The 51131-nt window shown below is 47.4% G+C and carries 37 protein-coding genes and 1 tRNA gene; 14 read left to right on the top strand and 24 right to left on the bottom strand.

Going from position 1 to position 51131, the window contains the following annotated elements; translation table 11 throughout:
• Positions 1 to 1076: 1076 nt before the first annotated feature.
• Genes lepB through O3C43_10600 form a run of 3 tightly spaced genes read right to left on the bottom strand, consistent with a single transcriptional unit; the run spans position 1077 to position 8132 of the window.
• Positions 1077 to 1550, bottom strand: coding sequence for a signal peptidase I (lepB, locus tag O3C43_10610; protein MDA1066944.1), 474 nt, complete (start codon positions 1548 to 1550; stop codon positions 1077 to 1079).
• A gap of 16 nt (positions 1551 to 1566) precedes the next feature.
• Positions 1567 to 7392 (bottom strand): RHS repeat-associated core domain-containing protein, encoded by a 5826-nt coding sequence (locus O3C43_10605; protein MDA1066943.1) that lies wholly within the window; start codon positions 7390 to 7392, stop codon positions 1567 to 1569.
• Positions 7389 to 8132 (bottom strand): hypothetical protein, encoded by a 744-nt coding sequence (locus O3C43_10600; GenBank protein ID MDA1066942.1) that lies wholly within the window; start codon positions 8130 to 8132, stop codon positions 7389 to 7391. The genes O3C43_10605 and O3C43_10600 overlap by 4 nt, the downstream gene beginning before the upstream one ends.
• A 676-nt stretch (positions 8133 to 8808) precedes the next feature.
• Between O3C43_10600 and O3C43_10595 the strand changes: the two genes are divergently transcribed.
• Positions 8809 to 8973 (top strand): hypothetical protein, encoded by a 165-nt coding sequence (locus tag O3C43_10595; GenBank protein MDA1066941.1) that lies wholly within the window; start codon positions 8809 to 8811, stop codon positions 8971 to 8973.
• A gap of 45 nt (positions 8974 to 9018) precedes the next feature.
• Here O3C43_10595 and O3C43_10590 read toward each other — a convergent pair whose 3' ends face one another.
• From O3C43_10590 to O3C43_10565, 6 genes are all read right to left on the bottom strand, one after another.
• Positions 9019 to 10311, bottom strand: a complete 1293-nt coding sequence (locus O3C43_10590; GenBank protein MDA1066940.1) for a TRAP transporter large permease — start codon at positions 10309 to 10311, stop codon at positions 9019 to 9021.
• Complete coding sequence (locus O3C43_10585) at positions 10311 to 10826, bottom strand: TRAP transporter small permease (GenBank protein ID MDA1066939.1); 516 nt, start codon at positions 10824 to 10826, stop codon at positions 10311 to 10313. The genes O3C43_10590 and O3C43_10585 overlap by 1 nt, the downstream gene beginning before the upstream one ends.
• Before the next feature lie 15 nt (positions 10827 to 10841).
• A complete protein-coding gene (locus tag O3C43_10580; GenBank protein MDA1066938.1) occupies positions 10842 to 11858 on the bottom strand; it encodes a TRAP transporter substrate-binding protein in 1017 nt (338 codons plus the stop codon).
• 125 nt (positions 11859 to 11983) lie between these two features.
• Positions 11984 to 13051, bottom strand: coding sequence for a mannonate dehydratase (locus tag O3C43_10575; protein MDA1066937.1), 1068 nt, complete (start codon positions 13049 to 13051; stop codon positions 11984 to 11986).
• Between the two features lie 23 nt (positions 13052 to 13074).
• Positions 13075 to 14142, bottom strand: a complete 1068-nt coding sequence (locus O3C43_10570) for an isocitrate/isopropylmalate dehydrogenase family protein (protein MDA1066936.1) — start codon at positions 14140 to 14142, stop codon at positions 13075 to 13077.
• A gap of 170 nt (positions 14143 to 14312) precedes the next feature.
• On the bottom strand, positions 14313 to 14687 hold the full coding sequence (locus O3C43_10565; protein ID MDA1066935.1) for a DoxX family membrane protein: 375 nt from the start codon (positions 14685 to 14687) through the stop codon (positions 14313 to 14315).
• A 444-nt stretch (positions 14688 to 15131) separates the two neighbouring features.
• Between O3C43_10565 and O3C43_10560 the strand changes: the two genes are divergently transcribed.
• The 3 genes from O3C43_10560 to O3C43_10550 are packed head-to-tail and all read left to right on the top strand — an operon-like array spanning position 15132 to position 17494.
• Positions 15132 to 16169: a Gfo/Idh/MocA family oxidoreductase gene (locus tag O3C43_10560; GenBank protein MDA1066934.1), complete on the top strand. Its 1038-nt coding sequence runs from the start codon at positions 15132 to 15134 to the stop codon at positions 16167 to 16169.
• Between the two features lie 6 nt (positions 16170 to 16175).
• On the top strand, positions 16176 to 16859 hold the full coding sequence (locus O3C43_10555) for a FadR/GntR family transcriptional regulator (protein MDA1066933.1): 684 nt from the start codon (positions 16176 to 16178) through the stop codon (positions 16857 to 16859).
• Positions 16860 to 16864: 5 nt separating this feature from the next.
• Entirely contained in the window at positions 16865 to 17494 is a 630-nt protein-coding gene (locus O3C43_10550; protein ID MDA1066932.1) for a cyclase family protein, read from the top strand.
• A 79-nt stretch (positions 17495 to 17573) separates the two neighbouring features.
• On the opposite strand, the gene O3C43_10545 is transcribed toward O3C43_10550, so the two are convergent.
• From O3C43_10545 to O3C43_10535, 3 genes are all read right to left on the bottom strand, one after another.
• On the bottom strand, positions 17574 to 18119 hold the full coding sequence (locus O3C43_10545) for an OmpH family outer membrane protein (GenBank protein ID MDA1066931.1): 546 nt from the start codon (positions 18117 to 18119) through the stop codon (positions 17574 to 17576).
• A 221-nt stretch (positions 18120 to 18340) separates the two neighbouring features.
• The gene (locus O3C43_10540; protein MDA1066930.1) at positions 18341 to 20284 is read right to left on the bottom strand and encodes an ABC-F family ATP-binding cassette domain-containing protein; all 1944 of its coding nucleotides are present in this window, start codon (positions 20282 to 20284) and stop codon (positions 18341 to 18343) included.
• Positions 20285 to 20290: 6 nt separating this feature from the next.
• A complete protein-coding gene (locus tag O3C43_10535) occupies positions 20291 to 21061 on the bottom strand; it encodes a class I SAM-dependent methyltransferase (protein ID MDA1066929.1) in 771 nt (256 codons plus the stop codon).
• 130 nt (positions 21062 to 21191) lie between these two features.
• Between O3C43_10535 and polA the strand changes: the two genes are divergently transcribed.
• A complete protein-coding gene (gene polA, locus O3C43_10530) occupies positions 21192 to 23975 on the top strand; it encodes a DNA polymerase I (GenBank protein MDA1066928.1) in 2784 nt (927 codons plus the stop codon).
• Here the strand turns inward: polA and O3C43_10525 are convergent.
• On the bottom strand, positions 23972 to 24412 hold the full coding sequence (locus O3C43_10525; GenBank protein MDA1066927.1) for a hypothetical protein: 441 nt from the start codon (positions 24410 to 24412) through the stop codon (positions 23972 to 23974). The two genes, polA and O3C43_10525, sit on opposite strands and share 4 nt — an antisense overlap.
• Positions 24413 to 24457: 45 nt before the next feature.
• The gene (locus tag O3C43_10520; GenBank protein MDA1066926.1) at positions 24458 to 25432 is read right to left on the bottom strand and encodes an adenylate/guanylate cyclase domain-containing protein; all 975 of its coding nucleotides are present in this window, start codon (positions 25430 to 25432) and stop codon (positions 24458 to 24460) included.
• Between the two features lie 264 nt (positions 25433 to 25696).
• On the opposite strand from O3C43_10520, the gene O3C43_10515 reads away from it, so the two are divergent.
• Entirely contained in the window at positions 25697 to 27664 is a 1968-nt protein-coding gene (locus tag O3C43_10515; protein ID MDA1066925.1) for a hypothetical protein, read from the top strand.
• A 44-nt stretch (positions 27665 to 27708) separates the two neighbouring features.
• Positions 27709 to 30084, top strand: a complete 2376-nt coding sequence (locus tag O3C43_10510) for a penicillin acylase family protein (GenBank protein MDA1066924.1) — start codon at positions 27709 to 27711, stop codon at positions 30082 to 30084.
• A 23-nt stretch (positions 30085 to 30107) separates the two neighbouring features.
• On the opposite strand, the gene O3C43_10505 is transcribed toward O3C43_10510, so the two are convergent.
• Entirely contained in the window at positions 30108 to 32279 is a 2172-nt protein-coding gene (locus O3C43_10505) for an AMP-binding protein (protein MDA1066923.1), read from the bottom strand.
• A 314-nt stretch (positions 32280 to 32593) separates the two neighbouring features.
• Here O3C43_10505 and O3C43_10500 point away from each other — a divergent pair, with 314 nt between their 5' ends.
• The 3 genes from O3C43_10500 (at position 32594) to O3C43_10490 (ending at position 37965) form a co-directional block, all read left to right on the top strand.
• Complete coding sequence (locus O3C43_10500; GenBank protein ID MDA1066922.1) at positions 32594 to 34048, top strand: hypothetical protein; 1455 nt, start codon at positions 32594 to 32596, stop codon at positions 34046 to 34048.
• A gap of 574 nt (positions 34049 to 34622) precedes the next feature.
• Positions 34623 to 36689: an elongation factor G gene (locus O3C43_10495; GenBank protein MDA1066921.1), complete on the top strand. Its 2067-nt coding sequence runs from the start codon at positions 34623 to 34625 to the stop codon at positions 36687 to 36689.
• 94 nt (positions 36690 to 36783) lie between these two features.
• Positions 36784 to 37965: a hypothetical protein gene (locus tag O3C43_10490; GenBank protein MDA1066920.1), complete on the top strand. Its 1182-nt coding sequence runs from the start codon at positions 36784 to 36786 to the stop codon at positions 37963 to 37965.
• Positions 37966 to 37990: 25 nt separating this feature from the next.
• Here the strand turns inward: O3C43_10490 and O3C43_10485 are convergent, their stop codons facing one another.
• The 5 genes from O3C43_10485 to rpsP form a co-directional block, all read right to left on the bottom strand.
• Entirely contained in the window at positions 37991 to 39088 is a 1098-nt protein-coding gene (locus O3C43_10485) for an alpha/beta hydrolase (GenBank protein MDA1066919.1), read from the bottom strand.
• 174 nt (positions 39089 to 39262) lie between these two features.
• Complete coding sequence (locus O3C43_10480; GenBank protein MDA1066918.1) at positions 39263 to 40567, bottom strand: anaerobic sulfatase maturase; 1305 nt, start codon at positions 40565 to 40567, stop codon at positions 39263 to 39265.
• A gap of 35 nt (positions 40568 to 40602) precedes the next feature.
• Complete coding sequence (rplS, locus tag O3C43_10475) at positions 40603 to 40968, bottom strand: 50S ribosomal protein L19 (GenBank protein MDA1066917.1); 366 nt, start codon at positions 40966 to 40968, stop codon at positions 40603 to 40605.
• Positions 40952 to 41659 carry a tRNA (guanosine(37)-N1)-methyltransferase TrmD gene (gene trmD / locus O3C43_10470; GenBank protein MDA1066916.1) on the bottom strand — a complete coding sequence of 236 codons (708 nt, stop codon included), beginning with the start codon at positions 41657 to 41659 and terminating at the stop codon, positions 40952 to 40954. Before trmD ends, rplS begins: the two co-directional genes overlap by 17 nt.
• Positions 41660 to 41700: 41 nt before the next feature.
• Positions 41701 to 42237 carry a 30S ribosomal protein S16 gene (gene rpsP / locus O3C43_10465; GenBank protein MDA1066915.1) on the bottom strand — a complete coding sequence of 179 codons (537 nt, stop codon included), beginning with the start codon at positions 42235 to 42237 and terminating at the stop codon, positions 41701 to 41703.
• A 154-nt stretch (positions 42238 to 42391) separates the two neighbouring features.
• Here rpsP and ychF point away from each other — a divergent pair, with 154 nt between their 5' ends.
• Positions 42392 to 43495, top strand: a complete 1104-nt coding sequence (ychF, locus tag O3C43_10460; GenBank protein MDA1066914.1) for a redox-regulated ATPase YchF — start codon at positions 42392 to 42394, stop codon at positions 43493 to 43495.
• Positions 43496 to 43508: 13 nt separating this feature from the next.
• Here the strand turns inward: ychF and O3C43_10455 are convergent, their stop codons facing one another.
• Positions 43509 to 44201 carry a hypothetical protein gene (locus tag O3C43_10455; protein MDA1066913.1) on the bottom strand — a complete coding sequence of 231 codons (693 nt, stop codon included), beginning with the start codon at positions 44199 to 44201 and terminating at the stop codon, positions 43509 to 43511.
• A 9-nt stretch (positions 44202 to 44210) separates the two neighbouring features.
• The gene (locus tag O3C43_10450) at positions 44211 to 45884 is read right to left on the bottom strand and encodes a DNA repair protein RecN (GenBank protein ID MDA1066912.1); all 1674 of its coding nucleotides are present in this window, start codon (positions 45882 to 45884) and stop codon (positions 44211 to 44213) included.
• Positions 45885 to 46237: 353 nt separating this feature from the next.
• Between O3C43_10450 and O3C43_10445 the strand changes: the two genes are divergently transcribed.
• From O3C43_10445 to O3C43_10435, 3 genes are all read left to right on the top strand, one after another.
• Positions 46238 to 46314 (top strand) — tRNA-Val (locus O3C43_10445).
• Positions 46315 to 46497: 183 nt separating this feature from the next.
• Positions 46498 to 46755 carry a GIY-YIG nuclease family protein gene (locus O3C43_10440; protein ID MDA1066911.1) on the top strand — a complete coding sequence of 86 codons (258 nt, stop codon included), beginning with the start codon at positions 46498 to 46500 and terminating at the stop codon, positions 46753 to 46755.
• A gap of 234 nt (positions 46756 to 46989) precedes the next feature.
• A complete protein-coding gene (locus O3C43_10435) occupies positions 46990 to 48900 on the top strand; it encodes a hypothetical protein (GenBank protein ID MDA1066910.1) in 1911 nt (636 codons plus the stop codon).
• Positions 48901 to 48970: 70 nt separating this feature from the next.
• Here the strand turns inward: O3C43_10435 and O3C43_10430 are convergent, their stop codons facing one another.
• Positions 48971 to 49624 carry an HAD-IA family hydrolase gene (locus O3C43_10430; GenBank protein ID MDA1066909.1) on the bottom strand — a complete coding sequence of 218 codons (654 nt, stop codon included), beginning with the start codon at positions 49622 to 49624 and terminating at the stop codon, positions 48971 to 48973.
• 27 nt (positions 49625 to 49651) lie between these two features.
• Positions 49652 to 51131: sulfatase (locus O3C43_10425; protein ID MDA1066908.1), on the bottom strand; the 1480-nt coding region annotated here is incomplete at its 5' end.

Below are 51131 nucleotides of genomic sequence, written 5' to 3'. Positions count from 1 at the left end.
GTCATATCTCCATTATTGACAAGTTCCGTTCGCATCTTGACAATTGACTATTGACCCTATTGGAAGCTCCCATGTCATCTTTTCTGCTCCCCCCTGCTTCGGATCATACCGGCCACTTGGACAGTTGAGCATAAACACTTCCCATAAGTTGGTTTTTTCTCATCCACTCCAATGAATAGGTATTAGAAAGATTAAACTCTTTTCTTTTGAAGAGCCGCTTGTTTATGCTTAAATTATCAATCTCTATTGAATAGAAATAACACGCGACAATGTAACAAGCCAACTCCATGGACCCATCCTGTAAGATATATCTGTAAACTGGAAAATACTTGCATGCAGTCCTACCGACTTTCCCGTGCGTCCTTTCGTCAATTAATGTAAAATTAGTATGCCTGATAGCTGTTACCAGTTCACTATCAATCGATTCTAAAAAACTAAGACTGTATTTAAAATCATCAATAAAATCGGAAGAGCCGTATGCCATACATTCTCCGCTCCTGAAAGTATGATAATCTCTGAAAAACAATCTGAATATTCTCCAAATCAATGGAAAAATCCCGTCGAGTATTGCTGCTATCATTTTCGAGCAATCTATGTTCGAAGATCTTCTTCATTCAAGTATTTATTAGGATCAGGCATAATTATAAATTGGGGCGGACCGAGAATAATAGGAGGTAAAGGCACTCTTAACCACCACGGAATTGGTTGAATTGATGGACCTGAGTCCGGTTCAGGCGATGGCTTGGGTTTAGGAGAAGGATTGCTAGGAGTCTGTTTTCTTTCCGTTGGAGCATTATTAGTATTCTTTTCAACCTGCTCGATTCTTGTTTGCTGAGGAGTTTTTACAGGACGGTAATTTGGATCTCCAGAAGAGAGCCAATGGGGTCAGAGAGCCAATGGGGTCAGAGAGCCAATGGGGTCATATCTCCATTATTGACAAGTTCCGTTCGCATCTTGACAATTGACTATTGACCCTATTGGAAGCTCTTGATTGAGTGGTGATTCTGCCGAAGGCGTCGTACTCGTAGGCGGCGGCGATGCCGCCGGTCTCCTTTTCTTTTTTATACTTTTCAGGATTATTCAACCGCTACTCCTAAAATATTCTCGTACGGCACTAAGCCAAAAGTGCGACTATCCCTGGAATTCTTCATATTATCACCGATCACAAAAATGCGATTTTCAGAAATAGAAACCTCAGTTTCAATGGCGTAGTATTGATTAGCCTTAATATTAGGCACAAATTCAATCGAGTTAGGAAGTGGTATTATTTCATCATCAATCAAAATGCCATTATTTTGAAAATGAATTTTTTCTCCTGGAAGGCCCAGAACCCTAAATAACCCATTTAGTTTTGTCACAGGAATTTCAATTAATACAACATCAAATCTCTCCAATGATCCAAGATCTCTTTGAGAGATTTTGACCACCTCGCCTGGAAAATAACTAGGGGACATTGCTACTGACGTAACCTCGTAATAATCAAAACCCTCAGAGCATCCCAAGAAGTACAAGAGAGTAAGCAACACTAACAAGCTAAACAAAGACTTCATAAATTTCAGATCTTTCTCAATATTCTTTTTCAATAAATACTGGTTCAAACACTGTCCAAATATCGACAGAATAAGGGCTTTCATTGGCAATGTTTCCCCAAAGGCCATTATTTAAGCCACTGATTTCGAAACTAGTTTGATAAGGTAATTCCTCTGAAGGCCCACCCATGTAATAAGTATAACCAAAAACCACATCAATGAGTGTTTTATCTATTGTAATATCAGCTGTATATTCTGGAATATTTCCAATTGGATACTCCACTCTTCCAATTTCTGCCTGAAGCTTCATAAACAGCTTTCTTGGATTTGCCTTCCACAATGTTCCCAACAAGCTGAAAGGAGTTTTTTCATTCAGTGATGATAAGTTTGTTTCAGGCCAGTTTAAGGGAGGCATAACATAGTACTTGTTATCCGAATTCCACGGAACTTTATTTCCCCTTTCTTCTTTATCACCGTCAACTACAAACGTTTTAAGAGTATAAGTTTTATCATAACTCTGGGAATCATCAATCTCGTATGTCTGGCGGTAGCTATAATTGTAACTGCTTTGAATGCTATTTTCCCAAGATTGGTTAAGCCATTCGATAACCAACTCTTCAAGGTAAGTATCAATGGCGTCCCAACCATTAACCTCCCATGGGTCGAGGTCATAATCATCCAAATCCTCATCCTCTTCCGGGTCATCCGGATGTAACCCCAAATAATCATAGTAATTGACCGGATTATTCCCGACAAAGGCGTTGAGGTTGATGCCGCCGGACTCTCCAATGGGGTCGCGGTTGATGAAGCGTCCGATCTTGGGGTTGTAGTAGCGCAGGCCGTAGTAGACCAGGTCTGTGTCTTCGTCGGTGTATTTGGTAGAGAAGCGGAAGGGGTTCGACGCCGCGTAAGTGCCTGATTGGTTAACGATTCGTCCATAAGCATCGTACTCGTAGGCGGCGGCGATACCGCCGGTCTCGTTGTAGAGGCCGACAATGTTGCGGGCTCCGTCGTAAATGGGATAATATTCCGCCGAGCCGTCCTGGATCATGAGGAGTCCGCCGACGCCGCCCGCGCCCTGGATGGTGGTGGAGACGTCCAGCCCCCAGGTAAACTTCCGGCCCACCGTGTCGCTGGAGTTGGTCTCGGCGATGAGGTTCCAGCCCTGGTAGACGAACTTCTTTTGCAGGGTCCCGTTGGCCGAGAGGGTGATGCGGCGTCCCATGTAGTCGTACTGATAGGTCCAGTTGTTCGCCCCGATGGTGACTTTGACCAGGCGGTTTTCCGCGTCGTAGACCATGGTGCGGGTGCCGTCGGTCAGCATGTTGCCGTTGTCGTCGTGGGTGGGGCTGGCACCCGGGATGAGCGTGTATAGGTTGAGCTCATTGGCGGTATACTGGGCCAGGGATGCCGGGGCGATGGTCTCGTGGTCGCGGTTGCCTTCATTGTCGAACACCCAGTCGCAGCGGGTGTTCGATATCGTGGTGCCGATGGCCCAGGTTGAGGCGTCGATGTTGTAGCGCTCGTACTTGTTCACCTGGCTGCGCAGATCGTACTCCGCCTTGGAGGCGTAGCCGGCGGCGGGACGGCTCAGGGTGGTGACCACGGTGCCTTTCATTTTCTCATAGGTGCGGCGGCCATGACTGTCATATTCGAGGCGGGTTTCCTGGGTCTTGGAGGAATCGCTGGCCCAGAGGTGCAGGATTTTGTCCAAGCGGTAACTGTCCGAACGGTAGACCATGTCCTGCTTGTAGTTGCCGTATTGAAGGTAATCTACCACGTTAGCTTCCGCATTATAGGTATAGTCGAAGGCAGTAGCAGAGAAGTGGTTGGCCGTGACTTTATCCAAGCGGCTGGTACTATCGTAAGTGAAACTGTTTTTATAGGTGGAGTCGTTCCGGTAGTTGAAAGACACCGACCGGCCTTTGAAACCCTTTGTAGTGGTATCGTAGGTGTAGTTGATGACATCGTTGGTTTCGTGATAGATGTCATTGGCGTAGATGCCGAGGTCCTCCTGCGAGAGCTGGTAATTGGAGTCGTAGCTGAACACGCGTTTGTTGCGCTTGTTGGCGGGACCACCGGTACTTCCCTCCGTCACTTCGTAGAGACCCCCGTGCCGTTTGTAGGTGTACAAGAGATCCGGGGTGTATTGCACGTTGGCGGAATTGTTGTAGCCTCCGGTACTTGGATAGGTCACTTTCTTCAAGGCGTTTGGTATACCGCCGGTGCCGGGATTGGTGGAAGCGTAGTATTCATTGGTCACAATGACTCCGCGACCGTCCCGGCGGGTTAGCACTTGCCCAAGGGAGTTATAGGTGTATTCCGAGTATTTCAACTTATCGTCCGTTTTCTTTTTAAGAAGGCCGGTATAAGAATCGTAGGTCCAGTTGGTTTCGTCGCTCGTTCCGTTGAAGCCGCTAAAGACACTGAGGTCCCCGGTACGAAACGTCTCCATCTTGGTCATCTGGCCCATGGGATCGTTGTATTCATACCTCACCGGATATGGTGTTCGACCATAAGTGTGGGTGAGGCGCCCCATAAGGTCGTATCCATAAAGGGCTTCTATTCCACTGTCGTCGGTATCCTTGAACATGAAGCCGGTACTACTGTCGTATAAGTAGGTTTTGCGGACTCCGGCGGAGTCCTCGACCCAGGACAACTGGCCTTTGCTGTCGTAGCTGTACTCCGTCTCCAGGTCACGTCCGTCAATGGTCAGGATAAGCCGGCCGATTACGTCATAGTGGTTCGAAAAGAGGTGCCCTTCGGTGTTGAGCGTCTCCACATCCAGTCCGTTGAGGTTGACCGACTGGGTAACCAGCAAATCAGTGCTGGGATTCTGGTCGATGTAATGCTGCTTGATTACCTTGGCCTGCGAACGCCGCACCTTGACATAGTCTTCGGTATAGTCACCGAATATGTTCTGGGTGAAGCTGTAACCGATCGTGCTATCGCTACCGGTATTGACGGTATACCCGGAGACTTTTGCGTAGGTCGCCTCAAGGCCTTTAAGCGTGCTCGAACCATCGGTGCCATAGGTGCCATAGCCGTTAAAGTCATACCAATCGGAGCCGAACTTTTGAAAATGACCGTAGTACTCCATCACGTTATGGTCCGTACTTAAATCGATGGAGCCATTGTCATTCGTGTCGGTGGCGGTTCTTGTCAATTTGGCGTTGCCGTCGTACCAGTAAAGCTTGCTTGCCCCAACCGTACTTGCAGAACCCACCGAAGTGCCTGACTTGTAAGTCTCCTTGGTCAGGTGGCTCCAGGTGTTATCGTACTGGAACTCCTGGAATAACTTGACGGTACTGCTGTTGAAGGTCGGGAATTCGTTGCGGATGGGACGGCCCAGCCAGTCTTTGTAGGCCGTGTTCCAAGGCCCGGAGTCGTAGGCTTTCTTCGACCACAAGAAACCGGTCCCGCTTTCATAACCATAGGTGTAGGTCTCGGGCGGCTGCGCCGTTCCCGTTATGGTGTACAAACGGCCATCCTTGTGCAGGGTCGTGGTCCGGGTGGAGTTATTCGGGTAGGTGACCGTCGTGACCGTATCACTGGTATAGCTGTAGGTGTTGGTCAGGTCGCGGGGATCATTGACTGTTTTAACCCGCCCGCCCGTGTCGTAGGTGTAGGTGGTGGTCAGGCTCTTGGTGCTCGAAGGGTCATGCACGGTCTCCGTGAGTACATTATCAGCCACATCCAGGGTATAGGTGGTTTCGATATCCCCCTGGGTGTCGAAGCCCGAAACGGTTATGCCTTTTTTGATGGTTTCAATGACCCGGTCATACGCGTCATAGTAAAATTCCGTGATAACGCCTTGGGCATCGGATTCACTGGTCTTTTGACCGTTCGCGTAGGTTGCCACATGGAAGATGCGTCCGTCGGTTAAGGGACTACCAACAAACTCATAATCTTTAACTAGGTTGCCGTATCCATCATGGATGTATTGGCGATGGGAAATTTGAGCGAAGTTGCCACTCCCTATATAAACATAGGTGGCTCTGTAATGCACGCGTCCTTGAGCGTCATACCAGACATCCTCCGCAGTGTGCTTGCCGTAACCGGTTCCCCCGAATACCGTTTCCATATCAAGGTCATCGATATCGTAACCCTCGAAGGTTTTTAAATAGGTGCCGCCGCTAAACTTATTGCCATGCAATGTGACAACCCTGCGTTCCGCTCCGGATCCGCCGGGGGTAAATACGTACTTGGAGGTTGAGATGTCCCAGGTACTCGTGCCTTTTAGATACAAATAAGAGGTTTTGGTGCCATTCGGTAGCTCAATGGATATCGTTTTTCCTTTAAGGTGTTCATCCGCATCGTCCGGGCGGTAGCTCTTGACCGTCGTAATGTAGAACTCACCGGATTCGGAGTAGTTGGTCTCCACCTTCTGGAGGATGGTTTTACTGAATAGGGTCGGCTCCGTGTAGACCGCGGTCGTTTTACCCACCACCAGCGATCCCTGCTTGGTTTCGATCAGGTCCGGCAGGGCCAGTTCGCCGGAAGCGTCTTCCCAGTAGGAATAGCTCGTGATCAAGTTGTCCACCGTGTCCTTGAAGGTGGTTTTCACCTGTTTGATCTGGCCTATGGCCGTGTCCGGCTCGCCATCCAGATTTGCTCCCGTGAAACGGTAGGTTTTGGTCGTGTTGTTCGGCCTTTCCCAAGTGACCTCATAAGGATTCGAAGGGTCTGTGGTATTGGAATCCTTTGTATAAACGCTATATAAGTCGCCACCGTAGCCCCGGGCATACGATTCGAAATTCCCAATAGTGAATTCCTTGGCATCTTTCACATTTGCCGAGCCATCCTGGGTAAATAAACTTATTTGCCATTCGGGATTGTATGAATCAATGCTGGCGTAGCGCAGGTGAACAATGTCTTTGGTGGATTGGTACCAGTCATACAAATAGGTGGTAGTCCCTTCCCCGGAGTCCCCCATACCATCGTCGTATTCGTAATATTCTTCATCGACCTCCAGATAATCCGTTTTCGCCCCTATGATTCGCTTCAGTTTGAACTCCCGAAAAAAACCATTGGACGCACCTGATCCACCGGACGTATCCGGGTCCGTGATCTCATAAGTCGCAACAGGTGAGCCGGTGAGCGGATAAAGGCCACCCGATTTGGCGCCCACCTGACTGGGAGTATAAAATTTTATGGCAAATCCGCCGCCGCCCAACACTTGCACATCGGCCAGCCCCTCCGGAGCAAATGCCTGGCGATGGGTCCCGCTACTTGTTACGTCCACATAGGTGGAATCAAAAATGGAAAACACGGCATCGGTGGTGGCCAAATTATTGGCCCCGAAATTTTCGGGCTTTAACATGATTTTGCCAGCGCCGTAACCCATCGTGGCCCGGCCCAATCCAATATGTATTTCAGCTTTTGTAGCACCGATTACGGGATAAGCCTTACCAAAAGCGGAGACGGGCTCTTTAACCGCAACCGGCCGTACTCTGAGGTCCACCGTTGAACCCGAGATATCAGCTTTCCCTATCGTTCTCAAAGGAGAGTCATCCAACAAGATTTGCAAACTTTCCTTAAGGCCCGCACTCATCACCGGATTAAAATATATCCTATAATCCGACATGCCCGCCTGCGTGACCGTTATAACCTTGTCGTCATTCAAATCCACTTCGAACTCAAACAACGTCGAATTGGTGACATCGTAAGTCGTGGTGAAATAGAAGTATTTGTTTATGCCATTCACGGCTAACTTAACGTAATCGGACCCACCGACGGAGACCACTTTTCCGCGCACCTGGGCACGTACCAAAACCGTCCGCGACTCTTCGGCAATCAAAGAGCCCAGCGGAGCAACGAGCAACAAAACAAACAAAGTCCATTGTGATAACAAGCGTCTCATTTCCGCCCCCCTTCATTGAGAAAATTCAAGCGAAGTTCCTCGAAAGGAATTTCATCATCCGGGTTGAATTCCGGCATCAGCGGCTGAACCACCGTTGCCTTTGCCTCCAGGAACGCCTCCTGTTCTTTTGCGGAGGCGATCCGGTGCGCGATCATTTCCTCCAACTCCCGCATTTGCGTGAGCCGCTTGAAGGCATAGCGCTCGTCGGCATTCAAGCTTTCCAGGTCTTCGGCGCTCTTCAGCGCCAGTTTCCAATCCTCCGCGTTTACTGGATGGGAACGGCTGGCAAGATAACGATTCACCACCTTCAGGTAACAGGCCTTCGCTTCATCCGCATCCTCCAGGTATTTTTCATACAACTTCCCCATCAGCACCAGCTGCTCTCCCCGATCCCGGGTTTCACGCCCCAGGTCCGAGGAAAACAAGGCTCCGACTTCATCCAGGAATTCCCGCGTAATCGGATTAAAAACATCTCTATACCCTTCCACTTCACCAGAGGAATGCATGATCATCAACGCCTGGCAGAGCTTGAAGGAATCCACCGACTCTCCCGCTTCATCAACCGCAGTGGCTTCAATACGTTGCCAAATTTTATCCACATCTCCCAGGGCGAGTTCTTCCCGGAAAGCCTGTTTATCAATCCGGTTTGTCGTGGAGTGTTCTATTTGAGCCGTCAAGCTGGTTAATCCAGCGCATAAGTACACAATGAGCCCATAGAACTCCGTAAGGAAACGTTTCATAATGACTGTGATTTGAAGTTGAGAAAAGAAGTTGAATTTGGGTGAAAAAATCCATTCGCGCACCAGTCCTTGGAGAACCACATGAGGACAACGACCGCTTGAGAGGGCGGCTTCCGGGCATAAACGAATAAAGTGCCCGTTATACATTCTGTCGTCCGGGCGCGTACACCGGACCGCTCTTTCGGAAACAATTTTACCGACACGGCTCTGCCCCCGTTTGTGGATGAGCTCTGGCAGGCTGTGCCGCCGACTTCGGACTTTTCTTGTTAAGGCTCCGGCAACGACCGAAGCAACTTTTCGCCACCACGCCTCTAAGGCGATTAGGTGATCGAGGGTCGAGGGTCGAGGGTCGAGGGTCGAGGGATCATAAACTGATTAAATTTGGGGTAAATTGAGTTGAACAATTGAAAAGCGTTGCTCTTGAGATCTATTTGGAAATTCGGATCACAAGCGTCAAGAAAAATATTTCATTATTTTTTGAAACTAAAAAATAGAGCTCTTAACCGAAAAGTATCATTTCAATAATTCGCGGTTTTTTCATATTTTAGCCTGCCCGGTAGCAGGAAGACGTCGGCGTTTTTGGAAGGGATAAAGACAGTGACTCCGGAACGAAAGTCAGTGATGTCTCCCAAATACGAGCGGGAAAGTTGGAGACCAGAATCAAGTTCTGGTTGGAATGTCCGCTTCGGATGATGCACCCTATCAACTTGAGTCATCCACAGACTTGGAAGCGTGGGATACTGAGGGTGAATTTGAGGATTTGGATTCAGAAGATCCTTTTAAATACGTCGACGAAGACTTCCCGGGAGGAGCTAAATTTTATCGGATGCGTGAGTTGTAGGAGACAGTCCAGTCGCAAGCAAGCTAGCTCCTACAACATTAAAGCCTAAAATCCAAACACACCCGGCAACCAGGTTGAGAGTCCCGGTACGTAGGTGATCAAAAGGAGACCGATGGCCATCGCGATGAAGATCGGGATCAATGGCTTCACTACTTTGGCGATCGTTGTATTCCCCACTCCGCAACCGATAAACAAGCAGGTACCCACTGGTGGGGTACACAAGCCTATACAAAGATTTGCGATCATGAATATGCCGAAGTGAACCGGCTCCACACCGAGTTTCATAACCACAGGTAGAAGTATGGGAGTAAAGATTAGCACCGCAGGGGTCATATCCATGAAAGTGCCGACGATCAGAAGCATGAGGTTAATGATAAGCAGAATAACCAGTTTGTTTTCCGAAATAGCCAACAAGGCCGAACTCACGGTTTGAGGAATTTGCTCATAAGCCAATACCCAACCCATGGCTTGACTCGCGCCTACAAGAATCATGACCACCGAGGTGGTCTTGGCCGACTTAAGCAAGATCCGGGGTAAGTCCTGAATCTTGACCTCGCGATAAATAATCACTCCCAAAATCAGAGCATAGGCCACAGCCACAGCGGAAGCTTCGGTTGCGGAAAAAATTCCGCCCAGTATCCCTCCAATAACAATAAGGACCAATAATAAACTGGGAAGCGCATGCAGAAAGGAAAAGAAAACCTTTTTCAACGAGGCAACGTCTCCAGAACCCACATTCTTGCTACGGTTCATTAGGAAGCAGGCCGCCATAATAAGCAGCCCCATCAAGATTCCGGGTACCAGACCACCCAGGAACAATCCGGCTACTGAAACATTTCCTGCAACCACGGCATAGACGATCATGATGTTGCTGGGAGGAATGAGCAGTCCGGTTGTGGCGGACGTGGTCGTCAAAGCTACACTGAACTCCCTGCTATAGTTTTTGCGTTCCATCTCGGGAATCATGAAACCTCCGATAGAGGAAACAGCCGCCGCAGCGGATCCGGAAATCGCACCAAACATCATGCAGGTCATGGTATTCACATAAGCAAGACCACCGTGGAATCTGCCAACCACGGAATTCGCAAAATCCATTAAACGCCGAGCCATACCTCCCTCCCCCATAAGGACTCCGGATAAAATAAAAAACGGTATGGCAAGCAACGGGAAGCTGGCGATTCCCGTGGACACTTTCTGCGAGACGATGAAAGCTGTCGGCACATCTCCCAGCGAAAGAATGGTGACGATGGTGGCTACCGCTATACAAACCGCGATGGGAACATGCAGCACAAGCAACCCGAAGAAAACCACAACAAGGATTAAGACCTGGGGATCCATTAAATATCGCCTCCTTTTTCGAGGGCGGATTCGTCAGGCAGTTCTTTGCCTGCAAGGAGCAGCAGGAGATGTTCGATACTGAAAATAATAAAGAAGATTCCGGATATCGGGACGGCCGTATAAAGATAGCCTTTTTGCCAGCCAAGGGCCGGAACCACTTGTCCCGAGGCCAGCGTTTTGGAAACCAGCACCCAACCGCCATACAGCAAAGCAAAGGCGGCAAAAAACAGGACTACCAGCTCGACAAAGATAGCAGCCAGCTTTTGGGCATCGGGGTGTAATTTGCCGACAAAGTAATCGACTCCCAAATGCCCCTTTTCTTCATAGGTCAAACTGGCACCGAGCAAGGACACCCAGATGAGCAGGTAGATGGCAAGTTCCTCCGTCCAACGACTTTGCGCGTTGAGGATATAGCGGGAAAAAACACCCCACAAGACATCCAAAGTCAGCACTGCAAAAGCAGTGATCAAAAACACCTCAAGAAACTTAACCAGAAAATTGCGTATGGGTTTCATTGGATCAGAGCGGTCTTAGTCCAGATTTTGGATTTGCTTTATAAGGCCTTCCACGGGAGTTCCGTCGAAGTTCTTATACATGTTCCGGGCCTGTTCCTGGAAAATTGCCTTATCCGGTCTGTAAATAGTCACTCCTTCTTTTTCCAGGTTCGATAAACACTCGTCCACATACTCCTTCCAGATTTGTTTCTGATAAACCACGGACTCATCGGCGGCTTCCTGAACCCACTGTTGGACCTGCGGTGACAGGGAATCCCAAATTGTTTGACTGAAAAGGACTATGTCCGGAATGCGGGCATGTTCATCCATGCTGTAGTGTTTGGCCACTTCCCAGTGACGGGTGTCATACATACTTGGTGGGTTATTTTCCGCACCATCGACCATGCCTTGCTGCAGGGCAGTATACAACTCGCCGAATGGAATCGGCGTGGGTGATCCTCCCAGAGTATTAACCATGTCCATGGCCGTGCGGCTGCTCATGACCCGGATCTTCATGCCCTTGAGATCGGCCGGCGTTAACACCGGTTTTTTGACCGTATAAAAACTGCGGGCTCCACTGTCGTAGTAGCAAAGACCCCGTATTCCCACATTCGCCCCTTTGAGTAAAATACCTTTGCCAATAGCGCCACCTAGAACCTCCCAGTAATGATCTTCATCGCGAAACAGGTAAGGCACACTGAAAACGGCCATCTCGGGAATAAACCCTTCCATCGGTGCAGTAGAAACCTTAACCATGGCGAGTGCACCACGCTGCATCTGCTCGATCGTCTCGGTCTCGGAACCCAACTGACCATTGGGGAAAACCTGAATCTCCACCAACCCACCGGATTTCTCCGAGGCTTTCTGCGCCATGTACTCCATAGCCTTGTGGACGGGCGCTGTGGCGGGCAGCACATGGGCCAGTTTAAGTACTATTGTCTGATTTCCGGATCCCTTCCCTCCGGTTCCAATAAGAAGAGAAAAGACACTCGCGGTTACAACTATGCCAACCATGAGACCGAGAAGCAGAAAAGAGGTAGATTTTTTATCCATTAAACTGTTTGGAGAAGATGATTCACAAACTATCGGACTTTCTTCCAATTCGGAAAGGGAAATCTTTTGCCTGTTCCGACCATCACAAACGCGGTAGACAACCCAGGAAGTCAGAAAACTCCTGCTTATTCAGATATCATTCGGACTGCAGCTTTCATATAACCGAGTGCATAAGCCATGCCCGCATGCCAGGGAGCATCACAAGTCATCTGAGGCGTATGATCCGGAATAAGGACACCGGTGTAATTATTTTTCTTAAGAATTTTTAGTACGCGGATCATATCAATGTCCCCATCGTCGATAAACGTCTCCTTATAGTGCGGAACCTTCCCCCGCACATTTCTGAAGTGAATATAGGCGATCTTTTCCTGGGAGCTGTAGGTCTCAACGGTTTCGTAAATGTCGCCCTCGGTCATTTCAGCCAGACTACCAATACAAAACTCCAGAGTGTTCGAAGGGTGTGGTTTCAGGTCGAGGAGCTTTTGATACAAATGCGGTTGATAAACCAACCTCGGTTGAGCTCGAACTGTTTCACAGGGAGGGTCATCCGGATGCGCAGCCATTTTAACGCCTGCCTCTTCTGCAACGGGCAATATCTCTTCGAGGAAACACTCCAGGCGTTGCCACAATTCTTCCGTCGTTGCGGTAGGAACGATCCCGTTTGGAGCATTCGGATCCACAACCATGTTCCATACCATTCCATTTGGCATCGGAGTATCTTCAGGGCCATCCATACCGACAGATTCTGCCCCGCCGCGGGCAAAAGGTCCTCTCACGCGTCCGGCCACACCAGCCAGGCTGAAATTGTACCCGAAAATCGGTATTCCGGCGCGACCGACGTTTCGAATAATAGTTTTAATATTCTCCAACTGCTCACGTTTCTTTGGACCATCAAGCAATATGTCGTACCAGTGAGCAGGATCGAAATTCTCCAAGGCCTCCAACTTCAAACCTTCTTCTTCAACTGCTTTCCTGAGATCATTCAGTTCTTCGAAAGACCAAAGCTTGTCAGGATCACCAGCCAATCCCCAGCCATCCTGGGCACCTGTCGGTTGATCACTGCGGCTGTTCGACTTCGCGCCCTTAAAATAGTCGCAGTAATGAGCAATGATATGGGTGGCACCCGCTTGCTTTGCGAAACGAAAGTTGTCCCGCGTGAGCATATGTCGGTAAAGTCCAAGTCCCAGCTGCATTATTTATAATTGGAACCGAGGTATCAATTATCAGCCAGTGTATTGATGGCTTCAATAACAAGCGCCGCCATCAATGTGGTTGTTAATGAGCCACCCATGTCGCAGGTCCGATTTTCAGGATTACTAAATACGATTTCTACTGCTCCGTAAATGAGATCAGCACCTGCCTGAGTTTCTTCGGTATCCAACCACTGAAGCATCATGGCCGCTGAGAGAATAGTTGCAATAGGGTTGGCAATATTCAGGCCTGCAATACTCGGGGCAGTTCCGTGTGACGGTTGAAAGACGGCGTAATTATCTCCAATATCCGCCGATGGAGCCATACCCATACCGCCGACGATTCCGGCAAGAAGATCGGATAGAATATCGCCGAACATGTTTTCAGTAACCACCACATCGAAATCATTTGGCCGTTGGACCAGAAAAAGAGCCATGGCATCAATATACTGACGCTCCGTCTTAACATCCGGGTACTCCTCGGCGATTTTATTAAAAATATTCCTCAAGTAAGCCATCGAAGGCAACACATTCGCCTTGTCGACGAGGGTAACGAATTTACGTCGCTTTCTTGCCTGTTGGAATGCAGCCCGGCAAATGCGTTCGGCGCCTTTGCGACTTATATACATGAGATCTGTCGCTGAGTCCGCTTCCAAGTCCAGCACTTTACTTCGTTCATAAAACAAACCTTCGGTATTCTCCCGGACGAGCATGATATCAATATCACCTTTACCATAACCTTTTAAGGGAGTGTCTGACTCATGATACAATTTGATGGGACGAAGACCGTTGTAGAGATCCAATTTCTCGCGAATTTCGATTTGCGGAGTCAACTCGACGCCGCTCGGCAAACGAACATCGGGCAAACCCATTGCGCCAAGAAGAATAGCGTCACATTCCGCACACTTTTCCAGAACGGATTCAGGGAGAGCAACGCCATTTTCCAAGTATTCCGTAGCCCCGACAGAGTGGGTTTCATAGGTAACAGGAAAGCCTGCGATTCGGCTTACTGCGTCGAGAACTTTGACCGTTACATCTATTACCTCTGTGCCTATCCCGTCGCCAGGGAGTAATGCGATGCGAAAGTTTTTCATCAGATTGGAAAATAAAGTTTTGGAATTAGGGTGCTCCTCTTCGGATGGGATAACGAAACCTCAATGCCAGTTAGCTACAAGCGAAATAATCCCAAATTAAACGCTCACCCAACTCGAAAAAAGAAAGCCCTTCTGGATAAGAAGAGCTTTCGATAGAAACTGTGCAAAAATTATGCAGTCAGGAGCGAACCGTATGATTTCTTATTTGCAAACAGCAGTATCAGATTGAAAGCAAAAACAACGGTGCCAACCGCCATATTGGGAAGATCCAGAATCAAATGATACAAGAGTATGTTTACGCTAATGGGAGCTAACAGAACGAGAGCCAAAGGAACATATTTGTTAAATAAGAGACCCATTCCGACGCCCACTTCAATAATTCCGATCACTGGAAATGTGAATTTTGAAGCCGCAAGGCCTCCCATATAAACAGCTGCGTCTCCATGCATTTCTAAAGCCGGAAGAAAATGCACAAATTTATTAAGACCGAAAACAGCCAACATAAGGCCGAGGAGAATGCGAATTACCAGAGTAACTTTATTCATGGAGTGTATGGATTGGGGTTAGTAAGAAGAACGCGCAATTGAGAGCTTTGAAACCGATCTTTCATTCCCACAGGAACTCCGGAAACAAATTATTCAGCGGAAATAGGCCGGATTTATCAGGAACTTGAGGAAAAAGAAACGGCGCCCGTAACCACCGGACGCCGTAACAACAAACTACAAACGAAACTAAACTATGAACTTTATTGAATACATAGACGTGCTTCTTAGTAATCCGTTCAAAAAAAACAGAAAAAGGGTTAAAATTTTTATTTTCCCGGTTTTTTGTAGCCCATGGACCCAACAATAAAACGAACTCTGACTCAGGAATCTCAGGAAATATAAAAATTATCTGTCGACTTCAGCAGACAAGGAACAACAATGGCATAGCCGTTGACAAACTGGTCTGACCAGTCGTAGCTTGTTCGGCCTTAAGTAGTTACTTTCATGTCAGTATCACCAACCCAACCCCTGCGCGTAGCCATAATAGGTGCAGGATATTTCAGTCAGTTTCAATATGAGGCTTGGACCCGCATTCCGGAGGTCACCATAGTCGCGGCATGCAATCGTTCCGTAGATAAAGCTAAAGAAAAATGCGCCCAATACGGTATCCCTCGATTTTATTCGGATTGGAAGGAAATGGTTGATGAGGAAAAGCCGGATTTCGTCGATATCATTACTCCTCCTCCCACTCATCTGGAGATTTGCAAATACCTGGCCAAACGAAATATCCACATGATTTGCCAAAAGCCCCTAACGCCTAGTTATGAGGAATCTGTCCAGCTGGTTGGCTTGCTTCAATCAACAGAAGCACGATTCATGGTACACGAAAATTGGCGTTGGCAACCCTGGTATCGCAAAATCAAGGCCCTGATGGATGAAGGGAAGCTGGGGGAGTTGTTTAGTATTCATTTCCGAATGCGGGTCGGCGACGGATGGGGAGACAATGCCTACCTGGACCGGCAACCCTATTTTAGGGACTATCCAAAATTGCTCATGTTTGAAACAGGAGTGCATTTTCTGGATACCTTTCGCTACCTCGGTGGAGAAGTCAGCTCACTCTATGCAAAGTTGAATAAACGAAATCCAGTAATAGCGGGAGAGGATAGTGGAATCGTTATCTGCAATTTTTCCAGTGGGGCAACTGCAACGCTTGACGCAAATCGATATAATGAAGCCGAAACCGATGACGCACGATTTACCTTTGGTGTTATGCGGATCGATGGGTCCGAGGGACATCTGCAAATGGATCTGGCAGGTGATCTGACCTTCAAGCCGTTAGGCGGGCTTACCCAGACCGTTTCGTATGAGCATCCACGAATTAACTTCGCCAGTGACTGCTGTTTTCACCTGCAAAGACATTTTGTTGAACAGCTTTTAAACGACCTGCCGTTCGACAGTGAAGTGGAAGATTATCTCAAAACCCTTTCTTTGGTCGAAGCTTGTTATGAATCCTCTGCTACCAACCAAGTCGTTAACCTCTAAGAAAACATGACCACAGAAATACGCATATCAGCTTCAGAGGTTATTTTTCACTATTTTAAAGAAAAGATTAAGAGCGGTGAACTTCAAGCTGGTGATCCGTTGCCGAGTGAACGTACTTTGCAAAAACAGCTGGGTGTAAGTCGTTTTAGTTTACGAGAAGGATTGGCGCGCTTGAACGCAATCGGTGTGATCGATACCCAACATGGGAAAACCACGCGGGTATCCCAGACCGTGAATATGGAGTCGCTCAGAAATGTGTTTTTACCCCTTCAGGCAAATTTAGATACCCAAGCGCGGGGAGATCTCTATGAAGCGAGGATCACTCTTGAGGTAGAAATCGCGGGCCTGGCAGCGGTACGAAGAAGCGAGGAAGACCTCAAAGCATTAAAAATCAATCTTAGAGATGCGGAAGCATCCCTGCATGATGGCGATAAGTTCGGCTCACTCGATCTGGAATTTCATGAGTTGATTGCTATAGCTGCAGGCAACCGCTTTTTCCGCCAGATGCACGCGGTCATTCGAGATCAGTTGCAACCGATAATGAAATTGCATGCAAACGCCGAGGAACAAAGAAGGCTAATTCTTACCAAGCACAACGACCTCTTTACAGCTATAGAATCAGGAAACACACGAGAAGCCAGGAAGATGGCTCGGGATCATCTCGGAGTATTCAAATCGCACTACGCCTAAAAAGTATGACCCAAATTGTAGACCTTACCCACGCCGTTACCAAAGGAGATCGTGGCATAGATTACGAAGATAGTATGACCATCACCAAAAATGGATGGAACGCGCGCACCTGGCATCTGTATTCACATTCGAACACCCATATGGATGCACCCAAACATTTTATCGACGGTGGCGATACCATCGACAACACACCACTAGAAGTGTGTATGGGACCGGCTTGGTTAATAGACTTGGGCGAAGTTCAAGCCAGGCAGCTTCACACAATTGCGGACCTCGGGGACTATGTGGATAAAATCCAAGCCGGAGATCGAGTTATTTTGAAGACTGGCTGGGAAAAATACTTTGGCACGGACACCTTTAGAGACGACCTTCCCAGAATCAGTAAAGCTCTCGCGGAATGGTTTGTGGAAAAAAAGATTGCTCTACTTGGAGTCGAACCCCCTTCGGTAGCTGACGTGAATGATATTCGAGAAGTCACGGAGATTCACAGGATTCTCCTTGGCGCTAACATAACCATAGTGGAGAGTTTAAAAAACCTTCACAGGATAAAACAGGATCGCTTCGAGTTTATCGCCCTACCCTTGAAGTTGACCGGAGGTGATGGAAGTCCGGTTCGGGCCCTTGGGATTGTCTGACCAATACCAATTTGATGTTGGAATAAAAAAGGCCGGAGGTTCGAAAACATCCGGCCTCAAGAAAATTTAAAAGAGTCTCTTACTTTTCCTCAACTTTAGCTATGGTCGCGGGATCAACGCCCAAGTCGAGTAATACCGCCTTGGTGAGGTTGAAATCGTTCGTAGCATACAGGATTCCAGCTTCCTGGATATCGAACACCACATCATAATTTTGTGCTTTGGCTACTTTTTGAATCGTTTCCTGAACTTGATTAAGAATCGGCTTGAAGAGTACGGTTCTACGCTTGGTTAGCGTATCCTGCATTTGCTGCTGGTGATCATTCAGATCCTGTTGGAGCTGAGCCATCTCCTGCTGCCCGAGTTGCTTCATGTTGTCTGAAAGCGTTCCAGCTTGATTTTGAGCAACCAGTGCGTCGTATTTCGCTTTCATTTCATCATTCATCGCCTGCCCTTGAGTCAGGAACTTAGTCTGCATCTCCCGAAGCTCATCATTGGCTTTCTGCGTTACTGGTAGCAGGGCAATGATAGCTTCAGTGCTGACGAAACCGGTTTTTTGTTGTCCCTGCGCGAGGGTTGCTAAAGAGACGCAAAGTGTGAAAAGAGATAATAATTGGATTAATTTCATAGGCCTAACAATTAATAAAGGGGCTACAATGGGGATTGACCGCAGAAATTCAAGCAGGTTTCACAAGCAGTTTTTGACGGTCATTTAGGGAGACTTTACGACTTGAAATGCAGGTAATGACAGACATTTCCTCCAAACGAACCTGATTTCACTTCATACCAGGGTTCCATCCCAATCGATCCGGATGTACTCCCAGGATTACCAAAAAACTGGAACGGGTGTCATTTCAACAGATCCTTCTCATAGTTAGCCAACGCATCTGTGGCAGATTCCCACTCTTCGAGGAGTCGCTCAATTTTTAGTTTTGAAGCGTCATACTTAGTCATTGCTTCCTTCGTTTCATCGCCGAGTTTGAAAAACTCCGGGGCTTTCATTTTCTCCTCCAACTTCGCAACAACCAGCTCCAAGCTCGCAATTTGCTGCTCACACGTATCGATAAGCTGCTTTTGCGGTTTTAATTTCTCGCGAATCCGGGCATTGTGTTGCCGACGTTCCTTCGAATTCAGGCCTGTATTCAAATCGGAGGACGAAACAGTAACTGTCGAAGAATGAGCCAAGGCTTCCTCCTCCTTTTTTTGCAGATAATGAGACAAGCTACCATAATACCACCGAATTGAATTCTGCGACACTTCCAATACTTTGGTAACCAGAGGCTCCAAAAAATCCCGATCATGGGATACTATCATCATGGTCCCGGAGTAATCCGCCAATGCCGACTGCAATCGATCTTTCGAAGCCATATCCAAGTGATTGGTTGGTTCATCAAGAATCAGAAAGTTGGAACGCGCTAAAAGAATCTTGGCCAAAGCGAGGCGGTTCCGCTCACCGCCTGAAAGCACGCCCACCTTCTTGAACACGTCATCTCCCTCAAATAAAAATGATCCCAGGATGGATCGAGCTCGACCGACTTCACCCGCAGGTGACGCCCGCTCAACCACACTCAAGGCAGTATCTTCCTCGTCCAGAATATCCGCCTGGTGCTGAGCAAAATAAGCAGGCACGACATTGTGTCCAAGTTGAAACTCCCCTTCCTGAAACGGTTCTTCTCCTGCGATGATACGCACCAGTGTCGACTTCCCGGCACCATTAACTCCAACAACTGCTACCCGGTCTTCCCTTTCCAGAGAGAAGTCGATTCCCGCAAGCACTTTCAATTCTCCATAGCTCTTATGCAGGCCAGAGACTTCCAGCACTTTTTGCCCTGATCGTGGTGGAGAAAGGAAGGAAAAGTTTATTTGTTTCTCAGTATTCTCGATCTGAATGCGCTCTACCTTGTCCAGTGCCTTGACTCTACTTTGCACCTGTTTTGCCTTGGAACTTTTATAACGAAATCGTTCAATAAAGCGCTCGGTTTTTTCAATCTTACGCTGCTGATTTGCATGAGCCTTTCCCAGCAACTCAATGCGTACCGCGCTCTCAGATTCAAAGTAAGAATAATTCCCCGCATATACATCCAACCGTCCCATTGATAGAGCGAAGACCTTGGTGCAAAGCGTATCCAAAAATGCCCGGTCGTGCGATACAATGAGCAGTGCCCCTTCGTAGGATTTCAAATAATTCTCAAGCCATTGAAGCGACTCAATATCCAAATGATTCGTTGGCTCATCAAGCAATAGTAGTGAGGGCTGCTTTAAAAGAAGCCTGGCCAAAGCAATCCGCATTTTCCATCCACCGCTAAATTCGTCAGTCGGACGCTCCATATCGGACATCTGGAATCCAAGTCCCAATAAGACGGACTCCACCTTACTTTTCACTTTATGAGATTCGTGCATCTCGAGTTCGTGTTCCCATCCGCCCATAAGCTCCAGAAGATCATGGTATTCCTCCGTCTCGGGAGAAAGGCCATCCAATTGGTGATTGGCTTGCTCCAAATGCTCGCGGATTTCGATCACAGTCTCAAATGCCTCTTCAACTTCCTGGAGTAACGGAAGGCCTGAGATGGAAACGCCGTCCTGAGGTAGGTAGCCGAGGCTGACAAACTTGGCCATTTCGATCCGTCCAGCATCGACTTCCGTTTTTCCGAGAAGCGATTTGATCAGTGTTGTTTTGCCAGCGCCATTGGAACCAACCAAGCCGATTCGATCCCGAGCGTTGATTACTACGCCGACCTCATTGAAGATCACTTTCGGTCCGTATCGGAGCGAAACATTTTCTAACTCAATCATACTCGCCTAATCGTCTCTTTTCCTCGCCAGAAACACAGCGTGCGGCGTATTTTCATCCAAAGGTTCATTTCTGAAATCAGCAAAAGTTTCCAACAGTTCAAAGCCTGTTTTCTGTAGTAGCAAGTGTAACTCATGAGGATAAAACCAGAGGAGGCGAAGGTCGCGAAACTCTTCGCGAAGTTCATTTCCAGACCTATCAGACAAGGTATATCGGTTCTTTACCAACAGGGTCTGTTTTTCGAGGTCGATGGCCGAAGATTGGTGGCACGTGAGCTTCGAACCGTCTCTTCGTTTCACTTTCTTTCGTAAATGCCAATCTCCAGGATGATCATTCTCCATTTCTTCCCAGGGGAAAAACAAAGAGACGGCCAATCGACCTCCAGGCTCCAAATGTTGGTGAAACCGAAGTAAGGATTCTATGAGCAATTTTCGGGAAGCGACCATTTGCAAAGAGAACCCGGGTATAAAAATAAGCGAGTAGCGTTTCCCCATATCGAGCTCTTCCATGCGCTGAATTCGAATGTCAGTCTTGAGGGTTTGCTCAGAGGTCTTCTCCCGGAGTAGTCGAACCATATTCGCCGAATTGTCCATCCCATCCACATGAAACCCCTCTTTCAAAAGCGGTATCAAAATGCGCCCCGTTCCACAACCAACCTCAAGCGCACGCAAACCGGGCTCACCCATTAAGCTGCGCCAAAACGGCAAATCATCTATTTCCCCATCCAGTAGCTCATCATAGAAATCCGCATCCAGTCCGCTGTACAACCCATCCTTCATTTGCTCCCTCCTTTACCAGAGCCTTAGTCCGTCCGTAAATCTTTTAAGCGATACGCACAATTGTTACAAGGGCGAGAATTCCGCTTTAACTATGGATCAGCACTGCTAGGGTTGTTGAAAATTCTGTCTCATGGCCTCCAACAAAACCCTGTACTTACTCGACGGCATGGCGCTCATTTACCGGGCGCATTTTGCATTCATCCGCAATCCAATTGTTAATTCCAAGGGGTTTAACACGAGTGCCGTTTTTGGATACACTAACACGATTCTGGACCTGATCAAGAATCGCAATCCGACGCATTTGGCGGTGGCTTTCGATACGTCTGCACCAACTCAGAGGCATATCGATTTCCCTAAATACAAGGCTCAGCGCGAAGAAATGCCGGAGGATCTGAGGCTTTCCATTCCCAAGGTCTACGAGATAACCAGGGGCTTTAATATCCCGACTCTGGTAAAAGACGGTTACGAGGCTGACGACCTCATCGGCACCATCGCCAAACGCTATGTGAAAGAAGGATTCGACGTCTACATGGTAACACCCGACAAAGATTTTGCACAGTTGGTTGAGCCAGGTATTTTTATGTACAAGCCTGGAAGACAAGGTTCAGACATAGAAATCCTCGGCGTGGATGAAGTGAAAGAAAAGTTTGGTCTCGAATCACCCGAACAAGTGATCGACCTCCTCGGCCTCTGGGGTGACAGCGCCGACAACATTCCTGGCGTGCCTGGCATTGGTCAAAAGACAGGGGCAAAACTCATCCAGGAATTTGGATCCATTGAAAATATTCTAGCCAACACAGATAAATTAAAAGGGAAACAGAGGGAGAACCTGGAGAACTTCGCCGAGCAGGCACGTTTATCCAGAAAATTGGCTACCATCTGGACCGATTGTCCTATTGATGTTTCCATTGAAGACCTTGAACTCAACGAACCGAACCCGGAAATCCTGAAACCTTTGTTCGTTGAATTGGAATTCAATGCCATTGGCAAACGACTCTTCGGTGACTCATTTATAGCGGGTAGAGGACAGGGCGCCCAATTGGATATGTCCTTTGATGATGAGCCTTTAGATAACGAAATAAAAATGGAGGAAGCAGTCTTCAAAACGTTCGAATCCGAAAAACCGGATTATAAACTGATCGATTCAATCGCGGGCATTGAACAATTGGTGGCGGAACTAAACCAGCAATCATGCTTTTGTTTCGATACCGAAACAACCGGCTTGGATGTGTTGACCACCGACCTTTTGGGAGTGGCATTCTCGTACAAACCCAAAACGGGTTATTACGTTTCGATACCCACCGACAACGAGGAAAAACAACAATTCCTCGATGCATTAAGGCCTGTATTTATAAATCCGGACACTGAAAAAATCGGCCATAACATCAAATTCGATTACAGTGTTTTGATGCAGCATGGTATTCAAGTTCAAGGGCCACTCTTTGACACGATGATCGTGCATACCCTGGTCGACCCAGACCAGCGGCATAACATGGATTTCCTCGCTCAGTCCCTGTTGGGGTATAAACCGATCTCCATCACGTCGCTCATTGGTGAAAAAGGAAAGGAGCAAAAATCGATGGCCGATATCCCCCTCGCTGAAGTCGTTGATTATGCCTCTGAAGATGCGGATATTACTTTTCAACTTAAGGCGATTCTTGAGCCACTCCTGATAGAAACGGGTCAAGAAAAAGTGTATCACGAAGTGGAAGCACCGTTGATTTCCGTCCTGGCAAAAATGGAAGCCACCGGTGTTCGCATCGACCCGGAGACATTGATCGCTTTCTCAGCCGAATTGGAAATTGAGATAAAAAGCTTGTCCGAAAAGATCAGGGACCTTGCAGGAACCGACTTCAATTTGAATTCGCCCAAGCAGTTGGGCCAGGTGTTATTTGATATCCTTAAACTAGATCCAAAAGCAAAGAAAACCAAGACCGGCCAATATGCCACCAACGAGCAAGTCCTCACTCGTCTCGCCTCGAAACATGAAATCGTTCAATCCATTCTCGATCACCGCGGTGCGAGTAAATTGAAGAACACTTACGTTGATACTTTGCCCGGATTCATCTCTCCGTCCACGGGTCGAATTCACACAACCTACAATCAAACCATTACAGCGACAGGACGTTTAAATTCTTATAATCCGAACCTCCAAAACATCCCGATTCGGACAGAACGTGGACGAGAGATAAGGAAAGCGTTTATCGCAGGTGGTGAGGAATTTACGCTACTAGCAGCCGATTACTCGCAGATAGAGCTCCGGATTTGTGCCGCCCTAAGCAAAGAAGAAGCTATGATGGATGCGTTCATCAATAATCTTGATATTCACTCAGCCACAGCTGCCCGTATTTTCGATACCGCTTTAACTGAGGTGACTCCAGACATGCGTCGAACTGCAAAAATGGTGAACTTTGGAATCATCTATGGAATCAGCGCACATGGGCTTGCCCAACGTCTGGGAATTGGGCGTGCGGAATCCGCGGACATCATAGACGAATATTTCAAACAATATCCCAAAATTAAAGATTTGATGGAATCGACCATCGAAAACGCACGCAAACACGGTTACGTGGAGACACTACTTGGTCGTCGGCGACCGCTTCGGGATATCAATTCGGCAAACGGTACCGTCCGCGCTGGTGCTGAACGGGTGGCGATCAATACACCCATTCAGGGAACCGCGGCAGATATGATAAAAATTGCTATGCACAAAGTCCAGGATCTGCTCGAAAACGAGCAAACCAGGACCCGGATGCTGTTACAGATTCACGATGAATTGGTCTTCGATCTTCACCAGGATGAAAGAGATACTCTTCCGCCAAAGATTGTTGCGTGCATGCAAGCCGCCCTACCCCTTTCCGTCCCGATTGTAGTGGACACAGGAACCGGAGCCAACTGGCTCGAGGCACATTAATTTAAGAAACTAATCAGGAGAACGGATCGGACGGTCCACAAAGATGTCCGCACCCAATTGGCACTTTTTAATGCCTTGACCAGGTTAGAATCGAAACCACCAAGTAATTGCTTGTACAGTGGCATAAACCGAAAAAACGTAACTCCCCAGGTCAGTAGCAAGAGCCCAAGATTTATCCAAATCGTTTGACCATAGCGCATCATCCAGGAGCTGCCCAACAAAGTGACGGCCGTTACCAATTCAATTATCATAATCGGCAAAACCACTTGGCTCGTTCGATGTTGATGAAATTCTGCCGCCTCCCGGCGCTTTTCTTCAGCGACAAAATTTAAAAACGGATAGTGAACCATCTGAACAAACCAGACAATTCCTGTCATCAAAAGCGTTGAAAAAACGTGCGCCTGAATTGCGAGGCTTTGAAGACTAGGTTCCAACATAAGTGGCCCATTGTCTAGTCGACCAACTAGGGGTCAATCCAATCGTTACACTAAAACTCCTCCTTCGGTCTGGATAGACCAGAGGTAGTATTTACCATACGTTTTGACGTCTACCGTTGTCTCGTGTTTTTCGATTGAGGGATCAAGATTTGGAACTGCCTGATCGATAAAAACTTTTCCGCCTGGGCATACGCCGCAGAGCCGGGTAGCTACATTGATGGGTCGTCCTATGTAATCACCATCAAAAGGCAACTTACTACCGAGACCTATAGATATCCCAACACCGAGGGAATCGGGAGTACCTTCAGTAAAGTGTGGGCTCTTCCGCAGGTGCTGATAACGGCTATTGAGACGCAAGCATCCCTCAACTGCGGCGTCGACAGCGAACTGCCGATCTTCGAACGTAGTTTGCCAAACTGCCAGCACACCGTCTCCCATAAATTTTATCATTTCAGGCGAATATTTAGCAAAACTCCGTTGGATGATTTGATAAAATGCACCCATAACACCACAAAGATAGGGGGATTCAATATTAGGACGTTCGGAGAAATGTGAAAATCCACGAATATCCACCACGGCAGCCAGGATTTCACAAGGGTCCCCAAACTTCACATTCGGTTCGGTGTTTCGGAGGTCCTCGAAGAGCTCAAACAATTTACTTTCAAACTTGTAAACCGAAAGTTTTGATGAAGCAGAACTGGTCAGCGTTAGACCCGTTTTAAAATTAATCTTTTCCTTATTATAAAAAGCTAATTCGGCGGACGGCATTTCCTGACTTCCTGCCTCTGGGGTAAGCCGAACACGGATACTTTCCACAGGCTCGGTACATCTGGCGATTGTTCGCAAGATACAGGACACATCGGGCTCATCTGAAACAAGAGGGCCACTGTGTGTTTCAACCGAATAAACAATGTGCCCCAAAGCCGGGTGACTCGCACGAAAATGGGTCGTAATATCCCAAAGGTCCCGAAAGTCGAGATTTGAGAGTGAATAGTGCTTTTGGATGAAATGAGTATTCATAAAATGGTAACGGCAGAAACGGCCGAAATAATCGGACTACAAAGATTTTTTAGAAAGGTAATCTGGTAAAATAAATGAGTTAAAAATGGATGTAATAAGAAGGTCAAAACCAGGGTGGCAGGACTTTCATGTTTACGAGTAAAAGCATCAGAAATGAACTGCAACGACTATCAGGCATCAACTCAACTAACCTGAACGCTCCGGCAAGTTTTCACGCAGTTTTTAAAAACGGAGCCTTCGACCAGACATTTTTAGCTCCAAAACATGACTTTAACTCCCGAAGAGGCGCTGGAAAGCCAGCTGCTAACGCCACCATTGACCAGGACGCCCTTGTCGTTATTGGAGTGGGCAAGTGCTTCTAGCGGAATAATTGCATTGATCACTGAAACACTTCGGCGACTATTCCCGTCGATTCAAGAAGGGAACGGGTTCCTGGTCATTAACACAGTCTTAGTGGTAGCCATCGGATTGGTCTGTATTCAAGGAATTCCCATTCTCACTCAGGAGTTAATAAGTAAACGCAGAGGCACAGCCGATTACTACATGTTGGCCCTCCTTATTTTTTGTATAGTGGGTTCGGTCGTGGAGATGCAAAAAGACCTGCAAAATCATTTCCTGGGAATCCTGCCAATACTCTTCGCAGGTTATGGCATCACCAAACGAAAATACCGCGAGTATAATGTGAGTCTTCAAAATGCGGCTCATGCTCTTGAATCAGGCAGCGGACCAAAACTGGAGATATTTGAAGAATCCAAACAATCCCATACAGTCGGTATCGAATCTGTAAAAGCAGGTGACTATCTAAAAATCAAAACAGGCAATCGGATCTGGGTGGCTGGCATTATCCACAAAGGTTATGGATTACTAAACCAAGCCTCTCCTCAATCAACCCCAGTACCTCGCCGCTGCGGTAATGGCGATACGGTTAGCGCTGGAGAAATTCTCATAGAGGGCGAATTAATAATCCAGGCTACCGAAAACGGAAGTTCCCCTTCAAAACCCGTGGGGGAAGAGGTGACTTCATGGCTGGATCAGTTTCGATCCTTAGTTTTTAATAGAAGACAGAAGCTTTTACGATTCGTTTGGATCAGCTTTATTATCGTCATCCTTATTGCACAATTCCTGTATTCGCATCTCAAAGGAACATGGCAAGACGGGCTGGTCCCCGCGGTATCGCTTCTTATTGGCCTCAACCCTTGGGGAATTGTATTGATTTTACCGTTACTTTGGAGGCGAAGGTTTACCGTAACAGCTTATAAAGGAATCCAATTCCGCAATCTGAAATTAGTGGAACTCTTTAGTAGTCAGCTTGAAATCGTTTTAGAAAAAACAGGGATCCTCACCGAACCGGGAATCGTGAGAAAGAAGATAATTCTTTCCAAGCACTTTAGAGGAAAGTCTCCCTTCCTTATAAGAACCATTCGAGCGATGGAGGAAGCCGCGTCCTTGTCGTTGGGAGCGCACTATTTTTCTCAAGATCCCAATAAAAAAAGCGTCACGATCAAACAGCTGTTTCAATCTGAAAAAGGATCCATAGAAGCGGAAATCTTCGATGAAGAGGAACGCCGGATTTTCATCCGGGTGGGTTCACTAAAGTCGATGCCCTATTTTACGCACAGTGGCTTTAAGCAACTCAACACCCAAGTAGGAGAATTCCCTCCCAGGCAAAGATTGTTTGTTACTCTTAACGACATCCCGGCTGCTATTTTTGTGTGGGATGAAGAGATCAAGGAAGAAGGCCTTGAGTTACTCAAGGAAGCTTCAGACAACGACCTCAAAGTAACCATAGTCACTAATGATTCCCGAACAAAGCTGGAAACGTTTAGTGGTCAGCCCATTATAAAGGTTTCTTCTGCAAAAGAGAAAATGGAAATCGTGCAGAACATTCAAAAAAACAAAAAACATGTCCTTTATCTGGGCTATGGACGCAATGACATCCCAGCCCTTGCAACTGCTTCCGGAAGTATGATGATCGAAAACGGAGATCCGCATGCACTTCCATACTCAGATGCGGTTGTAACCAACGACGGTTTAAAACTTTTGGTAGGAGAATGGCTACGCTTTATAAAAGCTCGTTCCATTGCAAAGTACATTACCCTAACCGCAATCGCACAGGCAGTAATTATTCTTTTGCTTACTTTCACTCACACCCTAAACCCTTGGCTCGCTACCCTTCTTACTGGTATAATTGGAACAGTAATGATGGTGCAGACACTCCGAGTCGAAAAATAAGTCATGAACTGGAAAGCCCAAATAAGATCTGACTTTAGAAAAACATGAGATTTCTCATTCGTACAACAGTCGGCACATTAGCAATGGTAGTCGGAATGGTCCTGGCCGCCATTGTAGGAATATACCTGCTGTTTTGGAGCAGTCTTCCTTCCTATGATGGTCACCGTACCAGCGAAGGTATTAATGAAAGCCTCACTATCGAGCGTGATAAACTTGGTGTACCTACTATCAGAGCAAACTCCCGAGAAACGGTATCGTACGGAATAGGTTTCTGCCACGGTCAGGACCGTTTCTTCCAAATGGATATGCTACGCCGAGTCGCTTCCGGAGAACTGTCCGCTCTGGTTGGAAAAGGAGGCATTGGCATGGACACAAAGGTCCGACTCCACAATTTCCGGGAACACTCAAAATTAGTTTGGGAAAATCTGAGTGACTATGAAAAAACGATTCTAAAACAATACACGAAAGGCGTAAACGAAGGCCTCACCAGTTTGAAAACAAGACCACCCGAATACTGGTTATTGAAAGTGAAACCGCAGCCCTGGTTACCGGAAGACAGTATTCTGGTTATTTTCACATTCTATCTGGACTTGCAAAACAATCCGGATCTGGACTACGCACGTTGGGTAGCACGAAAGACCTTACCCAAGGAAGTTGTTCAATTCTTGGACGGGAATTCACATTCATGGGAGGCAGCCATTGATGGCAGTCAAATTTTGAATCGAGAAATTCCGGGTCCTGAAGCTTTTTCATATCTTAAAGCGACTCCAAAAGATTCTGCCTTTATCGAAATTCCCGATGCGGTGGAACGTATGCCGGGAAGTAATAATTGGGTCGTGGGACCAGAAGCTTCCGTTAGCGGATTCCCCATATTGGCGGAAGATCCGCACCTCAATTTGGGTGTACCCAACACTTGGTACAAGATGTCGTACTCATTCAGTCCAGATGGTACGGACAACGTTTTAGACATTCATGGGTTCAGCGTCCCCGGTCTTCCAGGAATTGCTTTTGGGACTAACGGGCGAATGGCTTGGGGAATTACCAATGGTTCTCTCGATACGGATGATTTGATAATTCTAGAACCGAGTGAACACGGATTTCCCGAATACAAAACATCAACGGGAACTGCTCAAATACAACAAAAACAGGAGATCATAGCGATCAAGGGTGCCGAGCCGATGACCATGGAAATTGAATATACTCAGTGGGGACCCGTGGTGGGAGAGACACCCACAGGAGAAAAACGGGTTCGCCGATGGTCCGCCTATCACCCAGATGCAGCAAATATTCGTTCAATGCTGATTGAGCGTTCGGTCACCAACGAAGAATTTATAGAGACTTCTTATGAATCAAACTTGCCAGTCCAAAACTATGTCTTGGCAGATGATGGCGGGAATATCGCCTGGACCTTATCAGGATTCCTGCCAGATAGAAATGGCCGTAACCCGTTTGATTCAATAAATTCCAGCGAAGCGGATCAGGCCTGGACAAAGAAGCTTGAACGTAGCGAGTTCCCCAAAATCACAAACCCTGAAAACCACCTTCTATGGACGGCCAACAACCGCGTCTCAGGAGAAGAAAAGTATTTGAGCCTGGGAAGCGGCGATTTTTCAGAATTTCCACGAGCCTACCAAATCAGAGAAAAACTGCTTGCCAAGGAAAAGCACAGCCCACGTACCTTGGCGGCCATCCAACACGATAATTCGGTTACCTTTTTAATTCGTTGGCGTAAGTTATTGCTGGATACTTTGAATGCTTATGAGAAATCCAATTCTGAATTGGCGAGGTTTAAAAAAGAAGTTGAAGACTGGAACGGTCGAGCAGACGGCAATTCAATTGGTTATACCATAATAAGGGATTTTCGAAATCGCCTGACGGTTGAAGTACTCCGGCACATTACCCAACCTTGTTACGAATTTGAGCCGGAGGAATTCGATCCCTTTCGCTTCATGACAGAAGAAGCAATTTATCAAATTGTTTGTGAGCAACCTGACTATTTGCTGAACCCCATCTATGATTCCTGGCTCCACCAATTCAGTAGTGTGATTGATGAGTTATGCATCCGCATTAAGGAACGCGGCTGGGATGCATTTCGATGGGGAAATAGAAATCAATCAGACTATCGCCATCCCATCACGTACGCTGTCCCAGCTTTGAACGGAATTTTGAGTATGCCGCAAATCCCACTTGAGGGAGATCATTACTGTCCAAAAGTTTTGAGCCACAGTTTGGCAGCTGGAGTTCGTATGATAGTAAGCCCGGGTAAGTTGGAAGACAGTATCTTTCAAATGGGTTGCGGCCAAAGTGGCCACTTCATGTCCAAAAACTACCGCGACCTACAACGCCTTTGGGCAACAGAAGAGTATCTGCCTCTGCTGCCTGGAGAAGTCGTCCATTCCCTCACCATAAGCCCGCGATAAATCCAGAATCACTCAAGGAAGCATCAGGAGGCAGCTAATACCTGACAACCCTTCAGATCCAGTTTTCCGCTGGCAAGAATAGGAATCTCTTCCACTTGTTTAACGATTCGCGGTATCCAGAGATTTGGATAACCTTCATCGATCAATTTCTGACGCAACAATTCTTCATCAATCGTAATACAAGTTATCAGAACAAGCACTTCGCCTTTATCGTCGTCGGGCCGCGAGGTAACAACGATAGACACCGTTTCCTCATCCTTCAAATCGAGGACTTCAATAATTTTTGATTCGATAGTCTCATGAGGCACCATCTCGCCACCAATTTTGGAAAATCTGGACTCACGCCCTTCTATGTGAAGAAACCCATCTTCATCAAAACGAGCCAGGTCACCTGTTTTAAACCATCCGTCCTTTAACACTTCGGCATTAAGATCTGGATCTCCCAGGTAACCTCCAAAAATATTGCCTCCTTTAAGGTAAAGCATCCCTGGCTCAAAAAGACTTCTTTCCTCGCCGGAATCTGGATCTTTAATACGCGCCGTTATTCCTGGAACCATTCTGCCAACAGAACCACGGCGGTAAGCAGTCTGAGGGACTGCTTCTTCATTTGTTTGAACAGGGTTTTTTAGATTTACGCTCACCACAGGCGAAGTTTCCGTGATCCCGTAACCTTCAAAAATATCAGAACCGAATTTTTCGTTCCAAAGGTCAAAAAACTCTGGTGTCACTCGTTCAGCTCCTGCGACAACCAAATCAAGAGTGGCCATCTTTTCAGCTGGAATACGTTTGACGTATGGCTTGAAGAAAGTGCGTGTGCCAATGAATACAGTGACCTTTTCAGCCTCGATTGCATCCGCAATTTTCTTCTGCTCCAAAGGTGAAGGGATAGTCACCATTTTCAATTGACGAAACAAAGGATACCAAAGAGTGACAGTAAACCCGAAACTGTGAAAAATGGGCAGGCAACACATCAACGAGGTATCATCTTTACTAAGCAGCGCTACTTCATCGATCTGCAGCACATTTGACATGATATTGCGGTGTGACAACGGAACTCCTTTGGGCTCACCAGAGCTTCCACTTGTGAAAAGCAGTCCTGCTTCTTCGTTATTTCCGTATTTTGGAATGTTGTAAATCCGGATCAACAAAGCGGATGGGAAAATCACTACCATCAGGAACCGAAGCAAAATAGCTTTCTTATCCAATCCTTGTAGAAGGGGTACGATATCGATGGTATGCTCGGGCCACGGGAAATTCGGAATTTTTTTAATCAAAGCATCGGCAGTGATAACTGTGTCGATCTCACCTTTCCGGTACGATGATTCAATAGCCGCTTTTCCCGCAGTGAAATTGAGATTCACGGGGATCTTACCTGCAAAGAGGACACCTAAGTTTGCAACCGTGCCAGCAATACCCGGAGGAAGTACAATTCCAACACGCCTTCCAGGAATATTGCTTTTGACATATTTCGAAATCAATAGCCCCAGCACCAAAATAATTCCGGACTTCAAAGACTTTCTGCCAGCCGTATAATCGATGAGTTGCTCGAAAAATGGTCGCCCCGCAAGCCCACGAAAACAAACATCAGCAATATGGCCTGAAAGCTCCTTACGCTTTTGAAAACAACTCTCAGATAAGTCCAGCATAGCCTGACGCACATGAGAGAGGGTCATATCTCCAGGAGAGATCGGTTCGCCAATCTCAATATTAATAACCATTCTAAGAGGCTTGCTCTTCAACTTCATCCCCTCGGGGTTAAAAAAGGAAAATCGGGTCTGCCAGAGATTATCCATGAAAACCGGAATTACCGGAACACCACTTTCCCTGGCAATTTCCTCAAATCCCGGCTTCAACCCCATCATACTTCCGGTTCGAGAAACTTGACCTTCCAAAAAGACGCCGAGCAATCTTCCTTGCTTAAGGTGTTCTACGTTTTTTTCAAAATAAGAATGAGTCTTGTTTGGCGGAATTAACTCGATGAATGATAATTTGAGTAACCAGCGAAAACGATTTGTTTTATGCAGGGTATCGGACGCAATGAATCGAATCTTACGACGCGTCGCAATGCTTAGGAATACAACGTCCAAGTATGTCATGTGGTTACTCACAATGACGGCTCCGCTATCCTTGGGGACATATTCATGTCCTTCAACGCGGATGCGATAAATAATCCAGACTAGTAACTTGGCTATCAAAAAATTTCTGTGGTGAAGAATATTGGCAATAGGATATGCCTAAGAACCAAAGCCAATTTCCTCAACGAAGCTTTTTAGGTCAAGATCAACCAAACGGTTTAGTACCCTTATTGAGAAATCACGTTTTGAATCGCATGGGCTCTCCCAAGAATGAATACTATGCATTTTTGTCAAAGAGGTTAGTAGCCCTCCTATTCTTATTTGGAGATTATTTTTAGCCTCTACTTCCAATGACCTATTATCTAAACGAACCCACTAAATTGGCGTATTCATTATAATAAAATCTAACCTCATCTATTCCAACTGGCCTTTTCGTGCGCGTAGCAATTCTCCATAACCACCTCAAGCCTGGCCGCATTACTCGAGTCATCGAAAATACGGTTCGCGCCCTGAATTTGGCTGGAATCGAATCACTTGTTTTTTGCTCGAAACAAGCAAATATTCTAGCGTACCCATTTGCCAATGTCAGATTGATTCCAGAATTGGCATCTAAAAAGTCATTAAGTCAACCCCGGGCAGAAGACTTGAAAAAAGCCCTTGAAACAAGATGTAAGAATGAATGGGGTTCCTTACCCGACCTGTGGCATGTCCACAACCACAGCTTAGGGGAGAATTTGGTGATCCCAGCTGTTGTCTCACAATGGGCTGGCGAAAAACAGAAGCTACTTTTGCATTTGCATGACTTCGCCGAAGATGGACGGCCTGCGAATTACAAATCCCTTCGGGAGGAACTCGCCAGCAGGAATATAGAAAACCTTAACCAGACCCTGTACCCGATGGGTGAACACATCGGCTATGCATTTTGCAACGAACGCCATCGCAATTACTTTAAAGCTGCGGGTATCGAGGATCGACATAATAACCTACTCATAAATCCAGTTAACTACCCGGAAGATAGGACGGTTGGCATGGATTCCCCCATTCTGAAGGACAAAAAATTGTACCTATGCCCGACACAATGTGGACGTAGAACTAACATAGGGGAGTTTATACTGTGGTCAGCCGCGGCCTCGAAAGAAGAAGTATTTGGATCAACGATGGCACCCGCCGAAGCAAGTACCTTGTCAATTTACAACGAATGGGAAGCGATTGCGAAAAACCTTGGAATCCCTACACAATTCGGACTCGGCGAACAACATAGCCTCCATGCACTCATAAACAAAGCCTATGCCGTTGTTACTACTAATATGGGCGATGGGTTTGCAAATACTTATCTGGAACCGTATTTAGCCGATGCGCAACTGGTCGGGCGTGATCTTCCGGACATCACCAGCACATTTACTGATCAGGGTATTCGGTTCGAAGGACTTTATCCGCGACTTGATGTCCCGATTTCATGGATTGGGGAGAACTACTTGAGAAAAACGGTCCATCAGGCCCTGGTTCGACACTACCAAAACTATCGCCAGGTTTTCCAGAAGCCGATGACCGATGAAGCTATGGACAATATAACTCAAGAGGATCTTGTCGATTTCGGTCGCCTTAATCAATCCATGCAAAAAACGGTCATTGAAATGGTAAACCAAAATAAATCCTTAAAGTTAGACTTCGCACCAGAGAAACTCGACCGTCTATTGTCTCCTAAGCAAATGGAAGACAACCGCGTCTCTATCCAGCGGAGTTTTAATACAAAGACATACGGGAAAACCCTAATAGCCATTTACCAAAACATCCTGAATGCACCTGCGGCGGCTCCAGATTTTCTGGATACGACTGAAGTGCTTAAATCTTTCCTCAATCCGCGGTACTTCAACCTGCTTCGTACCTAAACACTTGGATCCGGAACGGGAGATATTAGCTTCGCCTACAAGATGCATCGCGATACGGTTTGAATGCACTGGTTAACCTTGTTTTCCAATGCCTGGAATTCCCGAGGCCACGAGAATATTGAAAGTTTACCATTGAATTTGGGTATCGTTATAAAGAACGACCCGATAAATCATCAATTGAACTGGTCTTTATACATTCCAAAAGGCGGCGGCGGTTGAGATGAACCCCAAGGACGCACTTTTCGTCGGAAACGACATGCTCATCGATACTTGGGCAGCCAGGAATGCCGGGCTGATAAGGGTCTCTCTGGATGCGTGAAACAAACGATCGCAGCAAAGACTTATAAACCAGACATTGTTCTGACTCCATTATCTCAGATCAGCGAGTGGCCTAAAAAGCCTAGATCTCCTCCATTCCTGGAAATTATATCCGCCAATTTTCGTTCGCAAAAAAATCGGGTTTTTTTATTCAAACTTCTTGGCAAATTACGTCTACCGGTGTAATCTGTGAGGTCTTCTCCTTTGACCGGGGTATTAGGAAAATATTCAGTGAATTACCAACCCATGAAACACTATGAGTTACTCAGCCGAACACATTAGGAACTTCGCTCTGGTGGGGCATCAGGGCGCGGGGAAAACCATCTTGTCAGAGGCGATGCTCGCGAGCGCGGGCATCATCAACAGAATGGGAACCATAGAAGCCGGCAGCACAATCAGCGACTATCATCCGAGTGAAATCGAGCGACAAATGTCTGTGCATGCATCGCTGCTTCATTGTACTTGGCAAGGCAAAAAGTTTAACATCATAGATACGCCCGGTTACTTTGATTTTATCAGCGAAGGATTAGGCGCCTTACGGGTGGGGGATTTTGCTCTTATTGTGGTGGACGCCTTGCATGGACCGCAGTTGGGGACAGACCAGGTATGGGAATACGCTACGAGCTATGACATACCAAAAATGTTTGTGATTAACGGTTGCGACAAAGAGAACGTAAACTTCGATCAAGTCCTTGTGAATATTCAGAATCGCTACGGGGATAATGTATTTCCAATGACGATCCCAATCGATCCAGGGAAAAGCTTCCACCGCCTGCTTGATGTCCTTCGAAACGAAGAACTTGACTACAAAGAGGACGGTTCCGGAACCTACACGGAAACTCCGGCCGAAGGAGAATGGAATATTCGCGTCCAGGAGCTGCACGCCAAACTCATAGAATATGTAGCCGAGGCCGATGATACGCTGCTTGAGCATTTTTTTGAAGCGGGAAACCTCAGCGAACAAGAACTCAGATCCGGGATTCACAAAGCCATTCAAAGAAGCCTATTTATACCAGCTTTTGCCACTTCCGCACAGAAAGACATTGGTGTCTCCCGACTCATGGAAACCATCGCGAAGTACGGAAGCTCACCGCTGGATCGAAAACGAGTTTCCGTTGAGGATAACGGGAATCCTGACGCAACGATCCATCTCGATGATATAGATCCCGCCTGTTATATTTGGAAAACCATTAGCGAACCCCACGTCGGGGAGCTCTCGTTTTGCCGCATGTATTCGGGAAACATTAAGCCGGGAATAGAGCTATTTAACCCTAACAGAAACCGCTTAGAAAAAATCGGCCAGATCTTTTCCCTCCAGGGTCACAACAGGACGCCAGTGACTGAAATTCGGGCCGGAGACATTGGAGTAATGGCAAAACTCCGTGACACACACACCGGCAATACACTTACAAGCCTCAATCGAAAAGTAAAACTTCCCAAGGTTGTTTACCCGAAGCCCAATATTCGCGCCACCCTGGTGGTACGGAATCCTGGAGATGAGGAAAAGTTGTCCGTAGGATTGTCCACCCTTCATGAAGAAGACCCCACTTTTATTTTTGAGCACAATCAAGAAACCAAGGAGCTTGTCTTGAGCGGGCAAGGCGACCTCCACCTTGACATCATTCGAGGACGGTTAAGGAATCGGTTTAATGTAGAAATAACTCTGGCCCAACCAAGAATCGCATTCAGGGAAACCATCCGCAAACCGGCGGAATCAAAATTTCGCCATAAAAAACAATCGGGAGGAGCCGGGCAATTTGCCGAGGTCTGGATGCGAATAGAACCAGGCGAGCGGAACAGTGGAATCGACTTCAAAGATTCCCTCGTAGGGCAAAACGTGGATCGCGTATTTGTTCCCTCCGTGGAAAAAGGAGTCAGAACAGCTGCTTCTGAAGGCATACTTGCGGGTCACCATGTCACTGACATAGCGATCGATTTCTACGACGGCAAAATGCACTCGGTCGATTCAAAGGATATCGCCTTTCAGATTGCAGGAAGAGGTGCTTTCAGAGAAGCATTCAATGCCGCCAATCCATGCCTGCTTGAACCAATCATTAAACTGGAGATCCGGGTCCCTGACACTTACCTAGGCGACGTAATGGGCGACATCTCAAGCATTCGCGGTCGTATACAAGGAGTGGATATGGATGAAAAATACAAGGTGATCCATGCGCTTGTTCCCGAAATGGAACTCTATCGTTATGCTACAAAATTGCGCTCTATCACAGGCGGCAGTGGCATTCACACTGAGATATTTGATCACTACGAGTACGCCCCACCCGAAGTTGAGGCAAAGATTTTAGCCTCCGCCAACTCAAAATGAGCTGAGATCGTCCGAACGATTTGTCATTTGGAATATTCTCGGGAGTGGTTACTGTTTGCTCCCAGGCGAAACTCCATTTTATATCCAGAAACCAATGAATAAAATAGTGAAAGCCTTTCTCTTTCGAAAGAGTATTTTCATTTTCGCTTCAGGCGTGTTTTTCACAGGTTGTCAAACCTTGGACCAACCACCGGACCGGGTTGACACCGGCGAGACCGAAGCGAAACCACTGGCCTTCGCATGGCCTTTTCTTGAGCCAGAAAAGATGGTTTCTCGAGGTGGTAGCTCCAAAGGCAGCACTGTTACCTTGGCCAAGGAAGCCGATAAAAGATGGGACCTCCTGCAGGAAAAAGGTTTAACCACATTTGAACGCGATCGTTTTGCCATCCTGGCCATGGAAGGTAATTACCGGACGAGTTTTCAGTTCGTCGAGACAGCCGGATTTACAAAGGATTACTCACCGCCTAAACCCTATTTTTCCTGGGGAACGGAGCACGTGTCCGTAATTGAAGACACCCATACATATATAAGCCTACAACACACGTTGGTAATGTATTTCGAAAATGAGACCGGCGATATCATGGGACCGATGGTCATGAAACACTGGCGGCAGGATTGGACCTATCAAGACACCGACCTCCACGTTTATAGTGGCGACAACACCTGGGAACGGAAACGACTCGATGAAGCAGCAGTGAAAGGAACGTGGTCACAAGCAGTATTCCAGGTTGACGATTCGCCCCGTTACGAAGTGGTCGGTCGTTGGAAGCACGGCCAAATGTATTCCGCCTGGGCGAGTGAAACTTCACTGAGGCCGCTTCCAAGAAGGGAGTATTCGGTACGAAGCGATTACAACATCCTGGAAGGAGAACACAGGATCACGATTGTGCCCAATGGATGGATACACGAGCAGCATAATCGAAAATCCATGAAATCGGATAACACCTACTTCTACGTGGCACAAGAGGTCGGGCTCGACCGATACGAGCGAATCACGGATCCGGATTTAAGCGCTGCGCAAGAATCTTGGAACAAGACCAAGCATTATTGGAAGGCGGTCCGTGATTCCTGGAAGGTCGTCTTTGCAAGCCATGACACATTTCAAATCAAAGCCGATTATCAAGACCAGAAACTCTACGAAATTCATTTCTCACACGCTTCAGAAATAGAATCCCAAGACAGTTACGATGCAGAAAAATGGGAGCAACTTGTACAAGACACCATTACTCAATTTGTTCAAACTGACGTTGAAGAAGCAACCACCTCAAAATACTAAGAGGCCGAACTGAAAGGCTGAGGTTTTATCTGCGCAGCACTTCTATCACAATCGGAATAGCGGGAGGTTCGTCTACTTTCGGATTTCGAACCATATCACGATGGTGAGCATCGACCAAAAAGACTTCGTTCATCTCCTCGCACCGCAGGGAATCAATAGAGACCACTCCATCGCCAGAACCTTTGAATAGCTCTGGGAATGTGGCCTGAATGTTTTCAATCGATTCATTCAGGGGAATGTTAAGGGAATCGGCCCAGCCTTGGACTTTGGGAAGCCCGACCGGACTACCGGTCCCTGCGACACCAACCCAATAAATGTCTTTAGGGAAGGGCCTCTCATTTAGTTGCTTTAGAAAACTACTCTCGGGCTTTAGATCAATCTGCGCTTCTCCAGCACCATCCCAAATCATTCCAAGTATGGCATCCATACCATAATCTTTAAACAAATGATCGCGTAGCTCAACAGGCAATCGATAAGTCGCCAACCAGGAACCATGATTGGGAGTGCCCAATTGAATCAAGGTTTTGACGGGTACTTTTTCCTTCCATGCAGCTTGAGGCAGCATATTAGGATGGGTAATGAAATTGCGCAGCACCAATCCTCCCATGGAATGACCAATAAGGTGTAATCCATCGATTGAGGGCTCCGATTCGATCAAACCCGCAAGTTGCTCGGCTAAAAACAGGGATGACTGATGGACCGGTTGATCATTCGGATAGCGGAACTCGAGCACATTAAATCCATTCTCTGCCAACGCAGGACCAAGATCAGCCCAAAGATTGCCAGGTTCATCGAGGCCATGCGCCAGTACTACCCAACTAGAATGGGTAATGGGCTGCTCTTCTCGCTCCATTTCGAAAAACCCGAATTTTTCATCCGAGCGGGCTGCCGACTCCGGAAACGTTTTACGAAACCATTGCCGGACCTGAGATCGCAAACGCAGAGAAGTTTCTGAGTTTGTGACAAGTTGATCCGTCGTAGCACCATCTTGCTTTTCCTTTAATACGGCTACAAGGAACCAAAACACAAACGCCAGAGAACCAACCACAAGAATGGGTTTGATCCGCCGCTTGATCATTCTGGCCTTCTCTGAAGGCGGCATATTTCGAAAATCATTTTTCATGGGAGGACGCTTAAATGGAAACCCGAAAAAGGAGCCTGAAGCCATAATAAAATGGACGCAGCTTTCCCCTTACGCTTACTCTCTGAACCGACTTGAATAACTCTATCCAACTGCTACCAGACCAAAAAAAACCGGATGGCAGATCATTGGCTCAAACCACCGCGGCACACAGTCTCATTTTCTGGATCGCGCACTCATGATTTCCGCAGGAGGTCTCCCCATGCGATACAACTGAGCCATAGCAAGCATGGCAGCTTGGCTATGTTTATAAAACATCATATATCCCTGGCACAGGTAGTTTAACCCAGGATCACCAGCAGGAGTTTTCATAAAGCGCTGTTTCGGACAACCACCGTTGCAGGCGAATTTAAACTCACACTCCTGACACATCTTCGGGAGTGAATCGCGCTTATCGTTTCCAAATTTTTTCTGCTGCGGGGATTCCACTATTTCACCCAGGGACTGCTCCATGATATTGCCGACCTTATGTTTGCCGTATACATAATGGTCGCAGGAGTAGACATCTCCAGTATGCTCGATCGCCATGGCCGAGCCACAGGTTTCACTAAATATGCATAGCCCACCTGGAACACCCAACCATTTGCCTAACACGGTATCGAACATCTGGACGTAGATTTTTCCAACATCTGCCTGGATCCATTCGTCAAAGATATCGCAAAGAAACTGACCATAGTATTGAGGTCGTACACTCCAAGCAGTAACTGGAAGATCATCTTCTTCCTCCATAGTATCGGACGGTGGCTCTGCCAGCCAGAAACCAATCTGCTCTTCCTCCTTGCCTGGTTTGCGCTCTACAATCGGAATGAACTGCATAAAGTCAGAACCAATCGACTTAAGGAATTTATACACTTCCTTTCCCGACTTCATATTCTTTCGGTTTACACAAGTCAGTGTATTAAAACGCACGCTGTGCTTTTGCAAAAACTTGATGCCTCTCATGACCAGGTCAAAGGTGGGCTTGCGACGCTTATCAATGCGATAGGCATCATGGAGCGCACGTGGTCCGTCGATACTTAATCCGATCAGAAAATCATTCTGCTTAAAAAACTCGCACCATTCGTCGTCAATTAACGTTCCATTTGTCTGAAACGCATTTTCTATCTTTTTGCCGTTGGCATATTTCTTCTGAAATTCAACAGCCTTTCGGAAATAGTCGACACCCAGTAAAGTGGGTTCCCCACCCTGCCAGGCAAATGAGACAAAGTCATTGGGTTGGGATTCAATGTAATCACGTATATAGGTTTCCAATACGTCGGGCTGCATTCTTCTTGAATCGCCTTTCTTAAACAGCGCTTCCTTTTCCAGATAGAAACAGTAGGTACAGTCAAGATTACACAATGGCCCAATGGGCTTGGTCATGACATGAAACGGTGCTTTGGACTGAACGGAGGCGCATCCCATAAAATAGAAATACAATCGCCATCCCGCTAATTTGGAAACACAAAAAAGCCAGTTCAAGTGAACTGGCTTTAAATAAATTGCTTGGCAATCGATTAATTGCGACGTTCAAGGAGACGACGCTCCTTCACTTTAGTCGCTTCTTTACCTATACGGTCACGAATATAATACAAACGGGCACGACGTGTGATACTCTCACGGTCTACCTCGATCTTATCAATCGTTGGTGCATTCACGGGAAAAACTTTTTCAACACCTTCGCCAAAAGAAATACGACGAACCGTGAAGGTTTCGTGTACACCACTTCCCTTGCGGGCAATAACGATTCCGGCAAAAACCTGAATACGCTCTTTTCCAGCTTCCTGGATCTTTAGGTGCACGCGCACTCCATCGCCAACCTTGAAATCAACCAGGTCGGTGCGAATAGCGTCTTTAGTAAGTTCGTTAATTATTAGGTTCATGATTCGGATCTTTAGAAATTATATCTGGCCTTTTGGACTTGGTATTTTCTTTTCGCTGGGCAAGTCGCCAAGCGTCAATTTCCGCGTGGTTTCCAGAGAGAAGTACCTCTGGAATTTGCATTCCGCGGAACTCCGCAGGGCGCGTAAATTGGGGAAAGGTGAGGAGACTGGCTGTGAAGGAATCTTGCGTCAATGATTTTTCTTCACCCAAAAAACCCGGTATATATCGGGCTAAAGCGTCGATCACAACACAGGCAGCAATGGTCCCATTTGTGAGTATGTAGTCACCGATACTGACCTCACGATCGATCAGGCAATCACGTACGCGTTGATCAATTCCTTCATAGTGGCCACTTAGCAAAACGATGTGTTTTTCGGTGCTCAGCTCTTTTGCCAAGGCTTGGGTGAGCTTTTCACCATCGGGTGCCATGTAAATCACCGTGGATTTTTCTCGCTTCACACTTTCGATGGCGGCAAACAAGGGCTCGGGTTTCATGACCATACCGGCACCTCCACCGAAGGGCCGGTCATCGGTTATTTTATGCTTTCCTTTGGCCCAGTCACGAATGTCTCGGACGTTTACCGAAAGGAGTCCGTGTTTGATGGCCCGACCAAGCATGCTTTCCTCGAGATAGCCAGTGGCCATTCCAGGAAACAGCGTCAATAGATCAATGGCGAGCGCGGTTTCCATATGATGCCGTGGATTCGGCGAGTTGATTTAATCAGGACAGCCTAAGCGTCCTTCTTTTCTTCCTCTGCAGCAGGAGTTTCTTCCTCAGCAGCAGCAGCCTCGGTAGCCTTTTCAGGAGCCTCTTCAACAACCGCTTCTTCAGCAGACGCTTCGGCCTCAAAGGGAGTAGCCACTTCTTCAGCAGCGGGAACTTCTTCAACTATCGGTGTTTCTTCCACAACCGCCTCTTCAACTACGGGAGCTTCTTCGACGGCAACCGGTGCTGCTTCTTCAACAACAGCGACAGGTGCTGCCGCTTTAACAACCGGAGCAGGTGCTGCAACTTCTTCGACAGCAGGCTCGCGACGAGCTTTGTTGATGAGAGAGCGAACGGTATCCGTTGGTTTTGCACCAACACCCATCCAGTAATCGGCACGATCCAGGTTGATTTTCAACCGACCGCGGGCCGCTTTAGGAGAATAGGTACCAATCCACTCTACAAAATTGCCATCACGCTTTACGCGAGCTTCCCCTACCACAATACGGTAGACTGGGTTGTGGGCTGAACCGCCACGGGCTAGTTTTATGCGAAGTGCCATGTGTTTTCAGAAATAGGTTTTAGGAAAAGGAGAAAGAAAACAATGCGAGCGCGAATGCTTGTCAATACAACTTTGCTATTGTCTTTGGCTAGGTGCCCTTTCTAGCTGTTCCGCTTCATTTTCGACACATTTTCACCATTTAACACCGAAAAACATGCTTCAAGCAGGAATCGTTGGCCTACCCAATGTGGGAAAATCCACACTCTTTAACGCGGTTACTCGAACGCGGAAGGCTGAATCGGCCAACTACCCCTTCTGTACTATTGAGCCCAACGTAGGAGTAGTCCAAGTACCCGATGCCCGCTTGGAGGTGCTCTCCAAAATTGCCAACACCAATGTCATTATACCCGCGGCGATTGAATTTAAAGATATCGCCGGTTTGGTAAAAGGAGCCAGCGAAGGCGAGGGTTTGGGAAATCAATTTCTCGCCAATATCCGGGAATGTGACGCCATCATTCAGGTCGTCCGCTGTTTTGATGACGACGACATCATTCATACCATGGGAGGCGTGGATCCGATCCGGGATATTGAGATTATCAATGCCGAACTCATTTTGGCGGACATGGCATCCGCTGAAAAGAAACACCACAAATCCTTAAAGATGGCCCGGGGAGGGGATAAAGAAGCCAAAGCCGAAGTCGATCTGATCGAGAGACTTCTTCCCCACTTAAATGATGGAAAACCTGCGCTAACGTTGCCAATGACAGATGAGGAAAAAGTGCTTTTGAAACAACTTTTCCTCTTGTCTTCCAAACCAACCCTTTTCGCAGCAAACGTGGCTGAGAATGACTTGCTGGATCCGGAAGCGAATCCTTACGTTACCCAGGTTAAGAAATACGCAGCCGATCACCATGGGGCAGAGTGTGTGAGTATCAGTGCACGTCTGGAGTCCGAACTGATTGATTTAAGTGAGGAGGAAGGCAAAGAATTTCTAGCCGATTTTGGCGTGACCGATTCGGGTGTCTCCAGCCTGATTCGGGCAGCGTACGATTTATTGGGACTGATGACTTACTTTACCGCAGGAGTACAGGAAGTTCGGGCCTGGACCATTACCCAGAATACCAAAGCCCCTCAGGCTGCCGCTGCGATCCACACCGATTTCGAAAAAGGCTTCATCAAAGCTGAGGTGGTTTCCTACGAGGATCTTGTTGCAGCGGGAAGTACTGCAGCCGCACGGGAAGCCGGACGCTACCGCCTGGAAGGGAAAGAATACGTATTCAAAGATGGAGATGTGACTCTCTTCAGGTTCAACACCTGAATCTTGGAGGACTCTACTTTATATCCTCTACCCGCCTTGCCGGCGTGCCAGTGTTCCAACGAGCCTTCCAACCGGGCTTCTCGATCTTTGCTCTGAAAATGACGGTGTTGTGAAGATCGAGATCATTTGTCCAAATAAACTTGGCACCTTCAAAGTCGTATTCGCGAAAGGGTTGTGGCGGGCGCACAATCGCTTCTTCAAATTCAGTCGCGGACGCCCAATCACTGTCATCGAATTCAACCTCAAACCAGTCTTCCGGAATCGGGATATGTTTCACGACTTCTTTTTCACCCTCCATCGGACCAAAGAAAAAGCATTTCGCCTTCCAGCTAGAGTTACTGACCACGTCATCGCCCAATTTTAAAATAAATCCTCCGTCCCCAATTTGAACATGCTCGTACTCTTTACCGGTAATGGCGTCGGCATTGTCTCGAGCCATGACAGCAACCGTCATCGGAAATTCAGGAAGCACATCGACTGAAATGATGTTGTGAGGCATGAATTCAATAGAATCTGTAGCGACCAGTTTACCATTGATATACAACATAAACCAATTGTCAGCGTAGACATTGAGCTTAACCAGGTCGCTGGTGTTCGGCTTTACAATATGCTTGGGAAGTCCACCACCCCTTTGGGCAGATAGAGAATTGAGGAAAGAAAAACAAAGAAGAAGGCAAAGAATTCGAATCATCATATTAGTTTTCATATAAACTGGTTATAGTGAGGGAAGGCCAAGCAACTCTCTTGCATGTGTTTGAGCAACTTTTGAACGTCGACTACCCAACATTCGAGCCAACTCATCCAACCGAGCGGCTTCGTTTTCGTGTATTGGTTCGATAGATACTTTCGTATCATCGTCGGTTTGAATTTTATCAACCAGAAAATGCTGTTTCCCCTTGGCCGCCACTTGGGGCAGGTGGGTCACACAAAATACCTGGTGCTCATCTGATAGAGCAGCCAAACGATCTCCCACTACAGTCCCAATCTCGCCTCCTACATTCGCATCTACTTCGTCGAACACCAACACAGGAGTATCATCGAGCTTGGCCAAAATGGTTTTCAGCCCCAACATCACCCGGGCAATTTCACCACTGGAAGCAATTTTGTTAAGCGGTAAAGGCTCCTGCCCAGGGTTAGCTGAAAATACATATTCGCAGCGGGAGTTGCCATGTTCGCGAAAAGCATTTTCGGCATAAACTATTACGTCAAAGCGTGCTTTCTTAAACCCAAGGGAATCAAGTAAAGATGCCGTTTCTTTAGCGAGATTAGTGGCAGCCTTCTCACGCTTCGCACGTAGATTAGTTCCGGCTTCGAGCAGCTCTGCTTCCTTGCGTTTAATCAAATTGTCTAGTTTCCCGAGCGTGCCTTCAATGTCCGCTTGCATTTCAATGCGCAAAGAAAGGCGCTCACGGTTTTCTATAACCTGCTTAACCGACGGACCGAATTTTCGTTTTACATCCAACCACTTTTCCATCCGCCTTTGAAAGGCGGCGATTTCAACTTCGTCAAAGTCCGTCTTACGACGTATTTGAAAAAACTCACTATTGATATCGTCCAACTCAACCACTGCCTGGTTCAAGCGAACGGTCAGTTCAGCAGTGCGTTTGTCGATTTCCGAAATTTGCCGGGAAGTTAACACCAATCTGCCTAGTTTGGAAATAACTCCATCATCTCCGCTCAGACCTTCTTCGACCTGTAAAAGATGTTGCGCCAGATCAGCCGTTTGACTGGCAACATTATAGTCACTTTCCAAAGCCTCAATAGCCGCCTCTGAAATAATGTCGACCGCATCGATCTGCTCCATCTGGCTTTGGTAATAGGCCAATTCATCTTCAGAAAGCTGCGATTGATTCTGGATTTCCTCCTTTTGCCGAAGCAGGGATTTCCATTCTGAAAAAAGTTCCTGGTAAACGGCTACTTCCATAACCGACCCCGCATAACTATCGAGTAACTCAAGCTGGTTTTGCCAATCAAAGAGTTTCTGCGGCTCACCCGGACCATGAAAATCGATCCAGAACGTACCTAACTTCGACAATAGTGAAAGCGTGCAAAGTTTCCCGTTGATAAATACCTTTCCCATCTTCGTTCGACTAATCGAGCGTCGCAGAAGCAACACATTTTCTTCGCATGGAGGAAGGCCATTGTCTTCGAGAAAGGTGTTTATCTTATCAGAGCTTGGAAAAACAAGAGCAGCTTCAACCTCACAAGCCGATTCACCCTGACGGATAACGGTCTTATCTACACGATTTCCAGCTAACATGCTCAGTGCTCCAAGCAGGATCGATTTTCCGGCACCCGTCTCACCCGTCACCACAGTAAATCCAGCCTCCAAATCCAGAGAAGTCTCAGTCATTAAAGCCAAGTTTTGAATATGAAGGTATTGAATCATTTTAGGTGAGCGCCAGCTTTAGGAAAACGCCCGAAGAATCCAAGTATTTATTACACATAGAACAAGTATCCTGCTTTTGACTTTTAAGCTCCTTTTCTGCCATGTCTTCATATCCATTTTCTGAGAGGGATTAGCTCGGTTGGTTAGAGCCCTAGCATGACACGCAAGGGGTCGGCAGTTTGACGGAACACAACGGATATGGGCACTTCGCAAAACTGAGTCCGAAGGACCCAGCACTGGCGAACCAATCTGCCAGCAGGACTTTTTAACTTACTGATTCAATGAAAGAATGACCTCCATTTTAACTTGCCAACACCGCATTCTTCTTTTCCTTCATACCCCTTACTGAATCCGGGGGATTAGCTCAGTTGGTTAGAGCACTTGCATGACACGCAAGGGGTCGGCAGTTCGAATCTGCCATCTCCCACCATCCTTCGCTTGGAGCGGAGCGCTATGCGGAGGATGTCACGCCGTAGCCCATTCATGGCGAAGGCGGACTTTCCCGCTATCAACTCACCTCTCCAAGACTACGGCTTGGCAAGCCATTTTGCGGACTCTTGATTTTATCAAAAACTGGACACAATCGAGCTCAAAATTAATGCTTTGGCTCGAAATGCCATTAGATCCTCAATTTTACTACGTCTACATACTGGTCAGTGAGTCTGACAAAGACCGACACTATTCCGGATTCACAACTGACCTCAACGCGAGACTGAAAAAGCACAATAACGGTGAGGTTTCTCATACTTCAAAGTTCCGTCCCTGGTTAATCGAAACGGCTGTTAGATTTCGAAGTAAAAACAAAGCGCATGCATTTGAATCTTATCTTAAATCAGGATCTGGCCGTGAATTTGCACGAAGGCATTTTTAATCACAGGATAAAACAGGTCTCAATAGTGCCAAATACCCTGGCAACCAACTATCATTCTAAGGTCTTTCTGCGTACACTCCGGAAGATGAGAACTGAAGAAAGCAGTGTGACGTAGCAAAGCAAAGGTGGGCATCCTTCACTGTCTTTCAATTAACCATTGCAGACGAAGCGATGCATCCTGTAGGCAATAGGATCATTGAATACCCGAATACTCTGATTACTGAATAGAACTCTATGAAGAACTACTTTTTCCTGTTTCTTGGCGTCCTGCTCTCTTGGACCAGTGCCTCTGCACAATCTGCGTTCCCTGGCGAACGGGGCGAAAAGCTGGACTACGCAACGCGTGAAGACATCTGGGACCGCGAGGCCAATGGATTTTTGGATGAATTCGTCAGAGTGGAACGAGACGAAGTCATATGCTTCGCCCTTTATACTCAACAGGACGGAGTCCTGAAAATGACAGCCCAGTTGTTCCCTCTGAAACCGGGCGAAGATCGCGAGGTTTCGCTTGAATTCAAAGAGAATGGAAAGTGGAAGATGTCCAAAACAACCAAGGTCAACTACCCCGGGTGGTATGCTCACTTTCGCGTGGAAAATTGGGACGGTTCGAAAGATATGGAATATCGTGTTTCCCACAGCCAAGGATCCGTATTCGAAGGACTTATCCGCAAGGACCCCATCAATAAACAAGAAATCGTCGTGGGTTCACTTTCCTGTAATTCCCGTCACGACCGGGGTGATCGTGCTTCTATCGTAGCGAACTTGCGTGCACAAGATCCTGACCTGCTTTTCTTTGCTGGAGACCAAAGCTATGACCACCAGGAAAACACGTTTGCCTGGCTGTTATTTGGCTGGCAGTTCCGCGATGTCATCAGGGACCGCCCAACGATCACTATTCTCGACGATCACGATATTGGTCAGGGTAACGTGTGGGGTGAAGGAGGTATCGTTGCAGACAGCCCAGCTGGAAATTCCGGAGGCTATTACTATCCGCACCAATATATTAAAATGGTGGAGGCGCAAGAAACCTGGCACCTGCCCGACGCATTTGATCCAACCCCTATTGCGCAAGGCATTGGCGTCTATTATACCGACGTTAAGGTTGGAGGCGTTAGCTTTGCGGTGCTTGAAGACCGTAAATTCAAAAGTGGCCCCAAAGGAAAGATCCCATCGATGGGACCACGTCCGGACCATATTAATGACAATAGCTACAATCCTGCCGATGTAGATGTACCGGGCTTGAAACTATTGGGTGACCGGCAACTACACTTTCTAAATGAATGGTCCCAAAACTGGGAGGGAGCAGAAATGAAAGCGGTTCTGTCGCAAACTGCGTTTACCGGTGCGGTACATTTGCACGGAAGCGCTGACGAAGGGCGCCTTCTGGCAGACTTGGACAGCAACGCCTGGCCTCAAACCGGTCGCAACAAAGCCCTGGAAGCCATCCGACGCGCCTGGGCACCCCATCTTTGTGGCGACCAACACCTGGCGGTAGTGGTACAGCATGGAATTGAGAACTTCCGCGATGGACCATTCGGATTCACCAATCCAGCGATTGTCAACACCATCTATGGACGTTGGTGGTGGCCGGAAAACGGTGAAGCCGGTTCCGGTGATCCCATTGACAATGAACTGGAATGGACCGGAGATTATTTGGATGGTCTGCAAAACAAAATGACGATGCATGCCTATGCAAACCCGGACTTCGTTTCCATGGGCGAAGCAAGAGAACTTTCAGAACAAGGGGGAGAGACCAACCTGGAAGATGGTTATGGCATTGCACGGTTCCACAAGCCGACGCGTACGATCACTTTTGAATGCTGGCCGCGATTCGGCGATGTTAAGAAATCAAAAGCCTCCCAATATCCGGGTTGGCCAATCACCATCCGCACAGAGGACAACGACGGTCGCAAAGTTTACGGTTACTTACCCGAACTCGTCTTTGAGGAAAACGATCCAGTAGTCCAAGTCGTGAACGACAAAACTAAAGAAATCCTTTATACTGTGCGCATCCAGGGAAACACCTTCCTGCCGAAAGTCTATTCGGATGGAAGATACACAGTAAAAGCCGGGAAAGATCGCCCGGATGCATTTAAGAAATCCGGGCTCAAACCTACAGCGACCAAAATCAAAGTGAAATTGTAGAGGCAAAGCCAGATTTGGCCGAACAAGGCATCTTAGTACGTATACGACGGCATTGCTGGAAGCAATGGCCCTACCCAAATCGCTGGACCAGAGAGTCGAGCGTGAGTTCTTCCAGCTTTTCGGTAATTAAATCAGAATGGGAAAAATCCATGGAACGTGTAATATCGTTTGGAACGGCCACGCACCAAATGCCGGCGCGTTTGGCTGCAAGGGATCCGTTGTGCGAATCCTCCAAGGCCACAGTTTCACTACCGGTTAGGTTGAATTGTCGAAGTGCCTCGAGATAAAGATCAGGGGCAGGCTTGGCCTTCGGTGCATCCCCACGGCAAATAAATCCATCGAAATGCTCGATCACCTCGCATCGCTCCAGATGCCCTCTTATCCAATAGTGCGGTGAACTCGACACCACCGCACAGATCCAACCCCGGGTCCTGGCATCGTGGACCAGTTCCATAACTCCTGGCTTTATTGCCATATCAAGACCAAACTTCGTTTCCACCTCACGACGTTCCGGCTCAATCTTTTCCCAGTCTAAACTGCAACCCACTCTTTCCTCGAGCAACGCTCTCGGATTCTCATCGGTCCCTATTATTCGTTGAAACTCCTCTAACCGGTACTCAAACCCATGGGACTGAAACACAGCCTGCCAACCGGCAAAGCAAGCATACTCTGTGTCCAGCATCAGACCATCAAAATCGAAAAATATTGCGCGCAGCTTGGACATCCCGGAAAAATGTGGAGACTCGGCTCCTCAGTTCTTTTTTATCAGATCCGAAGGCTGCACCGCGAAGTCCGAAGGATTGACCCAGCCGGCTTCGATTGGCTCCCCAGCCATGTAGCGCTCATAGAGATTCTGCTGAGCTGGGGTAGAAAACGGATAGTCTTCATATTGTCGACCTTTTCCGAACATACGGAGGTCGCCCTGGCGGGTAAGAAGTGAATACATCTTTGCAGCCATGTCGCGCTTGATGGTTTGGTCTCCACTCTCAGCCAGATTCACAATACAATCCGGATCCTGCTTCAGATTATAGAATTCTTCAGACACCCGTTTTCCAAAATTGGTCATCCACCAGTGTATGGTCTCCGGATTCTTACCGTGGTTTAGAATCAAAGTCTTGGTGGCACCCCCATCCGTATTCAGGTAGCCCGTTTCCGGATTTCCAGACGGCCAACGATCAATCTCGAAGTTGCGTAAAAACAGGAAATCACCCTTGATGATACCGCGAATAGGATATCCCTGATTATGCGGTCGACCGGCATCGTGGCGTTCTTTTCCAACCAACAGAAACTCCCGGAAACTTTCAGGGGTAGAGACCTCATCCTTAAATATAGGAAACAGGCTTTTCCCCGTTATTGGCTGCATACTTATTTCTTCGGTAGTAACACCGGCCGCCTCCAGTATGGTCGGCGCATAATCAATAAAGCTGACCAGGCTGTTCACCTGCCGACCCGGATTCTTTATTCCCGCAGGCCAGGAAATGGCCAAAGGCAGGTGATGGGAAATTTCGTAGTTGTTCCCCTTTGACCTCGGGAATGGCATACCATTGTCCGAGGTCACGATTACAATTGTGTTCTCCAACAGGCCACGGTGATCCAACGAATGAAGCATTCTGCTCAGATGCCGGTCGAAATGTTCGACCTCAAACGCGTAGTCGAGCATATCGTTGCGAACGATCTCATCATCCGGCCAGTAGCCGGGAACGCGGGCCACATCGCCCAATGACTTTCCGCCTTTAGCTACACCAGAACCATATTCATACCGCCGATGCGGCTCATGGCCTCCATACCAAAAGCTAAACGGTTTATTTTCATCCCGCTGATTGAGAAACGATTCAAAATTGCCTGCGTAGTCTTTATTACTGATACCCTTTGCTGGAGCAGGTTCCGTTTTCCCAATATACAAAGGCCCGGTAAGTTCCCGTGGTTTGCCATGCAGAGTTCCAGGATCACCCGGCCCCCACCCTTTACCGGTAAACCCGGTGATATAACCGGCATCACCCAGAGCTTCCATCCAGGTTTTAAATTTATCAGGGAAAAAGACGACGTGATTTACTGCTGCCTCGAGTTGCCACGAAAGTCGGCCGGTCAGAATAATCGACCGGGATGGCGCACACTTGGCATTCGGCGTGTACGCACGGTTAAACAGCAGCCCCATCTCCGCCACCCGGTCGAATCCCGGAGTATTGACCCAGTCACTGCCATAGGCACTGGCATGCGGAAACGACTGGTCG

The organism is Verrucomicrobiota bacterium, from assembly GCA_027622555.1.
In the GTDB taxonomy this organism is placed as follows: Bacteria; Verrucomicrobiota; Verrucomicrobiia; order Opitutales; family UBA2995; genus UBA2995.
Note: the sequence above shows the minus strand (reverse complement) of the source record. Positions and strands in the feature narration are given on the sequence as shown.

What these genes read in the sequence shown, in the direction of transcription:
- O3C43_10600 (MDA1066942.1), bottom strand. Translation starts at nt 8,132, where the DNA reads ATGAAACGTTTCCTTACGGAGTTCTATGGGCTCATTGTGTACTTATGC.
- O3C43_10550 (MDA1066932.1), top strand. Translation starts at nt 16,865, where the DNA reads ATGACCCAAATTGTAGACCTTACCCACGCCGTTACCAAAGGAGATCGT.
- O3C43_10560 (MDA1066934.1), top strand. Translation starts at nt 15,132, where the DNA reads ATGTCAGTATCACCAACCCAACCCCTGCGCGTAGCCATAATAGGTGCA.
- O3C43_10590 (MDA1066940.1), bottom strand. Translation starts at nt 10,311, where the DNA reads ATGGATCCCCAGGTCTTAATCCTTGTTGTGGTTTTCTTCGGGTTGCTT.
- O3C43_10595 (MDA1066941.1), top strand. Translation starts at nt 8,809, where the DNA reads ATGTCCGCTTCGGATGATGCACCCTATCAACTTGAGTCATCCACAGAC.
- O3C43_10540 (MDA1066930.1), bottom strand. Translation starts at nt 20,284, where the DNA reads ATGATTGAGTTAGAAAATGTTTCGCTCCGATACGGACCGAAAGTGATC.
- O3C43_10545 (MDA1066931.1), bottom strand. Translation starts at nt 18,119, where the DNA reads ATGAAATTAATCCAATTATTATCTCTTTTCACACTTTGCGTCTCTTTA.
- O3C43_10605 (MDA1066943.1), bottom strand. Translation starts at nt 7,392, where the DNA reads ATGAGACGCTTGTTATCACAATGGACTTTGTTTGTTTTGTTGCTCGTT.
- O3C43_10585 (MDA1066939.1), bottom strand. Translation starts at nt 10,826, where the DNA reads ATGAAACCCATACGCAATTTTCTGGTTAAGTTTCTTGAGGTGTTTTTG.
- polA (MDA1066928.1), top strand. Translation starts at nt 21,192, where the DNA reads ATGGCCTCCAACAAAACCCTGTACTTACTCGACGGCATGGCGCTCATT.
- O3C43_10450 (MDA1066912.1), bottom strand. Translation starts at nt 45,884, where the DNA reads ATGATTCAATACCTTCATATTCAAAACTTGGCTTTAATGACTGAGACT.
- O3C43_10535 (MDA1066929.1), bottom strand. Translation starts at nt 21,061, where the DNA reads ATGAAGGATGGGTTGTACAGCGGACTGGATGCGGATTTCTATGATGAG.
- O3C43_10440 (MDA1066911.1), top strand. Translation starts at nt 46,498, where the DNA reads ATGCCATTAGATCCTCAATTTTACTACGTCTACATACTGGTCAGTGAG.
- O3C43_10565 (MDA1066935.1), bottom strand. Translation starts at nt 14,687, where the DNA reads ATGAATAAAGTTACTCTGGTAATTCGCATTCTCCTCGGCCTTATGTTG.
- rpsP (MDA1066915.1), bottom strand. Translation starts at nt 42,237, where the DNA reads ATGGCACTTCGCATAAAACTAGCCCGTGGCGGTTCAGCCCACAACCCA.
- trmD (MDA1066916.1), bottom strand. Translation starts at nt 41,659, where the DNA reads ATGGAAACCGCGCTCGCCATTGATCTATTGACGCTGTTTCCTGGAATG.
- O3C43_10580 (MDA1066938.1), bottom strand. Translation starts at nt 11,858, where the DNA reads ATGGATAAAAAATCTACCTCTTTTCTGCTTCTCGGTCTCATGGTTGGC.
- O3C43_10435 (MDA1066910.1), top strand. Translation starts at nt 46,990, where the DNA reads ATGAAGAACTACTTTTTCCTGTTTCTTGGCGTCCTGCTCTCTTGGACC.
- O3C43_10495 (MDA1066921.1), top strand. Translation starts at nt 34,623, where the DNA reads ATGAGTTACTCAGCCGAACACATTAGGAACTTCGCTCTGGTGGGGCAT.
- O3C43_10570 (MDA1066936.1), bottom strand. Translation starts at nt 14,142, where the DNA reads ATGAAAAACTTTCGCATCGCATTACTCCCTGGCGACGGGATAGGCACA.
- O3C43_10575 (MDA1066937.1), bottom strand. Translation starts at nt 13,051, where the DNA reads ATGCAGCTGGGACTTGGACTTTACCGACATATGCTCACGCGGGACAAC.
- O3C43_10510 (MDA1066924.1), top strand. Translation starts at nt 27,709, where the DNA reads ATGAGATTTCTCATTCGTACAACAGTCGGCACATTAGCAATGGTAGTC.
- ychF (MDA1066914.1), top strand. Translation starts at nt 42,392, where the DNA reads ATGCTTCAAGCAGGAATCGTTGGCCTACCCAATGTGGGAAAATCCACA.
- lepB (MDA1066944.1), bottom strand. Translation starts at nt 1,550, where the DNA reads ATGAAGTCTTTGTTTAGCTTGTTAGTGTTGCTTACTCTCTTGTACTTC.
- rplS (MDA1066917.1), bottom strand. Translation starts at nt 40,968, where the DNA reads ATGAACCTAATAATTAACGAACTTACTAAAGACGCTATTCGCACCGAC.
- O3C43_10490 (MDA1066920.1), top strand. Translation starts at nt 36,784, where the DNA reads ATGAATAAAATAGTGAAAGCCTTTCTCTTTCGAAAGAGTATTTTCATT.
- O3C43_10520 (MDA1066926.1), bottom strand. Translation starts at nt 25,432, where the DNA reads ATGAATACTCATTTCATCCAAAAGCACTATTCACTCTCAAATCTCGAC.
- O3C43_10430 (MDA1066909.1), bottom strand. Translation starts at nt 49,624, where the DNA reads ATGTCCAAGCTGCGCGCAATATTTTTCGATTTTGATGGTCTGATGCTG.
- O3C43_10485 (MDA1066919.1), bottom strand. Translation starts at nt 39,088, where the DNA reads ATGAAAAATGATTTTCGAAATATGCCGCCTTCAGAGAAGGCCAGAATG.
- O3C43_10515 (MDA1066925.1), top strand. Translation starts at nt 25,697, where the DNA reads ATGACTTTAACTCCCGAAGAGGCGCTGGAAAGCCAGCTGCTAACGCCA.
- O3C43_10455 (MDA1066913.1), bottom strand. Translation starts at nt 44,201, where the DNA reads ATGAAAACTAATATGATGATTCGAATTCTTTGCCTTCTTCTTTGTTTT.
- O3C43_10555 (MDA1066933.1), top strand. Translation starts at nt 16,176, where the DNA reads ATGACCACAGAAATACGCATATCAGCTTCAGAGGTTATTTTTCACTAT.
- O3C43_10525 (MDA1066927.1), bottom strand. Translation starts at nt 24,412, where the DNA reads ATGTTGGAACCTAGTCTTCAAAGCCTCGCAATTCAGGCGCACGTTTTT.